This window comes from Algoriphagus sp. NF (assembly GCF_028823735.1).
GTDB lineage: Bacteria > Bacteroidota > Bacteroidia > Cytophagales > Cyclobacteriaceae > Algoriphagus > Algoriphagus marincola.
Genome location: NZ_JAPEIB010000030.1, coordinates 1 through 45776, shown reverse-complemented (window position 1 = coordinate 45776; position 45776 = coordinate 1). Strand labels below are relative to the sequence as shown.

The following is a 45776-nucleotide window of genomic DNA, read 5'->3' as shown; positions in this document are numbered from 1 at the left end:
GACTCATTATTGCGGCTGTCTACCCATACGTGCAACATCACGAATAGTCATAAAATATTATTTATTAAAAATTCACTAATAAAGTATTAAACAAAATATTCTATAAAAAAGGCTTCAATTTCAGAATTTAATTCTGAGATGAAGCCTAAGGTTAAATTTTGATGAAGAATCGAATTTTTGATTTGAATCAAATGCTTTTACTAAGCATATATTTCCGCAATCTCCTTTTGGAATTTTTCATGGATGACTTTCCGCTTCAATTTCATGGTTGGCGTTAGCTCCCCACTATCCACGCCCCAAGGCTGTGAAAGCAGTTTGAATTTTTTGATTTGCTCCCATTTACCATAATATTTATTGAAGCTATCAACTTCACGCTGATACTTTTCGATGATGTCCTGTCGGGCAATCATTTCTTCATCAGTCGTGTACGGGATTTCTTTATGCTTGCAGTATTCCCGAAGTCCGTCATAACTAGGGACGATCAAAGCTGCGGGGAATTTTTGGCCATCACCGACTACAATCAACTGCTCGATTAGAGTAGACTCTTTAAATTTATTTTCCATCGGTTGAGGAGCAATATATTTTCCACCTGATGTTTTGAACATCTCCTTCTTGCGGTCAGTAATCCGTAGGAAATCTCCGTCAAGTTCACCGATGTCTCCTGTATGAAACCAACCGCCTTTTAGTACTTCTGCGGTCATCTCAGGTTCGCGATAATATCCTTGCATGACATTGGGTCCCTTAACCAAGATTTCTCCATCCTGAGCGATTTTTACTTCCACATCTTTTACAATCTTTCCGACCCAGCCTATTCGTACTTTTTCTGGATCAGTAAGTGTCGCTGTCACGACTGGAGATGTTTCTGTCAGACCATATCCTTCACATACTTTTATGCCCGCGGCCCAGAATACTCGAGCTAATCTAGGTTGGAGTGCCGATGCGCCAGAATTGATTTGCATGATATTGCCACCAAGGGCTTCTCTCCATTTCGAGAAAATCAGCTTATTGGCCAACTTTAATTGGGTATTATACCAGCCACCCATGTCCTTGGAAGGATCATATTTTAGTCCAAGATTAAGTGCCCAGAAAAAGAGTTGCTTTTTAACGCCTGTCAGCTCGTAACCTTTAGCGACGATTTTATCATAGACTTTTTCCAATAATCTTGGAACCGTATTGAATAGATGTGGCTGTACTTCTTTTAGGTTATCACCAATTTTCTCGAGATTTTCAGCATAATAAATGGAAAAGCCCATATACATAAAACAGAAAGAGGCAGTCCTTTCAAAAATATGACAGAGTGGTAGAAAACTGAGAACTTTACCCTCTCCTGGAACGGGGCTCATAATGTTTGAGACCGATAGCAGATTTGAAAGTACATTGTGATGGGTAAGCATGACTCCTTTTGGTCTGCCTGTGGTACCTGAGGTATAGATAATGGTGAATAGATCCTCTGATTTGATTTTATCCTTTTCTGACTCCAGTTGCGCCAAATCACCATCCTCTCCCAGCTTCATCACTTCTTCCCAATGAGCAGCTCCATCCAGCTTGTCGAATGTAAAAATCTCTTGCCCTTTTGCTGCTTCTTTGGCCTTTTCAAAGATGATCTGGTCCCCAGCAAAAATCATTTTCACTGATGCATGCCCGAAAATATAAGCGTAATCTTCGCTAGAAATAGTCGGATACATGGGGACGGAGATTGCACCAATTTGCTGTAGCGCCAAATCAATAAAATTCCACTCGGGTCTATTATCTGAAATGATGGCAACCTTATCCTCAGACTTGATTCCCTTGGCAAGAAATCCCAAACTCAGGCTATCTACTATGGATTTTAAATCTCTGGAGGAATAGGTAATCCATTGACCATCCTGTTTTCGGGAAAGAGCTACCTCTTTATTGTATTTGGAAATCTGGTAAGGAATGAGATCGAATAAGCGTTTTAGGTCCATTGGGTTATTGTTTTGTCTGAACCAATATAGGCAAAAAAATATTCCATCAGAAGAGGTTTATCCACCGCCTCTTATACTAATTGTAAAAAAGAAAAAGATTTAAAAAATTTCTTATTAAGGTTATTAAGGGTGTTAATAAGTGGATAATTACTGTTTACTGATTTTTCCACTTGTTTTCCTATTTCTTCTTGATTTATAAATAGCTTTTCCCCATTTTGTTAACATGTAAATCTCTAAAAATCAGTTCTTTGTTATTTATTGTTTTTACTTGTTGATACTTGGATGTTGAAAGCATGTTATTAATCCTGCTGTTGATAAGATGATTTCTTAAAGTGGAAAGATGAGTAGTTTTGCACCGATCTTGGGATCCAATCTTTTTTCGTGAATGCTTATATGGATAAGTAGTATTTTTCCATTTAATGGAAGCTTGTTTTCCACTTCCATTTTGCCACTTATCCACAGCATTTTCTCTCCCTAGTATCCGGTTGGTTTGCTAGCTTTTATAATTATTCCCTCATTTGTCCATCCGCTTTTGAGAATTACTTCTCCAATTTTTCCTGTATCATCCTTGAAATAGAAGACTCTTTCGGCTAATCTATTTTCATAAAAATTAGCAGGATCCCATCGTTTATTTCCATTGCTATCTTCGATTACTCTTAATTGATAGTTTCCTGGTTGTAGATTTTGAAGAGTGAATTCATTTCCGTCTTTAATAATTTCCTCACGTACTTTTTCTCCTTTGGAGTCTAGCAATTGGAGTATAAATGGACCATTACTCCCTTCAATACTTCCTGACAATACATCTGCTAAAGTCTCTGGTTTGATCTGCCTGTAATTAGCTTTTAATGCCTCTCCATTGTAGGTGCCTGTGATATCTAGAAAGGTAGAGTCCATTGCAGTGAGGGTGAATATCTGTATAGGTAAACTATCTAATACTGGAATGTTAATGGCCAACTCGGTTCTTTTTAAACTATCTGTAAAGAAGAACATTTCCCTGTCTATCTGTATTTGATTTGTGGAATCGACGGGTATAAATAAAGAGTCAGTTTTAATCTCCAAGATAGGCTTATTGAATTTTAGAAGGGCCTTTAGTGTATCCGTGAAATTTAATCCTGAATTGGCTGAAATTATCAATTCATCTGGTTTTCGTTCATTTTTGGGAAATTTGGCCCAAATAGCCGTATCAATTTTATTTTCTACAGAGTCTTTTAATAAGAGATTGACTTGGATACTGTCTGTTATTCCTTCTATTGAGAAAAGTTTTAAGGTGCTTTCTTCCTTTGAATAGAATATGGATTCCCCTAGTCCTTCGATTTCAATGTTATCCTCTACCGTCGATTTATTGAGAATTATATCATAGCTACCATTGGTGAAGCTTGATCTCGAAAATCTTAATTCACTTAAGTCAGCTTGTGATAAATTAAATTGAAGGCCTTCAAGATTTGTTTCTATTGTGATTGTATCCTGCAAAAAATCGTAGGCTTCTGATTTAGATTCAGCTTTGGTGGAATTGTTTGCGTCATGCCAAGCGTAAGCTCTGTACTTGTTAGCTCGTATATTCTCAATGACAAAGTTTCCTAAGCTATCTGCTCGTGTCAAGTAATAGGGTGCCGCTGTGAATAAATCTGTTGTATCATTTTCTAAGTATAGACCAATGATTACATCCCGGTAGTCAAACTGTCTCTTTGGCCAATAATGGTTTACAGAACCGGAAACGGTTAGGCTGTCAATAAATGGACCTGTAGAAAACACAATCTTTAGATTTTCTGCTGGGTTACCTTCTGATAAATCTTGAATTGAATTTTGGAAATTGAATACGTAAGTAGTGCTATCTTCTAATTCCTGATTCAATTCGATTACAACTCGATCCTTGAGAGCTGTAGTTACGATTTCATCCTTTTGGAGTCTTGGAGTTATGATGATGTTTTTGGAAGGATTGTCCAGCTTGATATACTCATCAAATTGCAGTACAATTTCCTCTGGTCTCGTGTTTAGTTCTTGAGTTTCAGGATAAGATTGAAGCAGTTTGGGTGGTTCTTCATCTCTTGGTCCTCCTTGAGGTGAAGACTGTTTAGCGCATCTGCTTAGACTTATGGCAGCTAAAAAAAGTATGACAATTCTTATTTTTTTCACTTCTTCTTAAGTATGTAGAGAATGCTAGAGTAATTTCCTGATTCCTTTGCTTTCATATTTGAATCCAGTCCTGAAATAAAAGACTTTGCCAAAGAGGTTAAGTTTTGATTCTCAGGATTTAAATATTTTTCAGATAACAAGGAGACATAATAGCTGTCGAAAGTCATGGGATATCGCTCGACTATTTGGAGATTAAACTTGTTGGCCAAATTATCAAAGCTTTTGGTATCAAAATGATAAAGATGTCTTGGTACATCCCATCCTGCCCAATATTCTTTGTATTTCAATGCATCTGGAGACTGGTGATTAGGTAGTGCTATTAATATATAACCATTTGATTTTAAGATATTTATAACATTTTTTACTGCTTTTCTTAGTCCGTGAACGTGTTCTAAGACATGGAATAATGTGATGATATCAAATTTTTCCGTTGAGGGTATATTTTCTAGTTCTTCGGCTATCTGAACCTTTAATTTCTCTTCAGCTAGCTTTCTAGCAGTTTTACTTGGTTCTATTCCGGATACCTTCCAATTTTTACTTTGAAAAAACTTAAGGAGTTCCCCGGTACCACATCCTATGTCGAGTATACTTTTATCCGTACCAAGAGAGCTGATTAGCTTATATTTTTTCTTGATATTTATTTGGCGTATCTGATTGTAAATTTTTGAGATAAAAGAATTTGAATCATCTGAATGGGAATAATACTCATCGAACTCGTAGTATTTAGCTATTGAATTTTTCCCTGGTCTTGGATTCGTAAATAAGAGGTTGCATTCCTGGCAGTGACATAGGATAAAATCTTCCTGACTTACCGCAAAATCTTTGATGGTTTGGTAATTAAGAAAATGCCCACTTTTGCAGAGTGGGCATTTATTTAGTCTCTTTAGCATTTTATCTTCCTAAGTATACAGTAAGAATAGAAAGGTCTGCGGGTGATACTCCGCTTATTCTTGAAGCTTGTCCTAAGGTAATTGGCCTAATTTTATTGAGCTTCTGTCTACCTTCTGCGGATAAAGCAGGAACCTGCAAATAATCGAATTTTTGAGGTATTTTGAAATCTTCCATATTCGATAGCTTCTCAACCATTTGCCGTTCTTTTTCGATGTAGCTATCGTATTTGATCTGGATTTCTGCTTGCTCCAGTACATCTTGGGCGAAACCTGAAAGATAGCTTTCTAAGTCCTTATCCAGCATTTTCAATTCATTAACACCTATCTGCGGCCTTTTTAAAAGCTTTTCTATTGAAATCTTTTCTCTAATTGTTGCCGTTCCTATTTCTTCAAGAATTTCATTGGAAATAGCAGGTTCCAGTTTTTTCTGTTTTAGATCGTTTATCAACCGAGCAGTTTCTTCTTTTTTGCTCTGCACTTTATCGAAGCGTGATTGTTCTGCAAGTCCAATCTGATATCCTCTCTCCGTAAGTCTAATGTCTGCATTATCTTGTCTTAGAAGTAACCGGAACTCAGCTCTTGAAGTAAACATCCGGTAAGGTTCCTCTGTACCTTTATTGATCAAATCATCGATTAGTACTCCGATGTATGCTTCTGATCTTTGAAGGATAAAAGGGTCTTTCTTTTGAACTTTTAAGCTAGCATTAATTCCTGCGATTAATCCTTGCGACCCAGCTTCTTCATATCCCGTGGTGCCATTGATTTGACCGGCAAAGAATAGATTCTCTACCAGCTTTGTCTCAAGGGTTAGACTCAATTGGGTTGGAGGAAAAAAGTCATATTCAATGGCATATCCTGGACGGAACATCTTTGCATTTTCAAATCCAGGAATCTGCCTCATGGCTTTATATTGTACATCCTCAGGTAATGAGGTTGAAAAGCCATTCACATAGATTTCTACCGTATTCCAACCTTCAGGTTCCACGAAAATTTGATGTCTTTCGCGCTCTGCAAATCGATTGATTTTATCCTCAATGGATGGGCAATATCTAGGTCCAAGGCCTTGAATTCGTCCATTAAACATGGGAGAACGATCAAAACCGGTCTCTAGGGTCTGATGAACATCTTTATTCGTATAAGTAATCCAGCAAGTTCTTTGTTCTTTTAAAGGGCTTGTTTCATCAGAATAGCTGAATTTTTCTGGATTCTCATCTCCGAATTGCACTTCCATTTTAGAGTAATCAAGACTTCGACCATCTACTCTAGGCGGTGTCCCTGTCTTCATTCTTCCGGATTCGAATCCCAATTCAACCAATTGCTCGGTGATTCCTTTTGATGCTGATTCACCTGTTCTTCCTCCTCCAAATTGCTTTTCGCCTATATGTATGATTCCATTCAGGAATGTTCCATTTGTAAGAACGACAGATTTGCCAGTTATTTCTATGCCCATACCGGTTCGTACGCCAACTACTCGTCCACCTTTCACCACAATACCGGTTACCATTTCCTGCCAGAAATCTACATTTGAGTTTCTTTCTAAGGCTAATCTCCACTCTTCAGCAAAGCGCATTCGGTCATTCTGGGATCTAGGAGACCACATAGCAGGTCCTTTGGATCGATTTAGCATCCGAAATTGTATCATTGATTTGTCTGAAATTATACCAGACATACCTCCTAGTGCATCAATTTCCCGGACTATCTGTCCTTTTGCTACTCCACCCATTGCAGGATTACATGACATCTGAGCAATGGTGTTCATATTCATAGTGCATAAAAGCACCTTGGAACCCATCTTTGCGGCAGCGTGTGCTGCTTCACAGCCTGCATGGCCTGCCCCTACTACAATAACATCGTATTGATCGAACATGTGTATTTTCTTTACTGTTTCACGTGGAACATGGAAGGGTTATTTTCCTGTTTCACGTGGAACACTTAATTCTTCGAATAATTTAATTCCTTCTGATTCCTTTCTTCTCATGGCTTTTACCTCCTCTTCTTCCTTGTCTTTATAACCCATGAGGTGGAATAATCCGTGACCTATGACTCGGCTAAGTTCTTGTTGCAACTCCGATTTATGAGTCTTTGCATTTTCTTTTACTCTGTCTATGCTAATAAAGATGTCTCCTTCTATGACATTCTCATCTTCCGAATTATCAAATGTGATGATATCAGTTAAGGTGTCATGATTTAGATATTCTAAATTGATTTTATGAAGGTATTCATCTGAGCAGAAAATGTAATTGAGTTCTACGATTTGAAAACCCTCTGAAGTGGCAAGTGAATTAAGCCAACTTTTGCGCACTCTTTTTTGAGGTAAATTGAAGCTAGTGTCTTCAGTAAAGAAATGAATCGCCATTTCAATCCATATAAAAAGAAAGAATGGTTTTCTTTCCTTGGTTTTCAAATTTTACTTCATCGCTTAGATGCTTGATCAAGAAGATTCCTCTTCCCCCTGGTTTTTCAATATTTTCAGGTGCAGTTGGATCCGGAAGATTATCAATTTCAAACCCATTTCCTTCATCTTCGATGACAAAACTTAATTTGTCATCCTCTGCCATTAATTCTAAATGAACCAGTTTTTCCTTATCACTTTGATTTCCGTGTAGAATGGCGTTGCTGATACATTCTGTTACAGAAATCATGATGTTGCCATAGATGTCATCATTGATATCAAACTTTTCCCTTGCATTATCGATGAAGCTTTCAATTATCTTGATATTATCGATTAATGAGGGGATTGAAATTTTTATGGAGTTCATGATAAAATTTTGACTATAGCAACAAATAATTTTATAATTCCTTTATTTCCAAAGCGATAGGACAATGATCTGAGTGGATCACATCTTGGAGAATATTAGCACTTTTCAAACGACTTTCCATGGCTTGAGTTGCCATATGATAATCTATTCGCCATCCTAAGTTTTTGTTTCTGGCATTTGCTCGATAGCTCCACCACGAATATTGATGTGGATCCTGATTGAAATGACGGAATGTATCGATAAATCCTGATTCAGTGAATTTATCCATCCAAGCTCTTTCTTCTGGAAGGAATCCACTGGAGTTTTTATTAGACACAGGGTTGTGAATATCTATAGGCTTATGGCAGATGTTATAATCGCCGCTCAAGATCAAATTTGGATTCTCTTCTCTTAGGTCTTGCATGTAGCCAAAGATATCGTCTAGGAATTCGTATTTGAAGTCCTGACGAATATCACCGGTGGTACCAGATGGAAAGTAGGCAGATAGGAATGAGAAGTCCTCAAAATCTGCCTGTATTATTCTGCCTTCTTGATCGTACTTTTCCAGACCTATTCCATACTTCACATTTTTTGGAGTGGATTTGGAAAATATAGCTACACCAGAATAGCCTTTTTTCTCAGCTGGAAACCAATACAAATTATAGCCTAAGTCTTTAAAAACCTGGGTTTCTACTTGGTTTTCATGGGCCTTAAGTTCCTGTATACCAATGATATCCGGATTTTCTTTCGCAAGCCAATCAGAGAAGCCTTTGTTCATGGCTGCTCGGATTCCATTGACATTATAGGAGAGAATTTTCATTTTAATCTATTTGCAGTTCGTATTCTTTTTCAAAGTATTCTAATACTTGGATTTTCAACAACTTCTCCTGCTCCAACAAGTCGAAGTGCGGTAACTCTTGTTTTAAATTCCAATGAGGCCATCCATCTTGGTCTACATATTCAAGTTCGTAATAACCGGCATAGCTGAGAACTTTACAAATGGCAATGTGCATCAAGTCCTGCTTTTCTTCTTTAGAGAAATGCTTGGATCCCTTACCAAGTTCCTGTACCCCAATTAAAAACAAGACTCCATTGAGATCCTTGGGTTTCTTACCGATAGTTTCTTCCAATTCTAGCAGCAACTTTCCCCACTTTCTTTCTAAATCAAGATCTCTTTTAAACATTATAAACTATTGATTTTCAAGTGTTTCCCAATACTCTACGGCTCTTCTTAAATGCGGAATGACGATAGACCCACCGATCAAAACAGCAATAGAAAAGACCTCAAATACTTCTTTTCTCGTGACTCCGGATTCAAAGCAAGATCCCAAATGGTACTTGACGCAGTCGTCACATCGCATCACCATGGAACAAGCCAAACCAATCATTTCTTTGGTTTTGATATCTAACGCTCCGGCTGCATAAGCATTGGTGTCGAGGTTGAAGAACCTTTTGATCACCTTATTGTCCTCAGCGAGAATCCGCTCGTTCATTTTAGCGCGGTAATCGTTGAATTCTTCCAATAAACCCATTAAATTAATGCATTAGTGTTGAATAATCTGCAAATATACAGATATCTGTATGACCCATGAACAACAGCCTTTTAATCCAAAGCGTTTATTCTTCTTCAAAGATTTTTTGGATCTGATTTTTCCGCAAAATTGTGTGTCTTGCGGAAGGAACCTTTTTGATTGGGAATTGAGTCTTTGTGGTATTTGTAAAAACAAACTACCTGTATCTAGTTACCACCTCCGACCGATAGATAATGACTTAACACAAAAACTTCAAGGTCTTTGTCCCGTCTCGCGTTGTATCTCTTTCTTGAAGTTTTCCCGAAAGGGTATGAGCCAAAGGCTACTTCATACGCTCAAATACCGAAATAAGCCAGAATTAGGCAGGGTTTTGGGAAATCTTTTTGGTAAAACTTTGATCGAAACCGACTTCGCCGGCACTTGGGATGCTATCGTGCCTGTTCCTTTGCACCCTCAAAAACTCAAGCGAAGAGGATATAATCAAAGTGAAGAGTTTGCGAAAGGAATCGCGGAAGTTTTGGCTATTTCTGTCGAAAATTGTCTGGAAAGACGCAAATGGACAGAAACTCAAACCAATAAGTCGAGAATAGAACGAATAGAGAACGTTTCTGGAGTATTTGAGATAAAAAATACCGCTCAGATACTAGGCAAAAACCTCCTTTTGGTGGATGATGTGATTACCACGGGCGCTACGCTTGCTGCTTCAGCAACTATTTTGTGGGAGAATGGAGCAAAAACAGTAGATTTGGCTACCATCGCTGCAGGCGGAGGGTACTAAACCATGATAGACATCGAATCACTCAAATATCCCATTGGCAGGTTTTCTATGCCTGAAAAGCCGGATTTGGAAACGGCTATTTCAGAAATCACCCAATTCCCAGAATTGATTGAAGCTGCGACTGCCAAACTTTCAAAGGCTCAGTTGGATAGCCCTTACCGACCGGGCGGATGGTCCGTGAGGCAAGTGGTGCACCATTTGGCTGACAGCCATATGAATGCTTTTATCCGCTTTAAACTCACTTTGACAGAGGACACACCTACCATCAAACCATATTTGGAAGCGTCATGGGCAAATTTGGCAGATAGCTATCTTGATATTGAATCCTCCATCGTTTTGCTCAAACAAATCCATTTTAAATGGGCTGTTTTGCTTGAAAGCATGAGTGCTGAGGATTTTGATCGCTGCTATTTCCATCCCGAATCTCAAAAAAAGGTTCCTCTATCGGAAGCCATTCATCTTTATGTTTGGCATGGATTACATCATTTAGCTCAAATTCAGCATTTGGCCCTTCGAGAAAACTGGTAAAATTTAAAAATCATGTACGTTTCCCTTGAAAATCAAAGAATCCTTGTCACCGGAGCTTCACGCGGTATAGGTCGTGCTATCGCAAAACAACTTTCCGACTCAGGAGCAGAAGTGATTATTCATTTTAATTCCAACAGAAAAGAAGCAGAATGTTTACAGGCTGAATTGAAAAACCCTTCTCATTTGGAGCCTTGTGATTTAGCAGATACTAATCAGGTAATGGGTTTTATCCCCAAATTGGTAGAAAAATATGGCCCAATTTCCGCTTTGGTCAATAATGCTGGGATATCCCCTTCAGCACCCGATTCTTTGGAGACGGATGAATGGCTGAAAGTTTGGGAAAAAACCATGGCAGTCAATGCCACTGCAGTGGGCATTTTGTGTAAGGAGTTTATCGATCAGGCAAAAGCACAGGAAAATGGTCGAATCGTGATGATTTCTTCCCGGGCAGCCTTTCGGGGAGACACGACGGATTATTTGGCCTATGCCGCCTCCAAAGGGGCCTTGGTCAGCCTGACCCGATCGATTGCTAGACATTATGGCAAACAAGGCATCAAGGCATTTTTGATAGCTCCCGGATTCACCAAAACAGACATGGCCAATGAGATTTTATCAGTGTATGGGGAAGACTTTGCTCTAAAAGATATTGCGCTTAAAGAACTTGCCAGGCCGGAAGACATGGCGCCGATGGTGACTTTGCTTTGCTCCGGACTTGCAGATCATGCAACAGGCACGTCAATAGACATCAATTCGGGCTCCTATGTGAGATAGATTGAAAAATGGATAAACAAGAATTTAGAAAATATGCCCACCAACTGGTGGATTGGATGGCGGACTACCTGGAAGAAAAGGAAAAATATCCGGTAACTCCTTTGGTTAAGCCTAAAGAGATTTATAATCAATTGCCTGCCACCGCACCTGAAAAAGGAGAAGATTTTGAGAAGATCTTTCACGATTTTCAGGAAATCATTTTGCCAGGAATGACTCATTGGCAGCATCCGGCTTTTTTTGGATATTTCCCCGCGAATAATTCTGAGCCCTCCATTTTGGCAGAAATGCTTATGTCCACTTTGGGTGCACAATGCATGTCTTGGCTCACTTCTCCTGCCGCCACAGAACTCGAGGAGCGCGTCTGTGATTGGCTTCGGGATGCTAAAGGAATTGATTCGAAATGGAAAGGCGTCATTCACGATACCGCAAGTACGGCCACATTGAGTGCGATTTTGACTGCCCGAGAGCGAAAGTCAAATTGGGAAATCAATGAGAAGGGTTTCTCAGGTAAAGAACATTACCGAATCTATTCCTCTTCCCATGTGCATTCATCTATTGACAAGGCGATTCGAATCGCAGGTTTGGGTGTGGAAAATCTCGTCAGAATTGAAGTAGATGAGGAATTTGCGATGATACCTGAGGCTTTGGAAGCAGCCATCCAAAAGGATATTGATGCCGGAAAAACCCCTCTTTGTGTAGTCTCTGCCCTAGGTACCACCTCCAGTACAGCAGTAGACCCGATCGGTAAAATCTCGGAAATCACTCAAAAATTTGGCATTTGGCATCACATCGACGCTGCTTTTGCAGGCACTGCTTTGCTTTTACCCGAATTTCAAAGTCTTATCAAAGGGCATGAAGCGGCGGATTCCTATGTTTTCAACCCACATAAGTGGATGTTCACCAATTTCGATTGCACTGTTTTATTCTTGAAGGATCCCAAGGACCTTGTCCAAACATTTTCTCTCACTCCTGAATACCTAAAGACCGATTTGGACAAAGAAGTCAACAATTACCGCGATTGGGGAATTCAGTTGGGTCGGAGGTTTCGTGCTTTGAAACTGTGGTTTGTGATCCGAAGCTATGGCCTTAATGGAATTCGAGAAAAGCTGCGTCATCACCTGATGCTTACCCAAAAAGCGGCACAATGGATCGAAGAAACCAAGGGTTTGGAAATACTTGCTCCCGTAAAGTTTAATACCATTTGCTTTCGACAAAAACTGGATTCGGCTGATCATAATGTTGAAAATCAATTTAATGAAAAATGGATAGGAGCTGTAAATGAAACAGGGAAGGCATTCTTTTCTCATACCAAACTGAATGGGAAATATGTAATTCGATGGGTCATCGGGCAAACCGACGTCACGGAGAAACATATCGAATCAGCCTGGGTTTTATTACTTGAAACACGCCAAAAGCTACTTCAAGAAATCTAAAACATGCCTTCCAAAGATCCCATTCTTACTCCGGAGCTTCTAAAAATCATAAAAATCTTCGGTGCGGCTTCTATCCTTTTGGTGGTGGTTTTTTCTTTTTTTGACTCTTATCGTGCTAATAACTCCGGAGAGGACAGAACTTTCCGGATGACCTCGTCTTCTCGTCTTTATTTCCTCAATCTAAAAGCTATCAATTATGACCGCGAGAATCGAAACGATGCGGGAATGGTCCTTTATCGACATAATGGATTTGGATTAGATAGTGAAGAGGCTACCTTGATATTGGTCCTCATTTTAAACAGTCAGAAGGATGAAAGTTATCTCTATTTAGAGCCAAAGAACATAGATTGGCCTATTCGATTGTCTTTTGATGAAAATGGTCAAACAAGGCAATTGAATTTGGAAAATGGAAATAAGTTTGATCACTTGGAGCAGGTTACTCAGCTCCAAAAACTCTTAGAAGAAGAGGTAAAACTGTTTTTACTAGACGAAGATCAAAAAATACCACTTTGGGGCTCCGAATCTGAAAAAGACGCTATCAAATCTACTTTTGAAGACTATTTTCGGATTATCGAAAACTAAATCAAATTATGACCTCACCACAACTAGAGTTTTTTAAATCCCAAATTGGTAAAACCCTCGACCAAACTCCCTCTGCAGCTGGTAATTGGTTGTCGGGCACATTATTGGAAATCGAGCCGGGTTTCGTCAAAGTATCTTATACCATCCGACCTGACATGTGCAATCCAGCCAAAATCCTTCATGGCGGGATCGCTTCCTTGATGATGGATGATGTCATCGGGATGGCAAACTTTGTCTCCGAATCCGAAGTCCTGATGACAAGCATCAATTTGAATGTTGATTTTTTGTCCTCGGCCAAGCTTGGAGAAAAAGTTGAGGTTTCCGCAAAATTAGTTCGCTCAGGATCAAACCTAAATCATTGGGAATCCGTAATTCGAAAAGAGTCCGGTAAGGTGGTAGCTAAAGCGAGCTCCAACATGATCAAAACTCATATCAAAATTAAAGAAATCCTAAACAAATAATCTACACAATTTAATTTTACACAATGAAAAAAACTTTTCTAATTCTCGTTTTTAGCCTATTTTCTAGTCTAGTCTTTTCTCAAGTTACAGTTTCTTATCATCATGGAACCTTGCCTTTTATTGGGATCAATAATCAATTTGGAGAGCGATTTGTACCGGAATTTCGATTAGGCACCAATGATTTTTTGACCGATTTTGACGTGGAGCTAGTCGCGAACTTCCTGATCATGAAAGAAGAGAATGTAGAAGTTTATGGTGGCTTTGGAGGAAGAGTTGGTGATATTGATGGACTAGTTATTCCTATTGGTGTAAATGCCTTTCCTTTTGCGCGAAAGGATTTCGGCTTTCATTTTGAATTAGCTCCCATCGTCGGTGATTTTGATTATTTGAGAGGCACTTTTGGAATCCGCTATCGATTTATTGATTGAATTGCCTGAGTTTGACCATCAAATCCCAAAGTGCTATTCCAAGTGTGACTGAGATATTCAAGGAGTGCTTGGTGCCAAGTTGGGGTATTTCAAGTACTTGATCACATTCTTTTAGTACATCATCTTCCACTCCAAAGACTTCATTTCCGAAAACCAGGGCATATTTTCCATTTCGGTCAGGCTCAAATTCATTGAGGTATGTGGACTGATCAACCTGCTCAAAAGCAAAGATTTGATATCCTTCAGCTTTGAGTTTGTGTATGGTTTGAAGAGTATTGAGGCAATATTCCCACTCAACGGATTCTGTGGCTCCGAGCGCAGTTTTTTGAATATCCCGATGAGGTGGCTTTCCGGTAATTCCGCAAAGGTAGATTTTCTCAACTCTAAAAGCATCTCCGGTTCGGAATGCCGAACCCACATTATTGAGGCTTCGAATATTATCCAATACCAGACAGATTGGTGATTTCTTCGTCTCTTTGTATTCCTCAACCGACAGACGATCGAGTTCTTCCATACTTAATTTCTTCATCTTTTTTGATCTACCTTGCTTATGGATTATTTTCAGCTTTATTTCAATCCCCAAATTTAACAGAATTCACCAGCAGGTATGAGTAAGTCCAAAGATGGTAAGGAAACACCCTTGATGAAGCAGTATAATGCGATCAAAGCAAAGCATCCCGGAGCCTTGCTGCTTTTTCGGGTGGGGGACTTTTATGAAACCTTTGGTGAAGATGCGGTTACGGCTAGCAAGGTACTGGATATAGTTCTGACCAAGCGTGCCAATGGGGCGGCTTCACATATAGAGCTTGCTGGCTTCCCCCATCATTCTTTGGATAACTACCTCCCAAAGCTGGTGCGAGCAGGAAATCGCGTTGCCATTTGTGATCAGCTTGAAGACCCCAAGTCAGTCAAGGGCATTGTGAAAAGAGGGGTCACCGAACTGGTAACTCCAGGGCTTTCCTATAATGACCAAGTTCTTGACACGCGGAAGAATAATTATTTGGCCTCTATTCATTTTGGAAAGGAAAAGCATGGGCTGGCTTTCTTGGATGTTTCTACCGGTGAATTTATGTGCGCAGAAGGAAGTAGTTCCTATGTGGAAAAACTCCTCCAAAGCTTTGCTCCTTCGGAGATTATTTTTTCTAAAACGGCAAGAAATCAAGCTTCTGATCTTTTCAAAAACGATTTTATCAACTTTCACTGTGAGGACTGGGTTTTCCAATATGACTTTGCATATGAAAAGCTGAAAAATCATTTTGGTACAGCAAACCTGAAAGGCTTTGGTATCGAAGAGCTTGAAATGGGAACAGTGGCCGCAGGAGCTGTTTTGCATTACCTCGAGGAAACTGAGCATAAGGAAATCCAACACATCGCTGCTATTTCAAGAATTGCGGAGGAAAAATACGTTTGGCTGGACAAGTTTACCATCCGTAACCTTGAATTGGTTTTTCCACAGCATGAGGGAGGCGTTCCTTTGATTCAGGTTTTGGATCAGACAGTCACTCCGATGGGTTCACGCATGATGAAGAAGTGGATGGTTCTGCCTTTGAAAGAAAAGGCTCCTATCGAAGAACGGCAAAATGTGGTCGATTTTTTTGTCCAAAACCCCCATTTGATTGAAGAGATCATCGGTCAACTTAAAATGATCGGGGACTTGGAGCGATTGATTTCCAAGGTGGTAGTTGGACGAGCGAACCCTCGGGAAATGAATCAAATCAAACGGGCACTCAAAGCAACTTTACCCGTAAAGGAGCTTTTGAAATCCCAAAAAAATGCTACGCTCAAGCGTTTGGCTGATCAGATTTATCCTTGCGATTACCTCTTGGAAAAAATCGACAAGGAACTTCAGGAAGATGCCCCTATGCTCATTCATCAAGGAGGAGTCATCAAAGACGGCGTAGATAATGAATTGGACGAATATCGAAATCTAGCCACCAAGGGAAAGGATTTTCTGGTCCAAATCCAGCAGCGTGAAATTCAGAATACTGGGATCACTTCGCTGAAAATCGCTTTCAATAAGGTTTTTGGATATTATCTTGAAGTTACTCATGCTCATAAGGATAAAGTACCTCAGGAGTGGATCCGAAAGCAGACCCTCGTAAATGCGGAGCGTTATATCACTCCGGAACTTAAAGAGTACGAAGAAAAAATCCTTAATGCTGAGGAGCGGATGATTGCTTTGGAGCAAAAGTACTTCACTTTGCTTGTGGAAGAGGCTGCTCAATTTGTAACGCAAATACAGCAGAATGCAAGGGTAATCGGGACACTGGATGCCTTGCTTTCATTTGCTCAGGTGGCATTGACCAATAATTACGTCAAGCCAAAAATTGCTGATACGGATACGCTGGAAATCAAGGATGGTAGACACCCTGTAATAGAGCGACAGCTTCCTCCTGGAGAGGATTATATCCCCAACGATATTTACCTAGATCACGATAGTCAGCAGATTTTGATCATTACCGGTCCCAATATGGCTGGTAAATCAGCCTTGCTCCGTCAGGTAGCCTTGGTGGTGTTGATGGCTCAGATGGGAAGTTTTGTGCCGGCTTCTTTTGCGCGAATAGGAATCATAGACAAGGTATTTACCCGCGTCGGTGCCTCTGATAATCTATCAAAGGGAGAATCTACCTTTATGGTTGAAATGACCGAAACAGCCAGTATTTTGAACAATCTTTCGGGACGCAGTCTGGTCTTGATGGATGAAATCGGAAGGGGAACTTCCACATACGATGGGATTTCCATTGCCTGGTCTATTGTCGAGTATTTACATAATCACCCGACTTTTAAGGCCAAGACGCTGTTTGCGACGCATTATCATGAGCTCAATCAGCTAACGGAAGACTTTCCGAGAATAAAAAACTTCAACGTGTCGGTGAAAGAGGTAGGAAATAAAGTGATCTTTATGCGTAAATTGAAGCCAGGAGGAAGTGAGCATAGTTTTGGTATCCATGTGGCTCAAATGGCCGGAATGCCAAATCCCATTGTCCTTAGAGCTTCTGAGATTATGGGTCATTTGGAAAAAGACAAAGCACTTCAGAAAGGCAAGGAAAATCTTAAATCAGTACCAAAAAACAACTATCAACTCAATCTTTTTGAAATGGACCCTAAGTTCAAGGAAGCAAAGGAACTCTTGGACCAAGTGGATATTAATTCCATTTCCCCAATAGAAGCTTTACTGAAACTCCATGAGGTCAAGAAAAAACTCGATTGATTTTTAATAGTTATAATTACATTAATTAAGCCGATTCATATGAAAAGTATGGATAAAGTATTTCTAAAAGACCTTAAGAAACAGGATCAGTATACCAAATTTTTTCAGAATTGGGCTGAGCAGGGGTTTAAAGCCCATCCGAATGAAAAAAGGTTGATGGAAGAGCTTGAAGCCCTCAGTAAAAATATTGGGATTCGAGAAGGTTTGGTTATTGCCTGTTTTGATTATCGAAATTTAAACCTTGCTTTTTTCACGGGTGAAGTAGAAAGAATTACAGGCTATCCTGAATCAATTTTCCGAAAGAAAGGAATGGAAGTATCCTTCACGATGCTTCATCCCGAAGACAGGGAAGAGATGTTTAAATTTCAGAAGATCGTATTTGACCAATTCCATCAATTGTCTTTAGCAGAAAGGCACACCTTTGAGTTTTCTTACACCACCAGATGGGTACATCGTACCACCAGGGAGATAAAGTGGATGATGGCGAAGGTTCGGCCGTACTTTATAGATAAGGCTGGTAACTTTGCGATGGATCTACATATCATCTTTGAGCTTCATACCCCGCCCAAGGTGAATAGTTATGATTGGACCTATTCTTATACACAGGATGATGGCACCCGGGTATTGGTGACAAAAAGTGCTCCCGAGAAAAAGAAAATTAAGCTTAGCAATAAGGAAAAGGAGGTTGTTCAATTTATTTTAGATGGGCTTTCTTCTAAGCTAATAGCGGATAAATTGAATATTTCAGTCAATACTGTAGCGACCCATCGGAAGAATATCCTTAGAAAGTTAGGGGCAAAAAACGTCGGTGAAATGCTCAAAATTATTGGGTCCTACGAGTTTTAAGGAATCGGAGAATGAATTTTTCGATTTTTCAAAAAAATTTCCACTCTTGAATATTGCAAAAATCGTAAGTAGGCGTACCTTTGCATCCACAATCAGCTAATCGAACGGATTAGCATTCAAAAAGCGAGAGTAGCTCAGTTGGTAGAGCACGACCTTGCCAAGGTCGGGGTCGCGAGTTCGAATCTCGTCTCTCGCTCAAAAGCCCTTGATTCAAGGGCTTTCTTGTTTCAAGACCTTGACAATTCTCTATTGCAAGATAGAGCAAGCCGGGATGGTGGAATAGGTAGACACGCAAGACTTAAAATCTTGTGGCCTTTAGGCCGTGCGGGTTCGATTCCCGCTCCTGGTACAGAAGCCTCGCTTCGATATTTATCGAGCGGGGCTTTTTTGTTTTCAAGGAAAACTCTTTCTGTTCTTCCAGAAGAATACCGCTTATTTCCGATGACTTTTTTTTACCTTATTCGATGACTTTATAGAATGACCCTCCATCTTATCGAATGAATAGACTCTTGTTTCTGTTTTTTTTCTTCCTTTCTCTCTCACTTTTAGCTCAAGACCTTTCTACTAAAGCTGAATTGGAAAGCATGCTCGAGAATGGACAGGAGAAAGAAGCCTTAATTCAAATTGAGGATTTCACCCAAAGTCTGATTGAGCAGGGGAAATTCGACAGCCTTCCTCAATATTTAGACCTTTACGGCCGAATCCTACAAAAGAACGTTGACAATAATGAGTCTGAACAAAGGCTTCTTGCAATCCATCAGAATTGGGAGGTACTTTCACAAAACCCCACCTACAAACGCAAGTTGGCAAAAAGCCTTGCCAACTGGTTTGAGTATATCGGAAATAATACCGCTGCATACGAGCAGACTTTATTGGCTTTGGATTGGGCAGAAATGGAACCCAAGCCAAAGCAAGAAGTTTTAGCCAGCCTTTACCTCAATTTAGGTGGACTTGCCGTCAAAAACATGGACTTGCCTGCAGCGAAAAGGCATTTAGCACAGGTGTTGCGTTTAGAGCTTTCCGAATCTGATCCGGAAAATGTCTATTTCGCCAATAGTTATTTGGGAAATATCGCCTATTTCTCTGCCAACTTGGATTCTGCTGCCTATTATTATCAAAAGACTCTGGAAGCTATTGATCAGTTGGTCCCTACTCCAAGGAATCAATTCTATCGAAAAAGCATCATTTTAAACAACTTAGCGGGTGTTCAAATGGCTCAAAGTGACTTTGATGCCGCAGAACGATCCATGAGTTTGGCTATTTCTTTTGGAGAACAATACATGGCTTCTGACTTAGAGGCGCTGGAGTACCAAAAAATCCTACAAGACTACCTTCGGTCTTTAGATAATCTGGCGGGCCTTTACAAACAAATGGGCTTCTATTCCCGGGCAAGGCAGCTATTGGAGTTTTCTTTCCGCAGAAAATCAGAAGAATTAGGAGAAGATGATCTCAATACGAGCAAGTCCAGAATTCTTTTGGGTCAGGTATATTTTGATACCCAGGATCTAGATTTGGCTAGAAAGTACCTTGAGGATGGATTAGAAAGACTCCGCCAGAGCGATCAGGAAAATGCTTATTGGCTCGGTGATGGCCTTCATACCTTGGCTCGAATGGAAGATTTTTTACAGAATGAGGACAAAGCGGACTCTCTTTATCGATTGGCAAATGGAATTTTCGAGGAAGAATTTCAGGGTGAGTATGATGTGATTTATTTAGAATTTTTGAAAAATTTCAGTCTCTTCCTTGCAGAAAATCAGAGAATCAATGAGGCAGTATCGCTCTCTCGGACTGCAAGAAACTATCTGGCAGAGATCAGTTCAGACAATCTGTATCTGGACTACAATCAGGTCGTCAATCAGGCAGCTATTTATGAACTCGGAGATCAATACACCCAAGCTTTGCAAACGTCTTCCGAGGCTCTTGAGCTTTGGAATCAATTGGTTGATCAGCGGACTAGCCTCAATGATTCCCTTCAAGCAGTCTTTCAAAAGCCACAATTAATTCTGATTCGAAATCGAAGTAGGTATCACCTAGAAAACCGGGATGTCGAGCTTTTGAAATCCATCGAAAAAGAGCTTCTAGAAGGACTTCAGATCATTGATTCTCAGTCAGATTTTCTTTTTGAACCTTCGGATATCAGTATTCAGCTTGACCTCAACCGCGAGTATTTTGAGTTTTTGGAACAAATCGAACTCGAGCTCTATCAAATCAGTGGAAATGAAAGCCACTTGGACAGGCTTCTAGCCTATCATGAGCATGCTCGCTATCGTCAAATCCGGTCACGGCTTCAAAAAAATCAATTGGTTCGTTTTGGCGGAATTCCCCTTGATGTACAGGACAGGGAACAAAAGCTGAAAGAAAAACTGAAAGAGTCCCTTCAAACCGGGACCAAAAATTTATCTCGCTATTCACAGACGAAGGAAGAATGGGCTGATTTCTTGGATAGTCTGAGAATACAATACCCCAGTTATTTTCAGTTGCATTTTGAGACAAGCCAAAATGTCCTGCAAAGAGTCTACGCGCAACTCAACCCGGATATAACATATTTGCGATACCTTCATTTGGGAAAAGATTGGTGGGTTTTGGCTATTCATGGAGCGGAGAAAAATCTCATTCCGCTCGATGCTTCAGCACTTTCCAAAGCGCTGGATAAGCTTGCCGATCAATCATCCAAGAATAGCTTTCAACCGGCTCTTTTTCATGAGCTATATCAACTGATCTGGAAACCTGCAGCCCACCACGTCCAAACAAAAAGAGTTGCGGTGATTCCTGAAGGATTGTTGTTTAACCTAAGTTTTGAGGCACTCAGCACTGAGGCAAAAGACAACTGGTCAGAGCTGGTAGACTATTCCTTGCTTCAAGACCATAGCTTTTCTTACCTATACGGTCTCCTTCTAATGGATGACGAGGCTAACCAAGCCTATGAGGATCAGTTGGTGGCCTTTGCTCCTGGTTTTTTTGATCAAATGAAGCAACGGTATCAAGCGGCCTTTCTGGACCGACAGTTTTTAGATAAAAGCTACATGCAACTTATTCCGCAGCCATTTACACGAAGGTTGGTAGAGGAAATTGCCTCCCGGTTTGATGCTAGAACTTTTTTGGAGAGTGGGTCCACGGTGAGCAATTTTAAAAATGAAGCAGGGAAATCGCGCATTATCCATTTAGGGACACATGCCTTTTCCAGCAATGTCAATCCCAATGATACTCATTTGGTCTTTGCCAAATCCTCTCATAATCCTCTCGAACCACATGAGCTTTTTGCAAGTGAAATCTATGAGCTGGATCTGACATCCGAATTGGCAGTGCTCCTAGCCTGTGAGTCGGGCAAACCTGCCTATGCACCCGGAGAGGGCATGATTTCATTGGCTCATGCCTTCAATTACGCTGGGACCAAGTCCCTTTTGATCGGGTTGGGAAAAATCGATGAAAAGGCCAGTGTGAGTATTGCAGAAGATTTTTATGATTTTTTGGAAGATGGCCTGGGTAAGGATGAGGCTTTACGAAATGCTAAGCTCAACTATCTGGCTCAGGCCAAAGGAAGAGAATTGGACCCTTCTTTTTGGGCCAGTTTGATTATTTTGGGAGATGTTCGGCCAGTGGAGCTGAAAACCAAATCTTATTTAGGGCTTATTTTCACAGGAATTTTGTTGGTGTTTTTAGTGCTCTTTTGGGTTTTTCGAAAAAAATCACCTAGTCTTTGATGACTTTTTACTGAAGTATCCGATGATAGGGAAAGGATTAAATAAATACTCTCTGTCATGAAAAATTTCAAACATCAAGTATTCAGACTTTTATTAATTTCTATGGCCATGTGGATTGTGGCCTGCTCAGAGGATACAGACCCTACTCCAAGTCCTCAGGCACCTACTCAGCAGCAGGATATAGCTGCAGTGGATAGTCAGATTGAAAGCTTCATTTCTCGATACAACGTACCGGGAGCCAGTTTAGCAATTTCCAAAAACGGTAAACTGGTCTATCAAAAAGCCTACGGTGTGGCAGATCAAGCCCAAAACAAGGCCATGGAGTTGAATACCCGAATGAGAGTGGCCAGTGTATCAAAAACCTTCACAGGAATGGCCATCATGCTTTTGGTTCAGGATGGAGAAATCAGCCTTGAGGACAAAGTTTTTGGAGAAGGAGGAATTTTGGGAACCACCTACGGTACTAAAGCGTATTCGGACCGAGTAAAACAGGTTACTGTGAAAAATCTCCTGCAGATGACGACAGGAGGCTGGGTAGTGAATGGAAATAGAGATGCCATTGATTTTCAGCAGCAGCAGACCAATGCTGGTTTTTTTGACTGGATGATGGATAATGCGACACTGAACTTTGATCCTGGAACACAGTATTGGTATATCAATACCAACTATTTTGTCGCAGCTAGAATTGTGGAGAAGGTTTCCGGAAAAAGCTTTTCACAATTTGTCAAGGAGCGAATCACTGATCCATTGAAAATGACCGGAACTGCCTTCGGAAAAAATGGAACCCAAGGTAGGTTGCCGAATGAAGCGATTTATTACGGCCAGGGTGGCACCCAAGGGTTTGAGTACAATTTTAACCTGGAAAGACGCGACGGAGATGCTGGAATTGTCACCACAGCACCCGACCTTCTTCGGTTTGTCACAGCTATTGATGGGAATCCCTCCAGGCCTGATCTTCTCGAATCTGCCATTTATAATCAATTTGTCCAAGGCTCTTCTGTAAACCCCGGCTTTGCAAATGGTATAGCCCAAGCGAATCAAGTTAAATACTTCTATGGTGCACTACCCGGTACGCGATCAGGTTATATGTTTCATTCTAACGGAATGGCTGCAGCCTTGATCTTTAATGGCAATGGAGATTATACCCAGTCCAATTACAACAGCACCTTTGCAAGAGCGCATGATGAGCTGATGGTTAATCTGATTTCCAAGAATTTAAACGTTTATCAGGACATTGATCAATTCTAGTGCAGTTTACTTCTAGCTACTCCTTGGGATAAAATAGATTTACTAGTATCTTTTTGGCAACTAGCTGAGTATGCCAAAAGATTCGATCAATCAGTTGTCGCAAGAAGAGCTTATCCAAGGGATCAAGGAGAATGAAAGAAGAGTGATGAGCTCACTTTATATCGAAGTCTTTCCCAAGGTGAAAAGCTACATTATCCAAAATAATGGAGATGAGGATCAGGCAAAAGATATCTTTCAGGAGGCCTTTTTAGTGGCTTGGCAAAAAGTAAAAGAAGGGGAATTTCTCCCTCAAAACAGCACTGCGATGCAGGGATTTCTCTTTCAAGTTTCTAAAAATAAATGGTTGGATTGGCTTCGGTCTAGCAGATTCAAAAAGGAAAGCTCACTTGGTGCCATTTCGATCGAAGTGGCGGATGCTGAAGAAGAATTTCTGCTGGACGAAAGGCTGAGTATGCTTGATCGGGCTTTTCAGCAGTTGGGAGAGAGTTGCCAGGAATTGTTGAAACTCTTCTATTTCAAAAAAATGTCTTTGGACAAATTAGCTCAAAGCTTCGGGTGGACCCCAAAGACCGCCAAAAACAATAAATATCGCTGTATGGAGTCACTCCGAAAAATCATAAATCCCTGATGTCAAAAGATCTACATATCACCCCACTTGAATATGAGTTGATCGAAGCTTGGCTGGATGAGTCCCTTTCTTCTGAGCAGGAGAAGGTACTTCAGGACTTGAAAAAAGAAGATTCTGATTGGTCGCTGAAAGTGAAGGAAGTAAAGGCACTCCGCGAGGACCTGGAATCCCTCTTGGTCAAGAAAGAACTGGAAAAAATCCATGAAGAAGCATTTGCAGGAACTAACCCAAGGACGGCAACATTTTCAAGATGGATTTGGGCAGTGGCAGCTAGTGTAGCTTTGATCCTTGTGGCTTGGTGGGGATTTCAGGGTGGGTTCCAAGACTCGAATCAAAAACTCTTTGAGGCTTATTACGAGACTGATCCTGGTTTGATTACAGCGATGTCCGGTACAGATTCCTATGAATTTGATCGGGGTATGGTTGATTTCAAAGAAGGGAAATATCAGGAGGCGTTATCTCTTTGGAAACCATTGTTAGAACAAAATCCCAGCGGAGATACGCTGCTATATTTTGTAGGCATGGCAAACTTAGAGCTTCAAAACTTCCAAGAAAGCAAAGAGGACCTTCAGAAAATTTTATCAGAATCTTCTTCCGAATTTGAGGAGGATGCAAAGTGGTATTTGGCCCTGATTTATCTGAAGCAAGGCGAACGTGATCAAGCTAAACTGCTCCTTTCTGACCTAGATAGACCTGACGCTCAAAAACTTTTGGAAGAAATTCAGAAGGAGTTTTAATTTTTTGATGACCTTTTAAGAGTCCATACGATGAGCTATTAAAAACCACTCTTCGTATGAAAAAGCTATTATTTTTATTCCTAACTCTGAGCTTAAGCCTTCCGGTAATTTCACAAACTGTTTATTACTACCCACCGGGATATTTTGGGCTCTTCAACAATCAATCCACCAGTGCCCGGGCACAGGGAATGGGCTTCACCACACTCACCAAGCCGGGTATTGAAAACTCCTTTTACAATCCTGCTGCAATCGGGAGTTCCAAGGCTCCCATTCAGGCTTATGCCAACTACGCCAATGGGCACTCCTACCGACCAAATTCCAGATATTATTTTGCTGGAGGAGCTTTCAAAATCAAGGAAAAATTTTCTGTAGGCCTCACCTATTTCAGCTATCAAAATCCTGATCCCGTTTGGACTACTATTATCGGCGGCGGAACTTTTGACACAGACTTCTTCTCCCAAAGGGCGATTTCTATTTTGGCGGCCTATGAGCTAATGGAAGGACTTCATGTCGGACTCAGTGCCAATATGATGCAGGAAAATGCCATAAACGGCGAAAAGACAAATGCTGACTTTATGCCTAGCTTAGGCCTACAGTACGAAAGGAATCTCGACCTGATCAAGTCAGAAAAGTTTGGAAATCAACGAATTTTTGGAGCTCTATCGCTTTATAATTTTTTGTTCAACGGAGAGACCAATCAGGAATATCAAGACTGGATGTCTGTAAATTACTTACCGATTATTCTCCGCCTCGGTGGAGGATATGCCTTTCAGCTACCTCTTACTTCTGGGCTCACTGCTGGAAAGGGATATTTTGAAGGTGCTGCTCAGGCGGTGGATCTTCGACTGGATCTTCAATTTCAAGACTACCTTCCCGGAGGTCCAGAAAATTCAACGGATGATGAGTTAAATACCGCTTTCGGGGTTGGTGCTGAGGCTTGGTTTTTTGAGCGATTGGCTTTGAGGGTCGGCTATTTTACTGAAAAAGGCCCCTCAGGCACCCAGCCAGATGGAGATATCTGGGTCACCGGTAATCGAGCTGGTTTTTCATGGGGCTATGGAACGCTGATTCCTACCCATCAGCTCACTGATGGAAAAATGCCTTTCGACATCGAAGTCAATCTCGTCACCGGAAAGCAGATTACCTCACTCAACGAAAAAATCTACACTCATCCAGGCATTTTCGCCGATGACACCTTCCAGTTTGCCTTTGGTCTTAATCTGCTTTGGAGATAAATAAACACATCATTTCAAATTCAATTGACCATGAAAAATAAAGTAATTTTCAGTCTAATCTTTGGTCTTTTTCTTTGCCTTTCCTGTGGAAGCGAGGAAGACCCAAACCCTCAAAATCCAGCCAACAATGACCCCCTAGCTGGGATCAATACATTCACAGTTTCTGTTGATTTTCCAGAAGGAAATCAGCCAGATCTGACCGGTGCGACGATCTGGTCTTGGGATAGATCAAGCACCCTTGATGACCAAAACCAAGGCGAGGTGGTAATTTTTCCCTCAGAGCCTGCCTTCTCATATTTGTTTGATGGACAAGATCGTCTTCTTTTGATCGGACTGATAGATAATGATCAGCAGAAAATGAATTTAAATTCTACTGCAAAGACTCTGCTATACTGGGGCTTATCCGGTCCTTTCTTTGAACCCGAGCTTGCCATTAGGTTTTTTGAAGAGGTAGAATCTTTTCCCATTTGGGATGACTGGATAAATGAAGTAGAGCAAGCCTATCTGCAGGACCCATTTTTTCTTTCCAAACCTGAAATAGGTGAACGTCTCGGACAGCTCCTGGAAGGCGTAGAGCCTAACTTTCCCAATGCGAGAATCAATGAAGAAACAAAAGCATCTGACTTGCTGGTAGATGGCGAAATCAAAAGTGGACTACAGGTATTTCAAACCGGGCTGAGTCAGTTTCAGGTAGCAAATACTTTTCGAAGGAGAGCAACGGGCTTTCTCTATAAAACTAAGATCATCAATGAATCGGGTGAGACCCAAAACATCAATGAGTTTCCCGGCCTTAGCAATCAAAAGAGTCCTGACAAAACCATAGAGCTGCCCCTTGTCACCGGAATCACCAGTTTTTCAGGAACAGTCTATGAGTATCTCTTGGGCAATACGGAAAAATCCTTTCGAGTAGAATCTGAGCCTATTGAAATACCCTTAGAACTAAACGAGAAGCAGGCAATCTGGCAGCTGCGTGCGATTGGAATGGGAAAAGGTGGTCAGAATATGAATCAGACAGAAATTGATGAAAGGACAAAGTTAGCTTTGTTGACCTTTACCCTGGATTTTGTAGTGCCACTAATAGCAGATGGACTTACAGCTAAGGCGACGGCAGCCAAAAATACTGGAGCACCCAAGACACAACAGGATTTCTGGGAAGCCTTGATCATCGCAGTGGCAGGGTACGTGGATCAGATGCCAAGCGTCAGTCAAAAAGTACAAGATGGGGAGCTCTCCGAAGCTGTCAAAGATTTTTTCAATATTGGCTACAACCAATTCGGCTCAATCTTCTTGGAAGATCTTGCGAGGGTGGCAGCAGAGATCATTTATGAAAATGCCCCTGCAAATCTTCCCAAGCCTAGTTTGGAAGACTTCAGTAAAAGTGCAGTCCGAAAGGCTAAGATCCTGACAACTATTGACCTGATGCTGAAGGGTTCTGATTATGCCCGAAAAGTACATGACATCAAAAGTTCGAAAAGCCTAGAAGTTTTTGAAATCACAGCTAGAGAAATAGAAATCAATTTGGAGCCACGAGAGTCAAAAGTTTCCCCGGAAAATAGCATTGAGCTGACAGCCTTTATTAAGTCTTCTGTGGCTGATGGTCAGGTCATTGAATACGAATGGTCTACTACTGGTGCATATGGGTACCTATTTGATGATATCCATGAGGGCAAGAACTTTTCTAGTTCTAAAAGGGAGGTGAATTACTATGCTTCGGTAAAAGCGGGAGATGTTCCAGACAATGCCGTAGATACTGTGAGAGTGAGCACCTATATCAAGCAAGGAAATACCCGAACAAAGATAGGGCAAGACTACGCCATTGTTGAAGTGGAAGACAAAATACAATTCATCACCGGTTGGGAAATCTGGGTACCTGTATCTGAAAGGGAAACTCCGATCTCTCCCACGGGAATGGAATATACGATTTCCAATGGGGGTTTTGAAGCAAAATTCAGTACTGAGGTAGAACCGGCTGGATTTCAGTTCCAGGTAATTCGAGCAGATGGAACTAGAGGAGGTATCGTCAACAAAAGTGTCAATGACTTGAGCAAAGAAGGAAATATGTACATCTATCGTGTTGGGGTAGGTAGTATCCAAATAGTCAACACGTATAGTGAAGCTGTCAAGGATGAATGGGTCAAGAAATTTACAGAAGAGCTCGAGGCGAAGAGAAATGTATATCATGCTCTGGAAGTAACTGTGATTCCCAAAAACTAATTTTACAAGGGCTGATTCAAATTCAGCCCTTATTTTTTGTATTTTCCCATTATGGAAAACGTTTTGAATTGGAATTGGCAGGAGTTAAGCGATTTGCTCCAAACACTAGGCATCTCCCTTGCCATTCTTCTGGGCTTTTATTTTTTAGCTGTTTTTCTTCAAAAACACCTCCGCCGTCGATTGGTAGCCAGGATGGACGATGACCTGCTGGCCAATTTCCTTTCCATGATTTTTAGGCTTTTGGTGATTTTGGCTGGCTTTATGGTCGTATTTCGGTTTGTCGGATTGACGGGGGTAGTTTCAGGACTTTTGGCAGGTGCAGGGATTACCGCTTTCGTGATAGGCTTTGCATTGAAAGATATCGGTGAGAACTTTCTGGCAGGGATTCTATTGGCTTTCAAAAGACCTTTCAAAGTCGGAGATATCATCGAAATAAATGGAATTAGAGGATCGGTGGTCTCTCTCAACCTTCGGGATACTCAGATAAAGACAGGGGATGGCAAAGATGTCTATCTTCCGAATGCAAAAATCATCACCAATGCGCTGATCAATTTTACCATTGATGGTTTTCTCCGCTATGATTTTATAGTTGGGTTGGATTATGGCTCAGATTACCGAAAGGCCATGGCAATTATTTTGGAAACTGCCTATAAAGTCCCCGGAGTCCTCAAAAACAGAAGAAAACCCAATGTCTGGATCGCTGACTTGGCGGCAAGTACCTTGAATCTTCAGGTGACTTTTTGGGTGGATACCTTGGATGATGGTCCTGGAGATATGGAGATCAAAACCAACTTGATCATCGAAGTCTTAAATGCCTTGGATCAAGCTGGTTTCAATTTACCAGGAAATATCATGGAGTTGAAGAATTATCAAAACAATCCGCTCAAAACCAGCTGATTATTTGCCCAAAATCCCCTTTAAGTCCGCTGGGGAATAATTCACTGACTTCAGCGTCTTCCGATCTCCCTCACGAAATACTAAAAAGAGATCTCCTTCTTTTTCATAAAAACAATCTGTGCCCTTCAGTTTGTAATGGGCAACAGTAGCCTTGGCTTCTTCTTCCGTTTCGCAGGCTTTACTCATATTGGAGCGCTGCACTTCGTCAAAGAGCTCTTTGAATTTTTCTCCTAATCCGAATTCCAATATTGCTCCGGAAAGTACGTATTGAAGGTCGCAAAGGGCATCTGCAATTTCTACCAAATCCTTATCAGCGATCGCTTGCTCAAGCTCTTTCAACTCCTCTGCTAAAAGCGCCACCCGAAGCTTGCATCGTATTTCGTCAGGAATCTGAGGGCTATCCAAGACAGGGTGTTTGAAGGTTTGGTGAAATTTGGCGACAGAAGTGAGGGATTTTGGATCTTGCATATTGAAATAGTTTAAAGCTCGAAATAAAAGAAAAAGACCGGAATTTCCGGCCTTTTCTTGATCGCTTTCTAATTTGATTTACATGGATGCTGCAGCAAATCGCTCTGCCACGGTTTTCCAATTGACAATATTCCAAAAAGCAGAAACATAATCCGCTCTTCTATTTTGATAATTCAGATAGTAGGCATGCTCCCACACATCAAGTCCCAAAAGCGGAGTACCTTTGAAGTCAGAAATATCCATCAGAGGATTATCTTGATTGGGTGTAGAGCCGATCGCCAACTTTTTATCTGCTCCTACCACTAGCCAAGCCCAGCCAGAACCAAAGCGGGTTTTTGCAGCACTTTCAAATTGAGAAGCAAATTCTTCAAAGCTTCCAAAAGAGCTATTGATTGCCTCAGCGAGGTCGCCTTCAGGTCGCTCTGCCGCATCAGGAGTCATGACTTTCCAAAACAGCTCATGATTATAATGTCCCCCTCCATTGTTTCTCATTTTGGTGGAAAATTTGGAAATATTTCCCAAGATATCTTCCAACGAGCGACTGGAGTCAACTTGCTCTTCACCCATGGCATCGTTTAGGTTTTTGGCGTAGCCTGCAGCATGCTTGGTAAAGTGAATCTCCATGGTCATCGCGTCGATGTGTGGTTCGAGAGCGGAAAAATCAAATGATAGCGGAGTCTGGGTCATGCTAGTGGCCAATACAGATTGTGCATCTCCTTTCACGTCTCCGGAGCAGGCGCTGAGAATTGCTGTGCCTCCCAAAGAAAGGGCTAGCCCGGTTTTACTTGTATTTGCTAAAAAAGCTCTTCTAGAGAGATTGAAGTTCATCTTATCCATGGTTATATTTTTGATTAAGAGTTGCTAATGAATAACTAAAATTAGGGATTATCTGACGAAATTGGAACCTTAATCGGACATATAGTCTGAAACAGTGACAAGATGTTAAAGTTTTTAAGCTGAACAGGCTATGGAGAAGTTTTTGAATCAGGAATTTACTTTAGAATTTCTATGAATATTTCTTTCTATAAATATCAAGGGACAGGAAACGACTTTGTCATGATCGATGATCGGGATGAAGTTTTAGATCTGAGTGACATTTCTTGGGTGAAACGCCTGTGCAATCGCAAGTTTGGAATTGGTGCAGATGGATTGATTGCCATCCGAAACCACAAGGACTATGACTTTGAAATGGTTTATTTCAATTCTGATGGTAGTCAAAGTATGTGTGGCAATGGGGCGCGCTGTGCAGTAGCCTTTGCCGGACAGTTGGGGATAGTATCTGAAAAAACCAAGTTCTTGGCTATTGACGGGCCACACGAGGCGCTACTTTCGGATTCCATTGTGGAGCTAAAAATGGGAGATGTCTCATCCATTGATGTTTTGGAAGGAGATTTTTTTGTGAATACAGGTTCGCCTCATCACATTCGGATGGTGGAGGAGATTGATTCTTATCCTGTTTTCGAGCAAGGGAAAGAAGTTCGATACTCGGAGCAATACCAGCCTGCCGGCACGAATGTAAACTTTATCCAGAAACAGTCCGAGGAACGAATTTTCGTGCGTACTTATGAGCGTGGGGTAGAGAATGAAACCCTCTCTTGTGGTACAGGAGTGACTGCAGCTGCCTTGGCTTTTGCTGCAGATCGAGAGGCGGCTACCATTCAGATTCAAACCCTAGGAGGGGAATTGGCCGTACGATTTGAGAAAGCCCCCGGAGGTGGGTACCAAAACATTTGGTTAATCGGTCCTGCAGAGCGGGTTTTTAGTGGAGAAATTAAACTATAGATCACTTAAACCCATGATCAACCCTTCCCAAAGTCAATTATCAATTCTAATAAAAAGGGCTTAATTTTAGGCCGCATTTAGCACAAGACAGATAGAGATGTTAGATATTATAGCAAAAGGTATAGCAAAAGTATTCGGCACCAAGTCCGATCGAGATATTAAAGAGTTACTTCCTAGAGTCAAAGAGATCAATCAGGCATTCGCAGCATTGAGTGGATTGAGTGATCAGGAACTCCGGGCAAAGACTGGTGAAATCAGATCTAAAGTGGATGCCCACTTGAAGGATTTTGACGATAGAATCGAAAAGCTTCGATCAGAAATCGAAGGTCTTCCTGCTGATGCTATTCATCAAAAAGACCAGCTTTTTACCCAAATCGAGGAAATTGAGAAGAATCGGGATGTAGCTCTGGAGGAGATCCTTGACCAGGTGATGCCCGAAGCTTTCGCAGTAGTGAAGGAAACTGCACGAAGATTTAAAGAAAATGGAAAGCTGGTGGTCGAAGCCACTATCCGAGACAAAGAACTCGCTGCCTCCAAACCCAATGTGGAGATCGAAGGCGATACGGCCATTTGGCATAATAAATGGCTGGCCGCAGGTAATGAGGTCGTGTGGGACATGGTTCACTACGATGTACAGCTCATTGGTGGGATGGTTTTGCATCAGGGAAAAATTGCCGAGATGGCAACTGGCGAAGGTAAAACCCTCGTTTCTACCCTTCCCGCATACCTAAATGCACTAGCTGGACGAGGTGTACACATCGTCACAGTCAATGATTACCTAGCCAAGCGTGACTCAGAATGGAACGCTCCGCTTTTTGAATTCCATGGTCTTTCTGTGGATTGTATCGATAAGTATCAGCCCAATTCTTTTGGAAGGAAAAAAGCTTACCAATGCGACATCGTGTACGGTACGAATAATGAGTTTGGCTTTGATTACTTGCGGGACAATATGGCTCGGGAAGCAGGTGATTTGGTGCAGGGTAAGCATCACTTTGCCATGGTCGATGAGGTTGACTCCGTATTAATTGATGATGCGAGAACACCGCTGATTATCTCAGGTCCAGTTCCAAGAGGAGATGTGCATGAATTTGATCAGATGAAACCTCGGGTTTCTACTTTGGTGGATGAGCAGCGTAAGTTGGTTCAGGGCTTCTTGACTACTGCCAAAAAGCAAATTGCCGAAGGAAATGAAAAAGAAGGTGGTTTGGCGCTTTTCAGAGCCTATCGAGGAATGCCTAAATACAAGCCCTTGATCAAATACCTTTCTGAGCCGGGAATTCGTGTGATTTTGCAGAAAACCGAAAACTTTTATCTGCAGGACAACAAGAGAAATATGCCTGAGGCGGATGAGCCACTACTTTTTACAATTGATGAAAAAAGCAATGTAGTCGATCTGACTGACCGTGGTATCGAAACGATGACTACTAAAAATGAAGACGCCGACTTCTTCATTATGCCGGATATCGGGGTGGTTATTGCAGAGCTGGAAAAAGACGAAAGTCTGGATGAGAAAGAGAAACTCGTTCGAAAAGAAGAGGTCATTAAAGACTATGGTGTGAAAGCACAGCGAATTCATACAGTCAATCAGCTTTTGAAGGCTTACTGTATGTTTGAGCGTGATACTGAATACATTATCGTCGACGGAAAGGTGAAAATCGTCGATGAGCAAACTGGTCGTGTGATGGAGGGCCGACGATATTCAGACGGTCTTCACCAAGCGATTGAGGCGAAGGAGAATGTCAAAGTAGAAGATGCAACGCAGACCTATGCGACCATTACACTTCAAAACTACTTCCGAATGTACCACAAGCTTGCTGGTATGACCGGTACAGCTGAGACAGAAGCGGGCGAGTTTTGGGAGATTTATAAATTGGATGTGGTGGTGATTCCTACCAATAAGCCCATTCAGCGAGATGACCGTCAGGATAAGGTTTACAAGACTGTTCGAGAGAAATTCAATGCGGTAGGTGAAGAAATCAATGAACTCGTCAAGCAAGGTCGCCCAGTATTGGTGGGTACGACTTCGGTAGAAATATCCGAGGTGCTCAGTCGAATGCTGACTTTGAAAAAAATTCCTCATCAGGTCTTGAATGCCAAGCAGCATGCGAAAGAAGCAGATGTCGTCGCTGAGGCGGGTAAGCCTGGCACTGTGACCATCGCCACCAACATGGCGGGTCGAGGAACAGATATCAAGTTGACTCCAGAATCACGTCAGGCGGGAGGTTTGGCCATTATAGGTACCGAGCGCCACGAGTCTAGACGTGTGGACCGTCAGTTGAGAGGTCGATCAGGACGTCAGGGAGATGTGGGCTCTTCCCAGTTCTTTGTTTCCTTGGAGGATTCACTGATGCGACTTTTTGGATCAGACCGAATCGCCAAACTCATGGACCGAATGGGTCTAGAGGAGGGAGAAGTGATTCAGCATAGCATGATTACCAAGTCTATCGAACGTGCTCAGCGAAAGGTAGAGGAGAATAACTTTGGTACACGAAAGCGACTTTTGGAGTATGATGATGTGATGAACTCACAACGTGAGGTGGTGTATAAGCGCCGTCGAAATGCTTTGAAAGGTGAGCGTCTAGAGTTGGATATTCTGAATATCATGTATGATGTGGCCGAAAGCATCATCGATGTGGCAAAATCCACTGATGATGCCGAAAACCTCCGCATGAATATCTTCACCTCCCTAGGTTTGGATTATCAAATCTCTGAGAGTGATCTGAAGTCAAAAGATGCTGCCGTGCTGACACAAGAACTCTATGAAGCGGCATTCAAGAATTATCAAGAGAAAAATCAGCGTATCATTCAAGCGGCGCTTCCTGTACTTCGTCGAGTACATGAAGAACGAGGAGCTACTGTCAAAGACATCATGGTTCCGATCTCTGATGGCATCAAGCAAATTGGCGTAGTAGCGAATTTGGAGAAAATGCTTGCTTCAGAAGGACAGGACCTTATTCGTTCCTTGGAGAAAAATGTGACTTTGGCGATTATCGATCAAAACTGGAAGGAGCACCTTCGTGACATGGATGACTTGAAGCAATCCGTTCAGAATGCCGTTTACGAGCAAAAAGATCCGCTTTTGATCTATAAGTTTGAGGCTTTTGAGATGTTTAAGCGTTTCATCGGTAAGCTGAATGAAGATATGATTTCATTCTTGACCCGTGCGGAGCTTCCGAAGCAAGATCCTGCTCAAGTCCAGCAAGCACAAGCGCAACGTGCTCCTGAACCTGCAGTGCAAGCTTCGAAAGCTGAAGCAGGAAGTACTTTGAACCCGGGAGCTAATCGTGCAGCTGCTGCAGCCGCCACGGCAGGAAGACCTGCCCCACAGGTGGTTGCTCCGAGAAAGTCAGAGAAAACTTACGGAAGAAACGACCGGATTACTGTTCAATACAATGACGGTTCTACCAAGAAAGATGTGAAGTTCAAGAGTGTAGAGCAGGATATCCAAGAAGGTAAGTGTGTAATCATAGATAATTAAGCCATGCGGAAACTCTGGGTAATTGTATTGATAGTAGTGGCAGGTGCCTGTAAGTCCGGTTCGAATCTGACGACTTCACCGAGTGATTTCGAGAACTACAGCGAAGACTTAAGTGCTACACTGCCCCAATATCCAGATTACAAATCCGAAATGGCTCAACTCCCGGCACTACCTGCTCCGGAGTCACCTCAGGCTATTGACGAACAGCTTAAAGAGCTTGCACGTCAGAAATATGAGAGAAATACCTCTGAGCCATATTTTAATGGATACAGGATTTTGATTTATTCTGGTCTTGATCGGGACCTTGCTTTCAAAACGCAGGAAGAATTGACCGAAGCGATGCCAGATATCAATCCTGAGATTCAATATGAGCAGCCCCGATATTTGGTGAAAGTGGGGCGATATGGTCATAAGATTGAAGCTCTCAAGCTTTTGTATGATATTAAATCTGTATTTCCGACAGCTCGTATAGTTAGAGACCGTATTCAACGAAAAGATTTTACCCTACCAAGTCAAACCAATAATGCTGAAGGAGAAAATTAAAAACCTAGCTCAGGAACTGAAAGAGGAAGTGATTTCTAACAGGAGACACCTTCATGCTAATCCTGAACTGAGTTACCAAGAGTTTGAGACAGCTAATTTTGTAAAGCAAAAACTTGAAGAAATTGGCATTCATAAAATCGAATCGAAAGCAACTACCGGTTGGACGGCATTGATCGAAGGGAAAAACCCTACCAAGAAGGTTATAGCGCTACGAGCCGATATGGATGCTCTGCCAATCGTGGAGGCTAATGAGGTCTCTTATAAGTCTCAAAAAGAGGGAGTTATGCATGCTTGTGGTCATGATGCACATACTGCATCTTTGCTGGGAGCAGCCAAAATTTTGCATCAGGTTCGAGATCAGTTTGAAGGAACAATAAAATTACTTTTTCAGCCAGGGGAAGAAGTTGCTCCAGGTGGTGCCTCTTTTATGATTAAAGATGGGGCTTTAGAAAACCCCAAGCCAGCTGGAATCATCGGTCAACATGTGATGCCATTTATTCCTGCGGGAAAAGTGGGTTTTCGCCAAGGCATTTATATGGCAAGTGCAGATGAACTTTACCTGACCGTGAAAGGCAAGGGAGGGCACGGAGCCATGCCAGAGACCTTAATTGATCCTGTCCTGATTGCTTCTCATTTGATTGTGGCCATGCAGCAGGTGATCAGTCGGGCTTCAAGTCCCAAAGTACCTTCTGTGCTGTCTTTTGGAAGAGTAGAAGCACTTGGAGCTACCAATGTGATTCCGAATGAAGTGAAAATTCAAGGTACTTTCCGAACTCTGAATGAGGAATGGAGGGCAGCAGCTCACAAAAAGATGCTTCAATTGGCACATGGCTTAGTAGAAAGTATGGGCGGAGAGCTAGATTTTGAAATCCGAAAAGGCTATCCCTTTCTACAAAATGACCCCGAGCTCACCGCGCGAGCCACTGATGCTGCAAAAGAGTATTTGGGTGAGGAAAATGTCGTTGACTTGGATATTTGGATGGCGGCGGAAGATTTTGCTTACTATTCACAGGAGATCGATGGCTGCTTTTACCGCCTAGGCACTCGGAATGAGGCTAAAGGAATTGTTTCGGGAGTTCATACCCCGACTTTTGATATCGAAGAGGATGCCTTGGAAATAGGTGCAGGGCTAATGGCTTGGCTAGCCGTATCAGAACTCGAAAAAGCTTAATCCTAGCTTAATTAATTATTCTATTCTCTACCGTAATTTCAAGCTTTAATTTAAAGACATGAAGGTTTATAAAACTCTGTTTCTAGCAGGCCTTATGATGCTAGCGACTTCTCAGGCATTTGCCTGGGGGCAATTAGGACACTATTTGATCGGCTATATGGCTGAGCGACAGATGAAAAAGTCCACCCTCAAAAAAGTTGAAAAGGTGCTTTACCCCATGTCTTTGGGGCGAAGTGGTACCTGGATGGATGAAATTCGTTCGGATAGAAACTATGATTATGCTACGACTTGGCACTACCTGACAAGTAAGGAAGGTGAATACAATCCAGAAATTCAAGAAAGTACCGGAGATGCTTTTGAGGCAATTCAGCGCTTGAAGGCCGAATTGATTGCTGGGGGATTTAGCCCAAAAGAAGAGTCAGAAAAGCTTAAAATGTTGATCCACATGGTGGAAGATATTCATCAGCCACTACATGTAGGTACTGGGGAAGACCGTGGAGGAAATGACGTGAAGATCGAGTTTTTCGGAAGGCCAACCAATCTACATGCGCTTTGGGACAGTGGAATGATTGAACGTCAGGGGATGAGTTACTCTGAAATTGGAGATGAACTTTTTAGAAGAATTACCCCTGAACTGCAAGATAGTTATCGTGAGGCTACTATGGAGGATTGGCTCAAGGAAGCGGTCAGTCTTCGGCCTGCTGTATATGATTTGCCCGAAGATCGCAGACTTAGCTATTTATATATGTATCAAAATTATCATATCGCCGAGGAGCGAATGATTGCAGCAAGTGTCAGGCTTGCTCAGATTTTAGATGAGATTTACGGCTAGTCGCCAAAAAAAATTTTAAGTCCATGTCCTTGAGTGATTTGTCGCACAAGGTCATTTTTTTATATTTAGAATTAGTGTTGAGTAAACTAATGTATCAAAGAGTTTTTTACAAAGAGAGGCCTTGCTTAGTTTGGAAAAGAAATACGAGAATCGTTTAGAGCAAATTTTTGATTATCCACATTACTCAAGACGCTCAAGAATTTTGCTGTAACTCTTAGATTAATTAAGAGGAACGCACCTAACTGGGGTATTAAAAAAACGAAGAGATGAAAATCAAATTGGGCATTGCTGAGGACAATTCTTTTTTGCTAAAAGCAATTTTGGAGAAGCTTGCATTTTTCCCGGATCTTGAAGTGAAGTTCCATGCCACGAACGGATTGGATCTTTTAGAAAAGCTGGAGGAAGATTCCAATGTGGAATTAATCCTGATGGACATTGAAATGCCTAAAATGGATGGCATTAAGGCAGTGGAGGAAGTGAGCAAGCGATATCCACAGATCAAAACCATCATGCTCACTGTTTTTGATAATGACGAGCATATTTTCCGAGCAATTCAGGCCGGTGCACATGGATATTTTTTGAAAGAGGTTAGTCCACCCGATCTGCATCAAGGTATTTTGGATACTTTGGAGGGAGGAGCTGCGATGACACCGAGTATAGCTTTGAAAACGCTTAAGCTTCTAAGAAATCCACCGAATTTTGATAAGCCAAAAGAAGATATATCGCTTACCAAACGGGAAATAGAAATTTTAGAACAAACAGCTAAAGGCCTCAGCTACAATCAAATAGGTGAAAATCTATTTATTTCTCCCAAGACAGTTCGAAAACATATTGAAAATATTTACAATAAACTCCAAGTCCATAATAAAATGGAAGCCGTACAGAAAGCAGTGAAGAATCGGATTATTTAAATTATTGGATATCCACAAAAAATATCTTAGAATCGAATCAATTTTGGAAAAATGTCGTTAAATTAAAGACAAATTTCTAAAAGATGAGCAATTCAGATCAACAAAAGTTAGGGATAGTAGCTGAGGAGATGGCTACGTATATGACTAGTGTTCCTGGATATTCCCGCTATCCTTCGATGCGTGGTATCCCTTTGAGTGGCTTTTTTTCGAACAGAATGCTTGTAGTTGATATGATTCGAATGGGGATTCCGACCTCGCTTTTCCTGTCCATCAAGGACTTAGCGCCATTCTCTGATCAAGAGTGGTCAGATTTTCTAGATATCTCCCTAAAGTCGCTTCAGCGTTATAAAAAGGAATCGGATTACGTTTTTCGATCTATTCACTCCGAAAAAATAATAGAGCTTCTTGAGGTTGTTTATTTAGGTTTGGAGGTTTTTGATTCTACTGCTGATTTTGAGTCTTGGCTCTACACCAGCAGCCATTCTCTCGGTAATCGAAAACCCTTAGAGCTCCTCAAAAATTCTTACGGGAAAGAGTTAGTATTACATGAGCTTCACAGAATAGACCAAGGCATTTTTGTCTGATGCGAGTTTTTCGGCTTATGCGGAAGAAGTTTGGTATAGTGCTGTCCGGCAAAGGTGCAGCACTTACTGGAAACCGCTGGAACTCTAAGGGAACTGAACTAATCTACTGTGCGGATAGTCGAGCCTTGGCCATGGCGGAAGTGGCTGTTCATCTTTCCCTATCGATTTTACCCAAGGACTATGTGATGGTAGAAATTGACATCCCTGACGAAGTAGGCGTTGACTCTATTTCTTTGGAAGATTTACCTGCTCACTGGAACAGTTTCCCTCATATTGATAGCACACAATTTATTGGTGATCAATTTGTTCAAAACCAGAGAAGCTGTGTGCTTAAAGTGCCTTCTGCAGTGGTTCCGGGAGATTATAATTATTTAATTAATCCTTCGAATCAGGATTTTTCATTAGTCAAAATAGTTGACCATTATGATTTTCCTTTTGACCTTAGACTTTTTGGAAAAAGTATTTGACAACTACCTCAAAGGTTCCGGATTCGCCAGTCTTTCGGGTAGTAATTATTGATTCGGTTTCCAAGGTTTTTGATCCAGCCCAAGGGAAGTTGTTGATAAGTCAGCATAATCCAACCTTCTGATTCATATTTTAGCTCAAGATCTTTTTTTCTGAAGAAATTCAAAGCCTGCTCTTTTGTAAGCTCCAAATGTGGATAACTTGGTTTTGGTAAAATCGAAACGGCCCAATCATGAGATGGAATCCAGTTTTTACCTTGCTTCTTCCCTATTTCTGTTCCAAAGTATCGGATGTTCAGATTTTGGGAAATGTAATCGAAATGAGTTTTCCAAATTTCTGGAAAGCAAAAGAAAGAGTCATTTAGCTGATAAAAGGTCTTGTTCTCAAAGCCAAGTTCTTCCGCTAGCTGATTAGATTCCCGTTCAGCAATTTCCTTCAAAAAAGGATGTTTGAAATCTTTTGGTTTTTTCGGTTCATTGGAATATGCATCCTCAGGTCTTTTCAAAACAGAGACAAAAAAGCCTTCTCCCTGAACCCGATGTGGATAAAATCTATAGCCATAAAAATCACCTTCTTCAGTTGATAAAGTTGACTCTTCAATATTCCAGCTCGGTTCTAATGAAACCCGAACTGGCTCATAGGCGAATTCAGAAGTCAAAAAGCGGATCATTTCTTCATTTTCTTCCTTATTGAAGGTACAGGTGCTATAAAGCAAATATCCTCCACCTTGGACCAAGGCTCCAGCCTGGTCCAAGATTCTTTGTTGTCGTGAGGAGCAAAGCTTCACATGGTCTGGACTCCATTCTTTTCTGGCAGTTGGATCCTTTCGAAACATTCCCTCTCCTGAGCAGGGGGCGTCAATTAGAACTAAATCGAACAGCCCTTCCAAACTCTCAAAATGAGCAGGGTCATTATTCGTAACGATGCTGTTACCCAACCCCCATTTGATGAGGTTTTCTTTGAGGATCTGCGTTCGGCTTTGGATTACTTCATTGGCAAGCAGGACACCTTCATTTCCCAAGTAGCTGCTCAGAAGTGTGGATTTACCTCCTGGAGCTGCCGCTAGATCCAAATAAAGACCTTTTGGTATGGATAAGCTTTCCAAAATATGTTGGATAAACATAGAGGAAGCCTCCTGCACATAGTAGCCTCCTGCATGAAAAAGTGGGTCTAAGGTAAATTGAGGTCTTTTTTCTAGCCAAAAACCCTCCTGGCTCCAGGGAATGGACTTGGAAGCAAATGGAGAGGATAATAATTTTTCTCTATTTAATCGTATACTACTAATTGACTCCTGCTCCAATGACTCTTCGAACAGTTGATAGTCAACAGTTCCTAATTCTTCAAGCATTTGGGACTTAAAGGCAGGGTGTATTTTGGATAAGCTCATTTTGATTTGAAAGCTTAAAGTTGGGGCATTTTTCTTATTGGAATTCCAAGATGGTTCAGAATTCCCTAAATTCCATCATGGAAATTGTTTTAAAAGTACTTGCCATTCTAGTTGCCATGCAGCATTTGTTTTTCTTTTGGATGGAAACTTTTGCTTGGACCTCCTTTGGAAGAAAGACATTTGGTGGCAAGCGGGCATATTTTGAGCAGACCAAGTCATTGGCAGCTAATCAAGGAGTCTACAATGCTTTTCTCTCGGCGGGTCTTATCTGGTCTCTTTTTGTGGGTAACTTAGAGTTTGAAGCCATGCTTCAAGTTTTCTTTTTTGCTTGCGTGGTGATAGCAGGAATCGTTGGAGCAATTACCGTCAGTAAAAAGATATTTTGGATTCAAAGTCTTCCTGCCCTTCTTGGATTATTATTCTTAGCTATCTAATCAAACCTATTAATTATAAGATCGAGCCAGTCAACCGGCAAGTACCGGCTACCTGACCTCTCAAAGACAAATTATAAACAGATGAAACTATATAAACTGCAACAAGGAACGCTTCTCGAAATTGATAAGCAGTTTTTCCTTGGACCACAGCTCGACTGGGATGCTTTATTGGCGCAAGACAATTTGAAAGACTATTTGTCAGAATCCCGAAAATCTTGGGAAAATCTTAACGCATCAGATGCGGAAGAACTGATTAAGGATCAAGTTGAGGCTCCAATGGGCAGTCAAGAAGTCTGGGCTGCTGGTGTAACCTACTATCGAAGCAGAACAGCCAGAATGGAAGAGTCGCAAGATGCTGGTGGTGCGGATTTTTATGACAAAGTGTATGAGGCGGATCGACCCGAATTGTTTTTCAAAGCTACTGCATCCCGGGTTTCAGCGCCTGGAGGCCAAGTCATGATTCGAAAGGATTCTACTTGGGATGTTCCAGAACCGGAGTTAACACTTTTGCTGTCATCAACTGGGAAAATTCAGGGTTTTACCATCGGTAATGATATGAGTAGCCGAAGTATAGAAGGCGAAAACCCACTCTATTTGCCACAGGCAAAAGTATACCAACGATGTGCTTCGATTGGTCCTTGTATTCTTATCCAAGATGAAATAGAAGTAAAAACGGAAATAAAACTGGAGATTTTTAGGGCAGGAAAGTTGGTTTTTGAAGGGAAAACTGATTTGACACAATTAAAACGTAAACCAAAGGAATTGGCGGATTGGTTATTTAGAGCTAATACTTTTCCAAATGGATGCTTTCTGATGACGGGAACGGGGATAGTGCCGGATAATTTCACCTTGCAAAAGGGCGACCGGGTTGAAATCAGCATCGATGGGATAGGGACACTTTCCAATCAGGTTGGATTAATCTAATCGCTTTGTAGCGTTTTGAATAAAATATCCGTATCCATAATTAAATAAAAGAGTAAAAAATGAGACGTTTTTCACTGTATTTTCTGGTAATTGTTTTTTTAGGCGCTTGTAAGGAGGATGAAAATCCTACGTTGGCAGAATTCCCTCAAAAGTGGGTTTTTTCCGGGATTTCATCCTCTTGGGAGGCCAATCCGGTGATCAATCCAATAGCGGATTCCCTTTATTATTATGAATTGAACGAAAACGGGACTTTTACTAAATTTATCGGGGAATTTGAATTGCATGGTAACTATGAAACCGTCGCTGACGCAGACAATAATCCAGAATATTTGGTTTTCAGGTACGATCAAGAAACCTATTTAGAAGATCGAGAAAGAGATGGGTTTGGCTTGATTCATTATTGTGGACAAGACTATGAACCATTTTCCTTTGTAGACTCCAACACTATCAAGGGATCTTGGGGCGCTTGTGACGGGCCAAATTTATATTTTGAAAGGCGATAAGAATCATCATAATCCTATTCAATCTCAAGGCTGTTTTCTTTTTTAAGACAGCCTTTTGCTATTTTGTAGAGATGAACCAGTTTTTTCAAAAATCCCTTTGCCTTCCAAAGTATTCACAAGGATATCATTTAATTACTGATCTTATTGAAGCAGCTCTTCCCGAAATTGCTCAAATTCAGATCGGCTTTTTACAGGTTTTCATCCAGCATACTTCCGCCGCACTGACAATCAATGAAAATGCTGATCCGACCGTAAGAAAAGACTTCCAAACCTTTGTAAATGAATTGATTCCGGAATCTTATCCACGCTTTATCCACACTTATGAAGGGCCGGATGATATGCCTGCGCACATCAAAGCCAGTTTTTTTGATTCTAGCCTGCAAATACCCATCAGCGGTGGAAAACTTAATCTTGGAATTTGGCAAGGAATATATCTCTGTGAATTTAGGAGGAATGCTAGTTCTAGGAACCTGATTCTAACAGCCTTTGGCACTCCCCGGTCAGATAAATAGACCATTCATAAAATTGTATAATTCCATGCGGGGAGTAGGCTTAGTTTTGTAAAATCAACTAGGCTATGAGAGTTTCCATCACCACCTTGCTCCTCGCAAAGCTGCTTTTCCTGTGTACCCAATTGGAAAGCCTTGCGCAATCAGTAAATGCTTTTGCTTTTAAGCTTAAAGAACCTATTGTGCTAGACGGCATTCTGGATGAGGAGATTTGGGGAGAGGAAGGATGGAATGATAACTTCACTCAATATTTTCCCTACGACACTTCAGCAGCTGTTGCGCAAAGTCGGGTAAAAATCGCCTTTGATGATGACAACCTTTACCTCGCGGCTGTCATGGAAAATACCGGCCCGCGCGAGTATGTATCTACTTCTCTCCGTCGAGATTATCGAGGGGAGCAGAATGATGGAATCAGTTTCGTTTTCGATACCTTCAACGATAAGACCAATGCCTTTCAGTTTGGCATCAACCCCTATGGAGTACAGCGAGAGGCACTTTTAGCTAATGGAGGTTCCCGATCTGAGGATCTAAATTTGGCTTGGGATAATAAATGGTATGCCCGTGCAACTATTCATGAAAATCATTGGCAGGTAGAGGCCGTCATTCCTCTTTCTACGCTGCGGTACAAGGATGGTGCTCAAAATTGGAATGTCAATTTCTATCGAATCGATAGTCATAATGGGGAGCGAAGCACTTGGGCACCTATTCCTCGAAATTTCTCCATCATTTCGACAGCATTCAGCAGGACCTTGATTTTTGAAGAGCCGCTACGCAAAAACTCAGCCAATATTTCTGTGATTCCGTACATCGCAGGCCGAACGTCTCAAAATTTCCTGGAAGGAACTTCCGAGTCCTTTACTCCTGCATTTGGAGGGGATGCCAAAGTCGGAATTGGGCCTGCCTTGAATTTGGACTTAACATTCAATCCGGATTTCTCTCAGGTGGAGGTAGATCAGCAAGTCACCAATTTGGATCGTTTTGAGATCTTTTTTCCCGAGCGAAGACAGTTCTTTCTTGAAAACGGTGATCTTTTTGCAAGTTTTGGTCATCCACTGGCAAGACCCTTTTTCTCTCGTCGAATCGGGGTAGACCGTGATAGCGCAACGGGTCAAAATGTGCAGAATAAGATCATCTACGGTGCCAGACTTTCTGGAAAAGTCACAGATGACTGGCGAGTAGGACTGATGAATATGCAAACCGCTACCGACGAGGATCGAGGTATAGCAGGAAAGAATTTTAGTGTTTTGGCAGTTCAAAAGAAGGTTTTCTCTAGATCCAATGTTGGTTTTATTTTCGTTGATCGGGAGTCTTTAGCCTTGGATGAGTATCAAAGTATTTTCAACCCGAATGAATACAATCGCATGCTTGGGGTGGAGTATAATTTGGCTTCAGAGGATAATCGCTGGACGGGAAAAGCACTTTACCATCGAACTTTTGAAAGCACCGAGAAAGAAGCTCCCCGAACGCTTAATGCTTATGTATTGTACAGTGACCTGCACTGGCGCTGGAGTATTAGTTACCTGGACATTGGAGCTGGCTATAATCCTGAAGTTGGTTTCGTGCCTCGTGTGGATTACAAGCGCTTTAACCCGGACTTGGGCTATCGGTTTTTCCCCAAATCCAATTTCATCAACAGTCATGGACCTCAACTGGAGTATGAGCTCCGATGGAATGAAACTCTAGGCACCACAGACCGGGATATTGGTCTTCAGTATGAAGTTCGTTTTCAGTCATTGGCACAGTTTGCAGTCGGCTATACGAGCAGCTATATCTATTTGTTTGATGACTTTGACCCAACTCGTACAGGAGGGGAGCGATTGGCTGCTGGAACGGATTATACTACTGATCGATTTGGTTTCGAATTTCGCTCCAATCCTCGACAGGCATTTAACTTTAGATTAGAAGGTGAAGCGGGAGAGTATTTTACCGGAGATATAGCCACTTTACGAAGTGAACTTGCCTGGAGAATTGGCTATACGGCTAATATCGGGATGAACTTCAGTTATAATCGGATCCGTCTCCCTGAGCCACAAAATGACGCAGATTTGCTACTTGTGGGACCGCGGATTGATTTGACCTTTACCAAGTCGCTCTTCTGGACAACTTTCATCCAATACAACAATCAGATTCAAAATATCAATATCAATACCCGATTGCAATGGCGATTTGCACCGGTTTCGGACTTTTTCTTGGTTTACACTGATAATTATTTCCCGGATACCTTTGCCTCCAAGCAGCGAAGTTTGGTGCTGAAGCTTAATTATTGGTTGAATATTTAAGAAGAAAAGCTTACCAAATATTTTTAGATAAAGTATAAATTTTTTAAGAAAAAAAGAGTTGACTTACCTAGAATTCAATATCTTAGGTGAGTTTTACTAATAATTCCTTTTTTCATGCTTTTTGCTTTTTTGCTCGCCCTTCAGGACCAGCTTGCCGAGAGTGAAGATTTATCCTCTGATCAGTCTTCAGTGGATATTGGGTTGGCTCTTTTAATTGGTCTTGTACCGGTAGTTTTGGCTTTTGCCTTTATCATCTTCGTGATTTATCGGTCCCGCCGGGAGGCTGATGTAAAAAAGCAAGAAACGGAACTTCGCTTGAGCAAAGCAGAAGTTGAACTAAAGGCCTTGCGGGCTCAGATCAATCCCCATTTTATTTTCAATTGCCTCAACTCCATCCATCATTTTATCCAATCTCAAGAACCCAAGCAGGCGAGTGAATACCTGATCAAGTTTTCTAAGCTGATCCGCTATGTCTTGGAGAGTTCGACGAAAAATTGGGTGACTCTGGAGGAAGAACTGGAGGCCAATCGGCTCTATTTGGAGTTGGAGCAACTGAGGGTGGATCAGGC

At 41.5% G+C, this 45776-nt stretch carries 43 protein-coding genes and 2 tRNA genes; 32 read left to right on the top strand and 13 right to left on the bottom strand.

All coding sequences use genetic code 11. The features are described 5' to 3' along the window. Positions 1 to 200: 200 nt before the first annotated feature. The 9 genes from OU792_RS13925 to OU792_RS13885 form a co-directional block, all read right to left on the bottom strand. Positions 201 to 1946, bottom strand: coding sequence for an AMP-dependent synthetase/ligase (locus tag OU792_RS13925; protein ID WP_134200145.1), 1746 nt, complete (start codon positions 1944 to 1946; stop codon positions 201 to 203). A 474-nt stretch (positions 1947 to 2420) separates the two neighbouring features. Beyond that, the gene (locus OU792_RS13920; protein ID WP_274670488.1) at positions 2421 to 4079 is read right to left on the bottom strand and encodes an Ig-like domain-containing domain; all 1659 of its coding nucleotides are present in this window, start codon (positions 4077 to 4079) and stop codon (positions 2421 to 2423) included. Beyond that, positions 4076 to 4969 carry a class I SAM-dependent methyltransferase gene (locus tag OU792_RS13915; RefSeq protein WP_134200141.1) on the bottom strand — a complete coding sequence of 298 codons (894 nt, stop codon included), beginning with the start codon at positions 4967 to 4969 and terminating at the stop codon, positions 4076 to 4078. Before OU792_RS13915 ends, OU792_RS13920 begins: the two co-directional genes overlap by 4 nt. Position 4970: 1 nt before the next feature. After that, positions 4971 to 6836 carry a tRNA uridine-5-carboxymethylaminomethyl(34) synthesis enzyme MnmG gene (gene mnmG / locus OU792_RS13910; protein ID WP_134200139.1) on the bottom strand — a complete coding sequence of 622 codons (1866 nt, stop codon included), beginning with the start codon at positions 6834 to 6836 and terminating at the stop codon, positions 4971 to 4973. 39 nt (positions 6837 to 6875) lie between these two features. After that, the gene (ybeY, locus tag OU792_RS13905; RefSeq protein ID WP_134200469.1) at positions 6876 to 7325 is read right to left on the bottom strand and encodes an rRNA maturation RNase YbeY; all 450 of its coding nucleotides are present in this window, start codon (positions 7323 to 7325) and stop codon (positions 6876 to 6878) included. A 1-nt stretch (position 7326) separates the two neighbouring features. Then, positions 7327 to 7728 (bottom strand): ATP-binding protein, encoded by a 402-nt coding sequence (locus tag OU792_RS13900; RefSeq protein WP_024284210.1) that lies wholly within the window; start codon positions 7726 to 7728, stop codon positions 7327 to 7329. Between the two features lie 31 nt (positions 7729 to 7759). Beyond that, positions 7760 to 8527, bottom strand: coding sequence for an exodeoxyribonuclease III (locus OU792_RS13895; protein ID WP_134200137.1), 768 nt, complete (start codon positions 8525 to 8527; stop codon positions 7760 to 7762). Between the two features lies 1 nt (position 8528). Continuing rightward, complete coding sequence (locus OU792_RS13890; RefSeq protein WP_024284208.1) at positions 8529 to 8891, bottom strand: hypothetical protein; 363 nt, start codon at positions 8889 to 8891, stop codon at positions 8529 to 8531. Positions 8892 to 8897: 6 nt separating this feature from the next. Beyond that, positions 8898 to 9239, bottom strand: coding sequence for a carboxymuconolactone decarboxylase family protein (locus tag OU792_RS13885; RefSeq protein WP_026946204.1), 342 nt, complete (start codon positions 9237 to 9239; stop codon positions 8898 to 8900). Between the two features lie 310 nt (positions 9240 to 9549). Between OU792_RS13885 and OU792_RS18645 the strand changes: the two genes are divergently transcribed. The 7 genes from OU792_RS18645 to OU792_RS13850 are packed head-to-tail and all read left to right on the top strand — an operon-like array spanning position 9550 to position 14220. Continuing rightward, the gene (locus OU792_RS18645; protein ID WP_342453738.1) at positions 9550 to 10017 is read left to right on the top strand and encodes a ComF family protein; all 468 of its coding nucleotides are present in this window, start codon (positions 9550 to 9552) and stop codon (positions 10015 to 10017) included. A gap of 3 nt (positions 10018 to 10020) precedes the next feature. After that, a complete protein-coding gene (locus tag OU792_RS13875; RefSeq protein WP_134200133.1) occupies positions 10021 to 10545 on the top strand; it encodes a YfiT family bacillithiol transferase in 525 nt (174 codons plus the stop codon). A gap of 12 nt (positions 10546 to 10557) precedes the next feature. Next, a complete protein-coding gene (locus tag OU792_RS13870) occupies positions 10558 to 11316 on the top strand; it encodes an SDR family NAD(P)-dependent oxidoreductase (RefSeq protein WP_134200131.1) in 759 nt (252 codons plus the stop codon). Between the two features lie 8 nt (positions 11317 to 11324). Beyond that, on the top strand, positions 11325 to 12749 hold the full coding sequence (locus OU792_RS13865; protein ID WP_134200129.1) for a pyridoxal phosphate-dependent decarboxylase family protein: 1425 nt from the start codon (positions 11325 to 11327) through the stop codon (positions 12747 to 12749). A 3-nt stretch (positions 12750 to 12752) separates the two neighbouring features. Continuing rightward, positions 12753 to 13331: a hypothetical protein gene (locus OU792_RS13860; RefSeq protein WP_134200127.1), complete on the top strand. Its 579-nt coding sequence runs from the start codon at positions 12753 to 12755 to the stop codon at positions 13329 to 13331. Between the two features lie 8 nt (positions 13332 to 13339). Further along, on the top strand, positions 13340 to 13792 hold the full coding sequence (locus OU792_RS13855; RefSeq protein WP_035483554.1) for a PaaI family thioesterase: 453 nt from the start codon (positions 13340 to 13342) through the stop codon (positions 13790 to 13792). Positions 13793 to 13815: 23 nt separating this feature from the next. Then, positions 13816 to 14220, top strand: a complete 405-nt coding sequence (locus OU792_RS13850; RefSeq protein WP_222584314.1) for a hypothetical protein — start codon at positions 13816 to 13818, stop codon at positions 14218 to 14220. Here the strand turns inward: OU792_RS13850 and OU792_RS13845 are convergent. Then, positions 14210 to 14749: an RNA methyltransferase gene (locus OU792_RS13845; RefSeq protein WP_246628849.1), complete on the bottom strand. Its 540-nt coding sequence runs from the start codon at positions 14747 to 14749 to the stop codon at positions 14210 to 14212. The two genes, OU792_RS13850 and OU792_RS13845, sit on opposite strands and share 11 nt — an antisense overlap. A 78-nt stretch (positions 14750 to 14827) precedes the next feature. Here OU792_RS13845 and mutS point away from each other — a divergent pair, with 78 nt between their 5' ends. From mutS to OU792_RS13790, 11 genes are all read left to right on the top strand, one after another. Continuing rightward, positions 14828 to 17431, top strand: a complete 2604-nt coding sequence (gene mutS / locus OU792_RS13840; RefSeq protein ID WP_274670487.1) for a DNA mismatch repair protein MutS — start codon at positions 14828 to 14830, stop codon at positions 17429 to 17431. Between the two features lie 48 nt (positions 17432 to 17479). Then, entirely contained in the window at positions 17480 to 18277 is a 798-nt protein-coding gene (locus OU792_RS13835; protein WP_134200119.1) for a LuxR C-terminal-related transcriptional regulator, read from the top strand. A 123-nt stretch (positions 18278 to 18400) separates the two neighbouring features. Further along, a tRNA-Gly gene (locus OU792_RS13830) sits at positions 18401 to 18473 on the top strand. Between the two features lie 69 nt (positions 18474 to 18542). Then, positions 18543 to 18626: transfer RNA gene (locus OU792_RS13825), tRNA-Leu, on the top strand. A 148-nt stretch (positions 18627 to 18774) separates the two neighbouring features. Beyond that, positions 18775 to 21978 (top strand): CHAT domain-containing protein, encoded by a 3204-nt coding sequence (locus OU792_RS13820; RefSeq protein WP_274670486.1) that lies wholly within the window; start codon positions 18775 to 18777, stop codon positions 21976 to 21978. A 57-nt stretch (positions 21979 to 22035) separates the two neighbouring features. Then, complete coding sequence (locus OU792_RS13815; protein ID WP_274670485.1) at positions 22036 to 23226, top strand: serine hydrolase domain-containing protein; 1191 nt, start codon at positions 22036 to 22038, stop codon at positions 23224 to 23226. Positions 23227 to 23296: 70 nt separating this feature from the next. Then, a complete protein-coding gene (locus OU792_RS13810) occupies positions 23297 to 23854 on the top strand; it encodes an RNA polymerase sigma factor (RefSeq protein WP_274670484.1) in 558 nt (185 codons plus the stop codon). Next, positions 23854 to 24591 (top strand): tetratricopeptide repeat protein, encoded by a 738-nt coding sequence (locus tag OU792_RS13805; RefSeq protein ID WP_274670483.1) that lies wholly within the window; start codon positions 23854 to 23856, stop codon positions 24589 to 24591. Before OU792_RS13810 ends, OU792_RS13805 begins: the two co-directional genes overlap by 1 nt. A gap of 56 nt (positions 24592 to 24647) precedes the next feature. Continuing rightward, complete coding sequence (locus OU792_RS13800) at positions 24648 to 25826, top strand: hypothetical protein (RefSeq protein ID WP_274670482.1); 1179 nt, start codon at positions 24648 to 24650, stop codon at positions 25824 to 25826. Positions 25827 to 25856: 30 nt separating this feature from the next. Beyond that, complete coding sequence (locus OU792_RS13795) at positions 25857 to 28040, top strand: hypothetical protein (RefSeq protein WP_134200107.1); 2184 nt, start codon at positions 25857 to 25859, stop codon at positions 28038 to 28040. A gap of 51 nt (positions 28041 to 28091) precedes the next feature. After that, positions 28092 to 28937, top strand: coding sequence for a mechanosensitive ion channel family protein (locus OU792_RS13790; protein WP_274670481.1), 846 nt, complete (start codon positions 28092 to 28094; stop codon positions 28935 to 28937). On the opposite strand, the gene OU792_RS13785 is transcribed toward OU792_RS13790, so the two are convergent. Continuing rightward, the gene (locus OU792_RS13785; RefSeq protein ID WP_134200103.1) at positions 28938 to 29405 is read right to left on the bottom strand and encodes a nucleoside triphosphate pyrophosphohydrolase family protein; all 468 of its coding nucleotides are present in this window, start codon (positions 29403 to 29405) and stop codon (positions 28938 to 28940) included. It abuts the gene before it with no gap. Positions 29406 to 29483: 78 nt separating this feature from the next. Further along, positions 29484 to 30242 (bottom strand): superoxide dismutase, encoded by a 759-nt coding sequence (locus OU792_RS13780; RefSeq protein ID WP_134200101.1) that lies wholly within the window; start codon positions 30240 to 30242, stop codon positions 29484 to 29486. A gap of 171 nt (positions 30243 to 30413) precedes the next feature. Between OU792_RS13780 and dapF the strand changes: the two genes are divergently transcribed. From dapF to OU792_RS13740, 8 genes are all read left to right on the top strand, one after another. Then, positions 30414 to 31187 carry a diaminopimelate epimerase gene (gene dapF, locus OU792_RS13775; protein ID WP_134200099.1) on the top strand — a complete coding sequence of 258 codons (774 nt, stop codon included), beginning with the start codon at positions 30414 to 30416 and terminating at the stop codon, positions 31185 to 31187. A 97-nt stretch (positions 31188 to 31284) separates the two neighbouring features. Next, positions 31285 to 34665 (top strand): preprotein translocase subunit SecA, encoded by a 3381-nt coding sequence (secA, locus tag OU792_RS13770; RefSeq protein ID WP_274670480.1) that lies wholly within the window; start codon positions 31285 to 31287, stop codon positions 34663 to 34665. A 3-nt stretch (positions 34666 to 34668) separates the two neighbouring features. After that, positions 34669 to 35208, top strand: a complete 540-nt coding sequence (locus tag OU792_RS13765) for a hypothetical protein (RefSeq protein WP_274670479.1) — start codon at positions 34669 to 34671, stop codon at positions 35206 to 35208. Next, the gene (locus tag OU792_RS13760) at positions 35189 to 36379 is read left to right on the top strand and encodes a M20 metallopeptidase family protein (RefSeq protein ID WP_134200093.1); all 1191 of its coding nucleotides are present in this window, start codon (positions 35189 to 35191) and stop codon (positions 36377 to 36379) included. The genes OU792_RS13765 and OU792_RS13760 overlap by 20 nt, the downstream gene beginning before the upstream one ends. A gap of 58 nt (positions 36380 to 36437) precedes the next feature. Continuing rightward, positions 36438 to 37211, top strand: a complete 774-nt coding sequence (locus OU792_RS13755; protein WP_274670478.1) for a S1/P1 nuclease — start codon at positions 36438 to 36440, stop codon at positions 37209 to 37211. Positions 37212 to 37477: 266 nt separating this feature from the next. Further along, positions 37478 to 38122, top strand: a complete 645-nt coding sequence (locus tag OU792_RS13750) for a response regulator transcription factor (protein ID WP_134200091.1) — start codon at positions 37478 to 37480, stop codon at positions 38120 to 38122. 83 nt (positions 38123 to 38205) lie between these two features. Further along, complete coding sequence (parS, locus tag OU792_RS13745; protein ID WP_026946134.1) at positions 38206 to 38706, top strand: type II RES/Xre toxin-antitoxin system antitoxin; 501 nt, start codon at positions 38206 to 38208, stop codon at positions 38704 to 38706. A gap of 17 nt (positions 38707 to 38723) precedes the next feature. Then, on the top strand, positions 38724 to 39173 hold the full coding sequence (locus tag OU792_RS13740; protein ID WP_274670477.1) for an RES family NAD+ phosphorylase: 450 nt from the start codon (positions 38724 to 38726) through the stop codon (positions 39171 to 39173). Between the two features lie 8 nt (positions 39174 to 39181). Here the strand turns inward: OU792_RS13740 and OU792_RS13735 are convergent, their stop codons facing one another. Then, a complete protein-coding gene (locus OU792_RS13735; RefSeq protein ID WP_274670476.1) occupies positions 39182 to 40558 on the bottom strand; it encodes a methyltransferase RsmF C-terminal domain-like protein in 1377 nt (458 codons plus the stop codon). A 77-nt stretch (positions 40559 to 40635) separates the two neighbouring features. On the opposite strand from OU792_RS13735, the gene OU792_RS13730 reads away from it, so the two are divergent. The 6 genes from OU792_RS13730 to OU792_RS13705 all read left to right on the top strand — a co-directional run. Then, the gene (locus tag OU792_RS13730) at positions 40636 to 40992 is read left to right on the top strand and encodes a DUF1304 domain-containing protein (RefSeq protein WP_274670475.1); all 357 of its coding nucleotides are present in this window, start codon (positions 40636 to 40638) and stop codon (positions 40990 to 40992) included. A gap of 81 nt (positions 40993 to 41073) precedes the next feature. Continuing rightward, complete coding sequence (locus OU792_RS13725) at positions 41074 to 41916, top strand: fumarylacetoacetate hydrolase family protein (RefSeq protein WP_274670474.1); 843 nt, start codon at positions 41074 to 41076, stop codon at positions 41914 to 41916. Between the two features lie 59 nt (positions 41917 to 41975). After that, the gene (locus tag OU792_RS13720) at positions 41976 to 42419 is read left to right on the top strand and encodes a hypothetical protein (RefSeq protein ID WP_274670473.1); all 444 of its coding nucleotides are present in this window, start codon (positions 41976 to 41978) and stop codon (positions 42417 to 42419) included. Positions 42420 to 42490: 71 nt separating this feature from the next. Then, the gene (locus OU792_RS13715) at positions 42491 to 42931 is read left to right on the top strand and encodes a secondary thiamine-phosphate synthase enzyme YjbQ (RefSeq protein ID WP_134200081.1); all 441 of its coding nucleotides are present in this window, start codon (positions 42491 to 42493) and stop codon (positions 42929 to 42931) included. 65 nt (positions 42932 to 42996) lie between these two features. Continuing rightward, a complete protein-coding gene (locus tag OU792_RS13710; RefSeq protein ID WP_274670472.1) occupies positions 42997 to 45207 on the top strand; it encodes a DUF5916 domain-containing protein in 2211 nt (736 codons plus the stop codon). Between the two features lie 114 nt (positions 45208 to 45321). Next, positions 45322 to 45776 (top strand): histidine kinase (locus tag OU792_RS13705; protein WP_274670471.1); only part of this gene is annotated, 455 nt, incomplete at its 3' end.

Coding starts and splice junctions, on each gene's coding strand:
- OU792_RS13925 (WP_134200145.1), bottom strand. CDS start 1,946: ATGGACCTAAAACGCTTATTCGATCTCATTCCTTACCAGATTTCCAAA.
- OU792_RS13915 (WP_134200141.1), bottom strand. CDS start 4,969: ATGCTAAAGAGACTAAATAAATGCCCACTCTGCAAAAGTGGGCATTTT.
- mnmG (WP_134200139.1), bottom strand. CDS start 6,836: ATGTTCGATCAATACGATGTTATTGTAGTAGGGGCAGGCCATGCAGGC.
- ybeY (WP_134200469.1), bottom strand. CDS start 7,325: ATGGCGATTCATTTCTTTACTGAAGACACTAGCTTCAATTTACCTCAA.
- OU792_RS13900 (WP_024284210.1), bottom strand. CDS start 7,728: ATGAACTCCATAAAAATTTCAATCCCCTCATTAATCGATAATATCAAG.
- OU792_RS13895 (WP_134200137.1), bottom strand. CDS start 8,527: ATGAAAATTCTCTCCTATAATGTCAATGGAATCCGAGCAGCCATGAAC.
- OU792_RS13890 (WP_024284208.1), bottom strand. CDS start 8,891: ATGTTTAAAAGAGATCTTGATTTAGAAAGAAAGTGGGGAAAGTTGCTG.
- OU792_RS13885 (WP_026946204.1), bottom strand. CDS start 9,239: ATGGGTTTATTGGAAGAATTCAACGATTACCGCGCTAAAATGAACGAG.
- OU792_RS18645 (WP_342453738.1), top strand. CDS start 9,550: ATGAGCCAAAGGCTACTTCATACGCTCAAATACCGAAATAAGCCAGAA.
- OU792_RS13875 (WP_134200133.1), top strand. CDS start 10,021: ATGATAGACATCGAATCACTCAAATATCCCATTGGCAGGTTTTCTATG.
- OU792_RS13870 (WP_134200131.1), top strand. CDS start 10,558: ATGTACGTTTCCCTTGAAAATCAAAGAATCCTTGTCACCGGAGCTTCA.
- OU792_RS13865 (WP_134200129.1), top strand. CDS start 11,325: ATGGATAAACAAGAATTTAGAAAATATGCCCACCAACTGGTGGATTGG.
- OU792_RS13860 (WP_134200127.1), top strand. CDS start 12,753: ATGCCTTCCAAAGATCCCATTCTTACTCCGGAGCTTCTAAAAATCATA.
- OU792_RS13855 (WP_035483554.1), top strand. CDS start 13,340: ATGACCTCACCACAACTAGAGTTTTTTAAATCCCAAATTGGTAAAACC.
- OU792_RS13850 (WP_222584314.1), top strand. CDS start 13,816: ATGAAAAAAACTTTTCTAATTCTCGTTTTTAGCCTATTTTCTAGTCTA.
- OU792_RS13845 (WP_246628849.1), bottom strand. CDS start 14,749: ATGAAGAAATTAAGTATGGAAGAACTCGATCGTCTGTCGGTTGAGGAA.
- mutS (WP_274670487.1), top strand. CDS start 14,828: ATGAGTAAGTCCAAAGATGGTAAGGAAACACCCTTGATGAAGCAGTAT.
- OU792_RS13835 (WP_134200119.1), top strand. CDS start 17,480: ATGGATAAAGTATTTCTAAAAGACCTTAAGAAACAGGATCAGTATACC.
- OU792_RS13820 (WP_274670486.1), top strand. CDS start 18,775: ATGAATAGACTCTTGTTTCTGTTTTTTTTCTTCCTTTCTCTCTCACTT.
- OU792_RS13815 (WP_274670485.1), top strand. CDS start 22,036: ATGAAAAATTTCAAACATCAAGTATTCAGACTTTTATTAATTTCTATG.
- OU792_RS13810 (WP_274670484.1), top strand. CDS start 23,297: ATGCCAAAAGATTCGATCAATCAGTTGTCGCAAGAAGAGCTTATCCAA.
- OU792_RS13805 (WP_274670483.1), top strand. CDS start 23,854: ATGTCAAAAGATCTACATATCACCCCACTTGAATATGAGTTGATCGAA.
- OU792_RS13800 (WP_274670482.1), top strand. CDS start 24,648: ATGAAAAAGCTATTATTTTTATTCCTAACTCTGAGCTTAAGCCTTCCG.
- OU792_RS13795 (WP_134200107.1), top strand. CDS start 25,857: ATGAAAAATAAAGTAATTTTCAGTCTAATCTTTGGTCTTTTTCTTTGC.
- OU792_RS13790 (WP_274670481.1), top strand. CDS start 28,092: ATGGAAAACGTTTTGAATTGGAATTGGCAGGAGTTAAGCGATTTGCTC.
- OU792_RS13785 (WP_134200103.1), bottom strand. CDS start 29,405: ATGCAAGATCCAAAATCCCTCACTTCTGTCGCCAAATTTCACCAAACC.
- OU792_RS13780 (WP_134200101.1), bottom strand. CDS start 30,242: ATGGATAAGATGAACTTCAATCTCTCTAGAAGAGCTTTTTTAGCAAAT.
- dapF (WP_134200099.1), top strand. CDS start 30,414: ATGAATATTTCTTTCTATAAATATCAAGGGACAGGAAACGACTTTGTC.
- secA (WP_274670480.1), top strand. CDS start 31,285: ATGTTAGATATTATAGCAAAAGGTATAGCAAAAGTATTCGGCACCAAG.
- OU792_RS13765 (WP_274670479.1), top strand. CDS start 34,669: ATGCGGAAACTCTGGGTAATTGTATTGATAGTAGTGGCAGGTGCCTGT.
- OU792_RS13760 (WP_134200093.1), top strand. CDS start 35,189: ATGCTGAAGGAGAAAATTAAAAACCTAGCTCAGGAACTGAAAGAGGAA.
- OU792_RS13755 (WP_274670478.1), top strand. CDS start 36,438: ATGAAGGTTTATAAAACTCTGTTTCTAGCAGGCCTTATGATGCTAGCG.
- OU792_RS13750 (WP_134200091.1), top strand. CDS start 37,478: ATGAAAATCAAATTGGGCATTGCTGAGGACAATTCTTTTTTGCTAAAA.
- parS (WP_026946134.1), top strand. CDS start 38,206: ATGAGCAATTCAGATCAACAAAAGTTAGGGATAGTAGCTGAGGAGATG.
- OU792_RS13740 (WP_274670477.1), top strand. CDS start 38,724: ATGCGGAAGAAGTTTGGTATAGTGCTGTCCGGCAAAGGTGCAGCACTT.
- OU792_RS13735 (WP_274670476.1), bottom strand. CDS start 40,558: ATGAGCTTATCCAAAATACACCCTGCCTTTAAGTCCCAAATGCTTGAA.
- OU792_RS13730 (WP_274670475.1), top strand. CDS start 40,636: ATGGAAATTGTTTTAAAAGTACTTGCCATTCTAGTTGCCATGCAGCAT.
- OU792_RS13725 (WP_274670474.1), top strand. CDS start 41,074: ATGAAACTATATAAACTGCAACAAGGAACGCTTCTCGAAATTGATAAG.
- OU792_RS13720 (WP_274670473.1), top strand. CDS start 41,976: ATGAGACGTTTTTCACTGTATTTTCTGGTAATTGTTTTTTTAGGCGCT.
- OU792_RS13715 (WP_134200081.1), top strand. CDS start 42,491: ATGAACCAGTTTTTTCAAAAATCCCTTTGCCTTCCAAAGTATTCACAA.
- OU792_RS13710 (WP_274670472.1), top strand. CDS start 42,997: ATGAGAGTTTCCATCACCACCTTGCTCCTCGCAAAGCTGCTTTTCCTG.